This window comes from Vibrio sp. 1CM2L, from assembly GCF_023161695.1.
Lineage (GTDB): Bacteria > Pseudomonadota > Gammaproteobacteria > Enterobacterales > Vibrionaceae > Vibrio > Vibrio coralliirubri.
This window is the reverse complement of record NZ_JALNTT010000004.1, coordinates 123,730-181,400: the sequence shown is the minus strand read 5'-3', so window position 1 is coordinate 181,400 and position 57,671 is coordinate 123,730. Positions and strand designations below refer to the sequence as shown.

Sequence of the window (57,671 nt, the reverse complement as noted above, 5' to 3'; positions counted from 1 at the left end):
AACGAGCTCTTGTTCTGCATCATTCAGCGGAATGTGGTCGTTCATTAACGCACCATTTTCCAACCAACTCATTAAAGTCGCGTATTCAGTTTTGTCTAAGTTTGGCATCCCATAAGGCATTCCCCAAGTTGGGTAATCTCTCTCGTATTGAGCGTATTCTTCAATGGTTGGGCACTGTTGGTCGCGATCGATTGAAAAGTCGAAACCTTCAAGCTGGGTCTGATCGGGTAGAGGGTGATTCTCTTTCTGAATCAACATACGAGAAACAAGACCAGCATCGAGGTTAGCCGTTGAGTTCTGCATGCGCTCATTGAGGACAGGATGAAAATCCGCATCGCGCCACTCTTGCGTGGTTAACGCATCTTCAAACAAGCGAGTAGGGGCTGATGCGGTTAAGCGAGTGCCTTGATAAACGAGTGCCTTGCTCGCGCCTCGGTCTATACCTTCCACTGAAGACATTTTGAGTTGGCAAGGGGCGTCATAACAAGCGTGACAAACCACACATCGGTTATCAATGATGGGCTTTACTTCGTCAATGAAGTGCTGTGCTTGAGCCGAAAGAATAGGTGCTTGGCGATCGCGTACTTGTTGTTCACCAAACAGTTCGTCGAAGTTTAAACCCGCGTAGACGGCACAACCTGAGAAGACGCTAACAAAAGCTAAAATGAAGAGTTTTTTCAAATTCATACGTATTTAAATATTAGGCATTTTCTATAATTATATCGAAAATGATTGAAAATGCTCATGTTCTAACAATTTTGTAGACAAGATCTTGATGGGACGAGTAACTTGTCGATGCGCATCACTCGCTTGTGATCAGAAATTGGAGTTTCAAGATAGCTAGATTTAAGCCCTAAGAGTTAAGAGTTAAGAGTTAAGAGTTAAGAGTTAAGAGTTAAGAGTTAAGAGTTAAGAGTTAAAAGTTAAAAGCTAAAAGCCAACAGTTAAAGAGCTAAGAGCTAAGAACTAAGGCTCGCTGATTGACGTAACAAACAGAGAAAGGGACAGACAATCGCTCAAACTCTTTAATCCAGCGCCATTGGTTATCTTGCAGTTTATCGCCAGGGCCTTTGACTTCAATCCAATGAAACTCATCGCCCTTGAACGCAATCAAATCCGGCATCCCAGTTCTAAATAGCTTTAAGTCACTCAATATCACTTTGAAGAGATCGATAACTAAAGCATTTGGAATCGAAGCCAAGCTGTGTTCGATGAGTGCCTTAGTAAAATAATTCCAATGAACAAAGGGGTTCGCGATACCTTGCTTTTCATCGTAAGTATCAAGCAAATGGTTCAGCCCATGTTTGGATATCGTCTGAAACAAGGCTTCAATCTGTTCGGCTCGCTTGTCTGCGAAACCGGAATGGTACAGATCCAATGGTCGATGTTGGTATCGATTGATAAAGGCGCCTTCAACGTCTGCGAAAATGACATCCCAGAAAGCCAAACCAAACAAGCCACACAGAAAACTGTTTTCAGAAAAGTAGACGTCCCAACCTTGGTTCTCAAAATGCTGCTTTACCGCAAGCTCGACTCGCGTTTGGCTGAGGTCTAATTCCAGTTTTAACTCTTTGCAGCTCGGCTTTATGGTTCGTGAAACTTTGTGCCCCTGTTTCCGTAGCAGCCGGTCTTCAAGCTTAATAGCGACTTCCAACTCTGACACATCCGATGGAGTAGCCTTCATTTGCGTGACAATGTCACACATTAAGTCTAACTCACCTTGCTTGTCATAGATGCGCGCAAGTCGCTCTCTGCTAGGAGGAAGTTCCGATTGCCTGAACCAAAAGATAGCTTGGTCGTTTAGGTTAAGCCTTTCTATATCGCGAGCAATATCATTGATCAAACACGATCGTTTTCTGGCAATGCTTCTGTGTTCTGATTCTTCAGGAATCGAGTTTAAAAGCAGTTCCAGAAAGTCACCGTCTTTGCGGTTACCTTCTGAATACAAGCGTTGAATATCGCGCATCTGGAGTAATTGATTGAGTTGATCTTTAGAGGTGAAGAAGCGGCGTTGCTTGCTTAATGGGTAGTTCTCAAAGGTGTTGAGCCCAAGGTCACTTAACACGAACTGACTTAAGTCTTGATAGGTGTTGGCAAAGAACAGCAACAGTAATACATCGATAACTTGAGATTCGATGACGTAAATACAGTCGAAGGTTAGGCTTTGAAATTGATCAAAAGGTTGCTGATCAAGTCGTAACAACAGCTCGTTTTTCTTGGCAGTTCTATGGCTGTTAAGGGCAGGGAATACACTCAACAGCTCTGGTTTGGTGAGTAAGTGCAACCCGAGTTCGACCTCACTAATGGCGAGGTGATGCTGTTCTATAGGGTGACTCAATGCAATGAAGCCTGAGCTGCTTAGCTCTTGCAGTGCGGTCTTTAGATCTGGGATTTCAACATAGTTGAGTTTATCGCTGCGAAACCAACGGCCTTTACGAGAAAGCAAACGAACCATTAAGCATTGGCTTGAAACAGAAAGACGTTTGTATGCGGACAACCAACGACATTCATCATCACTCAGAAGATCGGGGTAGAGCGTTTGAGCGTGTTCAACCAGTCGATTGAAGTTGTCGAGATAATAAGTAGGGGAGAGCTGAACAGTAGTTTCGGTCGTCAATGGAGAAGTCGCTTGATACAAAAAGAGCCTAACCTTAAGGTTAAGCTCTTCAGTAACAAATTCAATCTTTTCTGTTGATTAAGCTTGTGATGCTTTTAGTTCAGCAACTTTAGCTTCAGAGATTGGCTTAGTGATGATTGCTAGAACAATACACACTGCCATCATAACTGCAGAGATTGTGTAAGCTAGGCCGTAACCTTCGCCGTTTGACATTGAGAAGCCAACAACTGCTGCACCGATAGCGCCGCCGATACCCCATGCCGTGTAAAGCACGCCGTAGTTAGTACCGTAGTTTTTCAGGCCGTAGAACTCAGCAGTCAGTGTTGGGAATACTGCTAGAAGTGTACCGTAACCAACAGCTGCGATAGCCGTACCAATGATTAGCGTGAATTCAGAGTTGAACGTAGCGAATAGAGCCATGTTCGCGCCTTGAAGGATGAACGCTAGAAGTAGAGTACGTACACCACCGATTTTATCTGCAAGCATACCCGCAGCAACACGGCCGCCTGAGTTGAATACTGCAAGGATAGACGCTAGGTAAACTGCGTTTGGCAGGTTAGCTTGAACGCTAGCAATTGTAGTGATGTTACCGATGATCATTAGACCAACAGATGCAGCGAATGCGTACATGATCCATAGAGAGTAGAACTGAGGAGTCTTCAGCATTACTTTCCAAGTTAGGTCTTCAGTCTTCTTAACCGCTTTAGGAGCTTGGCCTGCTTTTACTTTAGGCTCAGCTGGCGTGTAATCCGCTGGTGGGTTGTTGATTGTTGCTGCTAGAGGTACTGCGATTGCAAGTACACCAACACCAAGAATCATAAAGCTAGTTTGGATACCCATGCTGTCGATTAGCGCAGAAGTTACTGGTGCTAGGTAGATAGCTGCAAGACCGAAGCCTGCTGCGATAAGACCGTTAACCATACCTTTCTTAGAAGAGTGGAACCACTTCATTGCAGATGGAGAAAGACATGCGTAACCGAAGCCGATACCAGCACCTGTCATCACACCGAACGTGATGTTCAGCATCATAGGTGTTGTAGCGAAACCAGAAGCAATCATGCCTAGGCCTGTTAGAGCCGTACCTAGGATAAGGATCTTACGTGGACCCATACGGTCTTGTAGGATGCCCGCAACAAGAAGACAAACAGAGAATGTGATAGTTGCAATAGCGTAAGGTGAAGATGCTTCAGCAGCACTCCAACCAGCTTCAGTTACTAGCGCTTTGTTAAATACACTCCAAGCATACAGGATGCCAAGACAAAGGTTGATACAGAAGCCTGCTAGCAGGATACGTGTTGCTTTATCAATCTTGCTCATTTTTATTCTCAGTTTTGTCATCGGTTAGTGGAGAGCCACTTAACTAAAGACGGGTTATTGTGATTGTTTCTTCAAAATTAGTTTGCGTTTATCAACAGATAGCGCAAAAGAGCGCGGATTATAACCAATAAAAATGTGATTGGAATCTCTTTTTCCATTTTCGGTAAATTAAATTCATTTTGTTAATAAGTTGTTTTTTATTGGTTTTTAAAATGTATTCAACACCTTTCTGTTTTGTTCTTTTTCGCTCTGTTTTCTTATTATTTCAGGGATTTTGAGGTGATGGTTTTTGAATAGACACGTATTCCGTGCGGATATCACAGAGTTACAAATAATTTTAATTAATTTCCAAGGTTAAATTTGTGTAACAAAATAAATCGAAACAGCGCTTTGTTCATATGAGACAAGGAGTAACGGAGTTTTATTAAAAACAAAATGTTAAGCAATTGTTAAGGGTGCTTTTTGTTAGTACTTTTGCTTACATTTTGTTCGATTGGAGGGGTTGTGTTGTCCGTAAAAAGTGGGAAAATAGTACGCAAACTGAGATTCCAAATTTGAAAGGATGCGTTTCCAACTTATGGTGAGGCGAGTATTATGAAACTGTTTTTAATTTTATTGATGTCAATTTCTGGTGGTGTAGCGGCAGCTGACCATATTCACTCTTTCCTATTCGGCTTCTATGTTGCGGCTCTAGCAGTTGGTAGTTGCTACTGGCTTGCATTCCGCAGTACGCGTTTCCCACAGTTGGCATTAGTGCTATTGATGTGTGGCTTTTTTGCGAAAATTGCAGTGACTGTTATCGGTGTTTCTTGGGGTATCTCGAACGATATCATTCAATCGCCGTTCATTTTCTCATTGTCATACCTGTTCTTCTTAGTGGTTGTGTCTTACGTTTGGTTTGCATACCGCGATAAATTGACGCTAAAACAACGCGCTAAGAAGGTAGAAGAGTCTCGCAAACAAGCGGCAGCGTAATTCGATTTGATTCTTAAAAAGCCTTCTTCGGAAGGCTTTTTTGATCCTGCCTACCTGAACTCTATTCTTTGGTTGTGACGGCAGACAAAAGAAACCCCAGTATGGTGACATACTGGGGTTTCTTGTTATTTATCTATTATCTAGCAGTTACCATCTACCAAAGACTACTCTGAAGGCGTATTACTTCTTCATCATCTTAGCGAGATCGGCGAACGGGTTGTGTGTCGCTGACTGATGATCATCTAAACTCGCTTTTGCATCCACACCATAACGCTCATGGTCAGTGTATTTTGAATGCTCATGATCGTGACAGTACAGGCACAGTAGCTCCCAGTTGCTGCCATCTTCAGGGTTGTTTGTATGATCGTGATCCACGTGGTGAACGGTAAGCTCTCGGAGGTTTGAGTAAACAAATTCACGCGCACATTTACCACAAACCCAAGGGTACAGTTTTAGTGCTTTTTCGCGGTAGCCTTTCTCTTGGCGAGCATACGCTGCACTCGAACCTGTGAAATCAGAAGACATTGCCAAATCCTTATCAGTTGTAATATCCAGATTTTATCACAGCTTTCTTGAAGCTGTCGGTATGTCGTTCGTAAATCATTGTTAAATGATGCGGGGGATTTTCTGATATTAGACTGAAGTTTGAATACAGACTTATCTTTTACACACACCAACGCTTAAGCGGGTTATGTCTTTCTGGAATAAGCCATGCTTAACAGTTTGAAAATAAATCGTATTCAGGGGTTTTAACCGCAGGCATGTGACCTAATATCAGTTTGTGAGACCCTATATTAATAAGGAAATATCATGTCAGAACAATACACTCCGCCAAAAGTTTGGGTTAACGATACTGCTGGTGGTAACAAGTGGGCAAACATCAATAGTCCTGAATCTGGAGCTCGCTTTGATAAAGAGCTTCCTGTTGGTGACCATGCTTTTCAATTGTATTCTCTTGGCACACCTAACGGTCAAAAAGTCACTATCTTGTTGGAAGAGTTGTTAGCGGCGGGTGTCAAAGAAGCTGAATATGATGCGTACTTGATCAACATCGGTGAGGCTGAACAGTTCTCTTCTGGCTTTGTTGGCGTAAATCCAAATTCTAAAATACCAGCACTTGTCGACAAGTCTGGTGATGAAGACGTTAATGTTTTCGAATCGGCATCTATCTTGATGCATCTAGCAGAAAAGTTTGGTCACTTCTTACCAAAAGAAGGGGCAGCAAGAACACAAACCATTAACTGGTTGTTCTGGGCACAAGGTTCTGCGCCATTCCTAGGTGGTGGTTTTGGTCACTTCTATGCTTACGCGGATGAAAAGCAAGAGTACCCAATTAACCGCTTTGCGATGGAAGCTAAACGTCAGCTAGACGTGTTAGACAAACAGTTAGCAAATAACGAATTTGTGGCGGGTGACGAGCTAAGCATCGCTGATATCGCGATTTGGCCTTGGTATGGCAACCTTGTACTAGGCAAAATCTACGATGCAGCCGAATTTCTACAAGTTGAGTCTTACACCAACGTTGTGCGCTGGGCGAAGCAGCTAGAAGCGCGCGAAGGCTTCCAACGCGGCCGAGTGGTTAACCGTTCATTTGGCGAAGAGTGGGAGCAAGTACCAGAGCGCCATTCTGCAGAAGACATTGACCGAGTTTTAAAGCTTAAGCCTTAGTCGCTTCAAACTAACTCGTTGTACATAACTAGAGTTTGTTTTTGATTACTTCGAATCACAGACTCTAGTTTTTCTCTCTTATCGACCCTCACCAATCAAGTTCATCTATTAAGACTTAGCTATTAAAGGCGGTTTAGGTATAAAATCGCGACATCATAATTCTAAAGGATGGTGCCATGTACCACGGTCATATCTATTTCCCTCTGCGATTTGCAGAGCAAGCAGAAACACTGCGTCAGAAAATTTTATCGGAACGTAAAGATGTATTAGAGGTTTTTCCACTAATACAGCGTTTGGTTGGTCCGCATAAAATGCCGATGTTTGAGATTCACTTTGCAAACAAAGAGTCGGGTATTGTTGAATGGCTTGAGCAAGAGCGTGGCGATATGTCGGTGCTTATTCACCCGGTAACTGGCGGTGAAGAAACGCTAGATCACACAGTACGTGCGACATGGCTTGGTCGTGAACTGGGTGTCTTTGAAGAAACACTAAGTAGCTAATTTAATTCGCGCCCGACAGTACGTGCCTAATCAACGTACTTAGTTAATATCGCTGCTGTCGGGTGTGCCAATACTCACTAACGTTTTGAACTATGTTCTTCCTTAAATAATTAGCTTCTCCAGCTATTACCCAATAACAGTGATACTGCTACCGACACACCTAATGCGATTAAGATATTAGGTAAGTAAAGTCCCCAAATCGCGACACAAACCGCCACGGTTACCACTGCCCACAATAGTGTTTCTAAAATCCAAGTGCCCATAACATAACTCCTAACTAGATTGTGCGACTAGCATAACCAAGCCAAGGTAAACTTTTGGTCACCATCAATTAACCTTTCAGAAAATTGCTACAGCATGACTTTAACGATGAACTCATTGTTGTTGGTTTCATGAGTAAACTGCCAACCTTGGTTCTGACAAATGCGATCAATAAGCTCTAGGCCGATTCCAAATGAGGTTTGTTGATCAGAGTCGTTTGCCATGTGTTTATCTTCCAAACGATTACTCACCTCAAACTGGTTTGCTGCAAGCGTGATGCTGATATCTCCGCTACCGCCGTGTTGGAATGCATTTCGTACCAAGTTGGTGAGCACAACCTCGGTTAACTCGCGGGGAAGTGAGTATTCGCCTTGGTCGACCTTGGTGTGGATCTCTACCTCTTTGTTTTTTACAAGGTAACGTTGGCTTTCGATGATGTTATCGATCAAAGGTTCTAGTTTGATTTGCTCGTAGTTGGTTTCTATCTCGCTATTGCGGCTCATCCACAGCAAAGTCGTTACCAAGGCTTTCATGTTGGTGGCTGAACGTTGGATTCGTGCGACGGCTCGCTGACCACTGTTTGGAATGCTTTCAGACAACCGAACCAGCATATCGCCACTGGCTGAAATGGTGGCAATCGGTGTTCTTAGCTCGTGACTTGCGGCTCTTAAGAAAAAGCTCTCACGCTCATTAGCTTGGCGTTCACCTTGTACGCTTTTAACCAGTTGTGAAGCTAATTGGTCGATTTCTTTATAGCGAAATTGAGTCAGCCCTTCTGTGTTGTCCACATCCAGAGATTCAGACCATTTTGATAGGGTAATAATCGGTTTGGTGACTCGATGTATCAGAAGGCGAATGATCAAAAATACCAAGAGTAAAAGGGCACCGATAGCGATAAAGGCATTGTTAATTTGAGCGATAGAATCAGGTGGATTCAGCTCGAATAGATTCAAGTAGATGGCTTCATCGTATTCAGAAATGATGTATAGCGCCTCGTCGCTATCTGATATCGGATGCTTGGCTGCGTAGAGGTACTGACCTGATTCGCTGTTCGATGGAAGCTCGTAGTGTTCATAAATTGCATCGTTATCAAAAGCCTTCCAATCAAAAGCTTGTTGGAACTTAGCGGGCAGTTCCAAATAGCTTAAAAAGGCTTGGAATGTCGGGTTTTGATAGTCTGGAAGTTGCCCTGTTTCGATGTATTGTTGCTCTGCGACTTCCAATTCATACAAGAATCCATATTTTGCCGATTCATTAAGGCCAATGTGGTAACTCTGAGACACCATCAAGCTGTAGATGGCTGTGAGTAATACGACGATGCCAAATAAATAGAGGTAGATGTCACGCTTGATACTGACTCGATTCATGTTCGCGTGTTTCATGATGGCTCCTCATGCAAGACCACACCAATACCATGAACCGTGTGAATTAGCTTTGAGCCAAAGGGCGCATCAACCACTTGTCGAAGTTTAAACAAGTGCGCCTTCATACTATCCGAACTTGGCATTTCGTCTTCCCATGCTTCTTCAAGCTTGGCTTTGCTCACCACGTTAGGGCTGTTTCGAACTAACATCACGAGCATTCGCCAACATACCGGGGAGAGCTTCAATAGCTTGCCGTCTCTAATGGCTTGATGCTTATCCAAGTCCAGTTTGAGATCTGCCACAGACAACGAAGTTACAGAACCTTGAGCGCGACGTACCAGCGCCATCAACCGTACTTTTAGCTCTTCCATCGCAAAAGGCTTCACTAGATAGTCATCCGAACCTACCTCGAATCCGGCGATTTTGTCTTGTAGCGTGTCTCTTGCCGTTAACATAAGGATAGGTGTCGTGACACCTTGTTGACGAAGAGATTGGCAGACATCGAGCCCGTCCATCTTGGGCATGTTGATGTCCGTTAAGATGATGTCATAACGCCCCTCTAGCGCAAGATTGAGCCCAGCACTGCCATTGTAAGCAAAATCGAATTCGAAACCGTCGAGTTCCATATAGTCTGCAATGGCTTCTGCCAAGTCGCTGTCGTCTTCAATCAACAGGGCGTTAATGCTCATAAGTGTCCTTACTTTGTTTCTCGTTCTCTTTTCCAAGCCCAGATAGGCGGTTGGATAAGAAGTTGTAATCGGTAGTTCCAATTTGGCGCATGCCATAACTGTTGGCACAGTTTAACGTAGCCGTGGAAATATACCTTAAATGGGTTCACAGAGTTGATTCTAGGGAACACGCCGTATCTGACTTCTTCCTCTTCTTTCGCGAAGGTACCGAACATCTTGTCCCAAATGATGAAGATGCCTGCATAGTTCTTATCAAGATATTGCTTGTTGGTCGCATGATGCACTCGGTGGTGTGAAGGCGTGTTAAACACCGCTTCAACAGGGCGGGGCAGTCGTTTAACGGTTTCAGTGTGCAGCAGTGTCTGAAACAGTTGAACAAAAGTTTCACACATCAGAACCACAAAGGGATTGAAACCAAGCAGAATCAACGGCAAGTGGAAGAAGAATGGGAAGAACCAATCTAATGGCCCAAACCTGTAAGCAACCGAGATATTAAAGTAAGGCGAGCTATGGTGAACAGAGTGCGTTCCCCATGCTAAACCGTTGCTGTGCAAGAATCGGTGCTCCCAGTAATACGCAAGATCGGCCAAGATCAAGCAACCAAGAATTGTCCAGCCGGATATTGGCAGTTGAGTTAGGCTGAAATTCTCGTAGGCGTAAACAAAAGCACCAACATAAGCTAACCCGACAAAGAAGACAGTAACCAATAAGAAGAATAAGGTGACTAAATTGGTCGCGCTGTCACCCAACATATTCCAGCTGAGCTTTTTCTTAAAGGCATAGCGGATAAGCTCAAAGATAAACAGAGCCAAAGCAAGCAGTAGAAAATTATCATCTACCCAAGTCTCGGTAAGGATGATGCTTGTTTCTGTGAATGTTTTAGAGAGAAAATTCCCAATGCTATCCATAGTGAAATCCATAATTTAATCCTTTACTGACCATTCTTATAGTAGACGTATAACTCGCTAGAATCTGGCAACCCATGCTGATTCAGTTGGTGGTGTTCTATGACCATGTCCACTTCTTTTAAAATCGCGATATCTTCCCAAGCTTGCGCTAATTCTAGTTCTGTATGTTCACCTTTACTTAGAAGAAGCGTACCTCCGGCTTTGCTCGGAATATTAATTAAGGGTTTGTTTTTATTTGACGTTGATTGCTTGGTCGGGAAACCAATGGTGATCGTTGCTTCGCTGAAATCAGAGCTGATCTCTTGATAGACGACGATGACTTTCTGTTGCTGTGCGATCTTCTCGTCATTTGCTTCTAGGTTTTGATAGAAATCGACCCACAGTTCAGGCACGTCCTCTAAAGAGATAGTCTTACTCAAACCTTGCAGGTAAGTTGTATTTGCAGTCGCCTGTTGTTTTACCTCTACGGACTTATCTATGGATGGCGTACTTGTTGACGACTTGCTTACTGATGACTGAGCTATTGGTTGCTCGGTTGAGGCATCCGCAATCGCGGGTTGAATATGTAATAGCCCCCAAACCGCGCCAGTAATACCGACGGTCGTGAGTATTGAAGCGAATAGTTTCATGCTCTTTCCTTGTGTGTCATTTCTCTAGTTAGGAACAGTAAAGGAGGAGAGGTAAACAAAAGGTAACCGTGGGGGATTGTTTTAGTCAGAGGGTATTGGTGATTCATTAAAAAAGGCTCCTCAAATGAGGAGCCTTTGTTTTATTTGTTGCATTGAAATTATCAATGCATCAGGAGCGCTCTAAATTAAAGAGCTTGGGGGATTAAGCCTCTGCAGTTGCCTTAGAGTCGCTCATCTTTTTAAGAGCTGCGTAACCAAAGCCAGTTACCGCTGTACCCGCTGCAATTGCCACTAGGTACATCAGAACTGGAGAGATAGCACCAGGAATTAGTAGTACGAATAGACCGCCGTGTGGAGCCATTAGCTGAGCACCAAACATCATTGATAGAGCGCCAGTTAGTGCGCCACCTGCCATACAAGCTGGGATAACACGCATTGGATCTTTCGCTGCGAATGGGATTGCACCTTCAGAGATGAAACATAGGCCAAGAACGAATGATGCTTTACCTGCTTCACGCTCGCCTGCTTCAAACTTGTCTTTCACTAGGAAAGTCGCAAGGCCCATACCTAGAGCTGGAACCATACCTGCTGCCATGATTGCTGCCATTGGCGCGTAAGTTTGCGAAGCCAATAGACCAACACCAAACGTGTAAGCTGCTTTGTTTACTGGGCCACCAAGGTCGAAACACATCATTGCGCCTAGAATCACACCCAAAAGAATCGCGTTAGACGTTCCCATGTTGTTTAGGAAAGTTGTCATTGCGCTCATCACGCCAGAAACAGGGCCACCCACGATGTAAACCATCACAAGACCAGTGAACAAACTCGCGATAAACGGAATGATCAGGATTGGCTTGAGGGCTTCCATGGATTGTGGAAGTTGAACCTTGTCGGCAATGAATTTCGCTGCGTAACCTGCAATGAAACCCGCTGCGATACCACCTAGGAAACCTGCGCCTGTTGAGCTAGCCAGCATACCGCCGATTAGACCAGGAGCCAGACCCGGACGGTCAGCAATTGAGAATGCAATGAAACCAGCAAGAACAGGAATCATCAGTGCGAATGCAGAGCCACCACCGATAGTCATCAGTGCTGCTGCCAGCGTGCCTTCTTCTTTAAACGCTTCGATACCGAATACGAAAGAGAGTGCGATGATCAAACCTCCTGCAACAACCACAGGAAGCATGTGAGATACACCTGTCATTAGGTGCTTGTACACGCCTTTCTTCTCGTCAGCAGGCGCTGAATTTGCAGAAGCGGTGTGTTGGTATGGTTTAGCTTCTGCGAACGCTTTTTCCATCTCTTGCTTTGTTTTCTTCAAAGCAGGACTTGTCGTTGTTTTGTATAACGCTTTGCCGTTAAAACGATCCAGTGGAACGTCGATGTCGGCTGCGATGATAACTAGATCAGCGTCTGCGATTTCTTGGTCTGTCAGTTGGTTTTTCGCACCTACAGAGCCGCGAGTTTCCACTTTGATTTGGTGACCTAGGCGTTTGCCTTCTGCTTCAAGCGCTTCAGCGGCCATAAAGGTGTGTGCAACACCCGTTGGGCAAGCGGTAATCGCTACGATTTTTTTGCTACCTGTAGCAGGTGACGTACCGGTCACTTCAACAGTGCTTTCAGCTTGAGAAGCGTCTAATACCGTTGCTTCTGCTACCGCTTTCTCTAGAAACGCTTTTGCATCTGCAGTGCATTCAGAGATAGCCGCTTGGTACACTTTCTTGCCGACAAAGCGCGCTTTATCAACGTTGGTGTTGGCTGCGATAACCACAACATCGCTGCTGTCGATAGCGTCTTGCGATACGGTTGAGTCAGGTAACACGCTTGATTGACATTCAATAGCGGCGTTCCAACCCAGTGCTTTTGTCGCTTGCTCTAACAAGCCTGCTGCGATGATGCTGTTTGCTACGCCACTAGGGCAAGCTGTGATAATGGTAATATTCATAATAAACCTTTTGTCCTATTTGCTTGTGTCTAACTGGCTAGTTGGAGCACTAAGCGACTGTAATTGGATATTTTGTAGTACTGAATCCAGCTCTTGTTGGCTGGTGATGCCCACGCCTACCTGTGAAACTGCTAGAGCAGATAGGGCGGTTGCGAATTTAATAAGTTCTGGTTTTGGCATCTGTTGCATGTGACCCCAACATAGGCCAGCAACCAATGTGTCACCTGCACCTACCGTGCTGACTACTTGCATGCGCGGTGGTTGAGCATGTAACCATTCACCTTGGTTTAGCCACATCACGCCTTCTGCGCCAAGTGACACCACGATGTTTTCAATGCCTTTTTCACTTAGGGCTTGGCCCGCGTGTTGGCATTGGTCACGAGTTGTCAGCTCTGCATTGAACAGCTGAGACAGCTCTTCATCGTTTGGCTTAATCAACCAAGGTTGTGCATTGATACCGGCTTTAAGTGCGTCACGGCTGCTATCAAATAGCACCTTCTTACCTAAATCGTGTAAGCGTTGCACCCAAGAAGCGCAAAGCTCTGGCGATACGCCTTGTGGCAAGCTGCCTGCAATGACGAAGTAATCGTGTGTTTCAGCAAGTTCTAATAGGGTTTCTTCGAACGCTTTAATCGCGTCAGCATCAACAGGAACACCTGGGAAGTTGATGTCGCTTACTTGGCTTGAGTTCTCAACCAGTTTTACGTTGATACGAGTTGCGCCATCAACACGGATAAAGCGGTCAGTTGCGCCCATTTGTTCGAACAGTTGGCAGAACGCTTCTTCGTTATTGCGACCAAGGAAACCTGTTACGGTCACTTTCGCACCAAGCTCTGAAAGTACTTTTGCTACGTTTACGCCTTTGCCCGCTGCATGCAGAGAGCCTTTGTTTACTAGGCTCACTGAACCCACATTAAGTGCGTCGATAGCGCCTGTCAGGTCTAGAGCAGGGTTAAGCGTTACAGTAACGGCTTTGATTTGTTTATCAGACATATCGACTCCTTAACCTTCGCCAAGGCCTGAAGCGATAGCTTTGCCAATCGATTCAAGTGCTTGTGCTGCGTCATCACCTTCAGCAACAAACTGAAGCTGGTGGCCGTGTTTAACGCCAAGAGCGATCACTTTCATCAAGCTCTTCGCGTTCACTTCTTTTCCGTCGCCATCTAGGTTTGAAACGCGGATTGTTGATTCAAACTTCTTGGCTTCAGCGACTAGCATTGCACCCGGACGAGCGTGTAGGCCGTGTGCGTTTTTGATTTTGAATACTGCGCAGTTGTCATCGTCTTGAGAAGCTGTAGAAACCGCTTCACCTTTTAGAAGGCCAATTACTTGCGCTGCGTCAGCGGTTAACAGTTGTTGCTGTTTACCTTCGAAAACCATCTTGCTTAGGTTTGCCAGAATCGATTGGTGCGCGCTGTTACAAGCGGCGAATGCGACCAATGCTTTAACTGGTGTGCCTTCGTATTCACAATGGTTCGCTGTTGAAACGAAAGATACGCCAGTGCGTGTTACGCCTTTATCGCTGCCCAACAACCATAGGCCTTGGCCTAAGTGAGTCGGTGTTTTCGTTACTAGGTCAGCAACGAATGCGTTGTCTGTGCAACCTGTGTTTTTAAGTAGGCCGCCCGCAACTGCAGACATTTGAATCATGTCGCTTGCAGGGAACAGTAGCTGAACTAAAGAAGCGTCTAGGTCGGCTTCTAGCTGAACTTCGCCGTTAAGTAGGGCGATGATTTCGTCTTCTGATTTCGCTTGCTTTAATTTCTCTTCAACACCGTCAGCCGCCAGAACTTTGGTCAGCTGCTTAAGAATACCTAAGTGCTCGTCTGATTTAGCTGCAATACCAATTGCCACGTAAACACGGTTGCCGTCTGCCCAATCAATACCTTCAGGGAAGTGGTGTACCGCAACGCCTGTCTCTTTCACTAGGCCACGAGTATCCGTCGTTCCATGAGGAATCGCGATGCCGTTACCTAGGAACGTAGAGTTCTGGTTTTCACGGTTCAGCATTCCTTCAACGTAACCAGAGTCAACTAAACCTTTAGCTGTCAGGTCGCCAGCAATGTTTTGGATTGCTTTGAATTTGTCTTCGGCAGTTTGGCCTAGAGTGATGTCAGATTTTGATAATTTAAGCATGGTGCCTCTTTAGCGTATCGCTTGAGAATTTGTGTATCGCTACGATTCAGTCTAGAGCAAGGTTTATGGAGCTTAACTCGTTGCTTAACTCTTTGTTTTATATTGGCTGAATCGGTTCAGCATTCAGTGTAAAAAAATTCAGCAAAGCCGATTTTGGTTTTCAAAATAGTTTTGCTGCGTGTCGTATTTCCAGTTTCGTTAACAACAAGAAGCTGAATCACGACAAATGACGCTCAATCCATTCAAAAGGATGATTGAAGTCACTTTTCAGATTTTGCTGAATCCTTTCAGCTTTTATACTGAATCGATTCAGCATATAATTCAACTAATCCAAGGATCAGAAGATTGGTTATATGATCCTACGCACAAAATACAGGTCACCCATATGACACTAGATGAGATTGCCAAACTAGCCGGTGTGTCGAAAACGACAGCCAGTTATGTGATCAATGGCAAGGCGCAGAAATACAGAATCAGTGAAAAGACACAGCAGAAAGTGATGGCAGTCGTGGAAGAGTATAACTACCGACCAGACCATGCTGCTTCGTCGTTGCGCGCTGGTAATAGCCGTTCATTTGGTTTGATTATTCCTGATCTGGAAAACAGCAGTTACGCGCGTTTAGCAAAATTGATAGAGCAGAACTCACGTAAAGTGGGCTATCAAATCCTGATTGGTTGTTCTGATGATGACGCCGAAACTGAACGTAAAGTTGCGGAAGCGCTTGTTAGCCGTCGTATTGATGCTTTGCTGGTGGCGAGCTCTATGCCAGACGCTAACGAGTTTTACTTGAAGCTGCAAAACTCTGGCACACCCGTAATCGCGATTGACCGTCCTTTAGATGATGAGCACTTTGCCTGTGTGATCAGTGAAGATTTCGAAGCTGCATTTGAACTGACGCATTCGATTCTTGATGACAGTATTCATAGTGTTGGTTTGATTGGTGCACTGCCTGATCTGAACATTTCACGTGAACGTCAGCTCGGTTTTGAAGCGGCAAATAAAGCACATACTCAACAAACAGGGCTAACAGAAAACAAGCCGATGGTAGTGGGTTATGGCGAGCACTTTGACAGAGAATCAGGGCGTGAGATTTTTGAGGGCTGGATTGCCAAAGGCACAGTGCCCGATGCGATTGTCACTATGTCTTACACCTTATTAGAAGGTGTACTGGATGTGATGGTCGAAAAACCAGAACTGATCAGCCAAGTAAAGCTGGCAACCTTTGGTGATAACCGTTTATTGGATTTCTTACCTTTTAAAGTCCACTCACTGCCACAGCAATTCGAAGTGATTGCAGACAACGCCTTTGCACTTGCTTTGAACGCGTCTGCTAAACGTTACCAAGCGGGTATTGAGTTAGTACCAAGAAGCTTAGTAAAGCGTGGCTAGCTCGAATTTTACGCTTAGCTAGAAGTCTCGCGTTTAGCTCGAATTTGGAATTAACTCGAGCTTAGATTTATAACCCGCACTTGGTTTTAACTCGAACCTGTAATTAACTCGAACTCAGTAATAAGCCCATTTCTACAATGGCAACAATGCCGAGCAACAAGGCCAACACTTTCCAAAACTGGATCGGGTTTCGGTTTATCAAAGGTTGCTTGGCTTTGCTTTTCACCAAGCTTTGGTTTGGTGTGTAAAGGTCTGCCACAAAATCTCCCAACACTTGATGACGTTCGCTTGGCGACTCCGCGCAGGCTTTTTGTAACACCAAATCGACCCAACTGGGTAAGTCCGCTCGTTTCTGAGTGATGGGTAGGTAGTCCCATTGATGGTGGCGAGATTGTTTAAGCGATTGTGCGGTCATTTCAAAGTAGGGCAATTCACCGGTTAGCATCTCATAACCGATCACGGCGATAGAGAACAGATCCGAACTGGTGGTCGCGCTGTTGTGCTTGATGGTCTCGGGTGCAATGTAATTGACCGCGCCTAATGGAGTGTCGTCTTTGTCGGTGAGCTCTCCCTCTTCAAGGCCTCTCACCAATACCGCACCAAGGTCGATGATTTTTACCTCACCATCACGTTGAATCATGATGTTTTCCGGCTTTAAGTCTCGGTGCACCATGTCTGCACGTTGTAATACTCGAATGCCTTGTGTGACTTTTTCTAGTATGTCGCGCACTTCATTGAGTGACGGTTTTGGATTGTCGTACATCCATTGTCTTAGGGTGATGCCTTCTACCCATTCGCAGATTTGGTATAAGAATTGCGAGTTCTCTGGCGTAGGGTAAACCTTCATGACTCTCTTGTTTTTTAACAGGATCCCCGCCCATTGTTCATTAAAGAAAGCTCTGAGTTGCGAAGGGCTATCGTGATATTGAACGGAAGGGACTTTCAACACGAACTCGGTTTGTGTCTCTTTCTGCATCACACGATACACATGGCTTCTAGAGCCTGCATACAACACCTCAATCACCATGAAGTTGTCGATACTTTGCCCGAGTTTTAAAGCGGGTGGGATGGCACGTTTAGCCAGCTTCTCATGGAATTCAATCAGCGAAGGTTTAGGCAGGTGGCTGACTTGCACAATCAAGCAGCTCACGTTGTCTGAGCTATTGTGGCTCAAAGCGGTGTTACAGATGCTTTGCGCTGCGTATTCGAAATCCGCTCCGGGTTTGTCGATGTGTTCCTTGAAGGTGTTGGGAGAGACAAACTCGTGCACTCCATCAGATGTCAGGATAAAGCAGTCGTTTTTCTTGATAGGTAGGGTTTGATAGTCAACGTTGAGTTGGTTATCCATGCCTAAGGCGCGTGTTAGATAATGCTTCTGCCCCATATTTTTACGGGTGTGGTCGCGGGTCAGTTGGCGTAATTCTCCATCTCTGAGTAAGTAAATGCGACTGTCGCCCACGTGGAATATATGTGCGGTGTTCGATTTTAATATCACGCTGCTGAACGTCGAAACGAGGGCATTGTGGTTCACTTGTTGTGCGGGATGAATATTAGAAACAGACGTGTTGAAGAGCCAAGAATTGAGGGACGTTAAGACCTTTTGCGCCGAACGTTGGATGCTCCAGCTTTGGGGAGTTGCGTAATAGTCGTCGATAAACTGCATCACGCTGGTGTGACTGGCTTTCTGGCCGTGTTCACTGCAACTCGCGCCGTCTGCTACGCAGGCAACACTGCCTTTCAACTCTTGCTCTGCGCGAGTTTTAGGGTGTTTTACAATGATGGCATCTTGGTTTTCGTCACGTACGCCTTGATTCGAATAACCACCAAACTTAAGCGTTAACTGGTTGTTGGATTCTGGTGTGATGACTTGCCCTTGGCTGAATGAAATTGTCATAACTGGTCTTCTTCTTAACTGCTCTTCTTCCCGCTTCCTTGACAGAACATCCTAGGAAGAACAAAAGCCCTAGTGAACTTAGAGCCTTTGAACGAAGCACCTAGCATTGATGTATCCGCTAAGGTGCTTCTCCCGATTAAATAATATCAATGCTTCATAGTACTGATACTAATTTGAAACATTAATCAGCGTGACACTGCCATCGTCGTTTACTTCGGCGATTTGACCGTTAGGCTCTTCCATGAACAGTAGAGTCACAAAGCCAAGTACCGCTGTTGCAGCAATCACTAAGAAGAAGGTTTGGTAGCTCACGAATGACAACACAGTTAGGTAAACTACCGCACCCACGTTACCGTAAGCGCCCGTCATACCTGCAATTTGACCTGTCATACGACGCTTGATTAGAGGAACCGTTGCGAATACCGCACCTTCACCCGCTTGCACGAAGAAAGAACACGCCATCGCCGCGACAACCGCTAGCCATACAGGCCATGTGCTGTCGACTTGACCCATTGCGAAGTAACCCACAGCAAGACCAATCGTTAGAATAAGCAGTGTTGGTTTACGACCGAATTTATCTGAAATCCAACCACCACCTGGACGAGACATTAGGTTCATAAAGGCATAAGCCGATGCAACCATACCTGCAAGAACCGGTGTTAATTCAAAGGTTTCAGAGAAGAACAGTGGCAACATAGAAACCACAGCCAGTTCAGAACCAAATGTCGCGAAGTACAATACGTTAAGTACCGCAACTTGCTTGAATTTGTACTGGTGAATCTCTGGTACTTCTTCTTTAAATACGTTCTTGTTTACTTTCCAAACTTGCGACACTTCGTACACGTAAAGTGCTGCTAAACCTGCATACACAGAGTAAACCGCCATGTCAGACAACATGTTGATGTTGCTTGGTGATAGCTTCCAAGTCAGTAGCGCTAAAGCGGCATACATAGGGATCTTCATAATAAGTAGGAAGAAAAAGTCACCCTTTGATGTCACTTCCATTGCTGTTACTTGAGCAGGCTTGAAGTAAGTTGAACCTTTTGGTGTATCTGACACGTTTTTGTAGAAGATAAACGAGAACGCTAAGCTCATTACGCCAGTAATACCGACCGCATAACGCCAGCCGTCTTCCCCACCAAACGCTAGAGCGAGAGTTGGAAGTGTGAACGCTGCTGCTGCTGAACCGAAGTTACCCCAACCGCCGTAAATACCTTCAGCCGTACCCAGTTCGTTGTGTGGGAACCATTCAGACACAAGACGAATACCGACAACGAAACCTGCACCAATGAAGCCCAGTAGGAAACGAGCGATTGCCGCTTGAATGAAAGAGTCTGCCATAGCAAACATGAAACAAGGGATCGAACAGACCGCGAGTAGCGAAGAGTAGACCAACCTTGGGCCGTATCTATCGGTTAGCATGCCTATTGCGACACGTGCTGGAATGGTCAATGCAACGTTGAGGATCAGGAGAGTTTTGATTTCTTCAGTAGAAAGACCAAGCGTGGTTTTTACCATTTGCAGTAGTGGGGCAAAGTTGAACCACACAACAAAGGTAATGAAAAAGGCCATCCAACTTAGGTGTAAGACCTTCATCTTACCCGTAAATGAAAGCAGCGAAAATTTAGTGTTATCCATGGTTTAAATCCTTTAAATCTGGAAAATTACCCGGTTTGTGCATCTGCGTTACTTCCGAACTTCGAACGCTTTTAATGTGCATAAACCCTGTGCCGAAATTGCGCACGCCAATAAGCGTTTGCATGATGGTGTCGGCGTTTTAGTTAACTGGCGATAGCAAGCGGTGCGAGAACTTGAACTTGTTCTCCTTGCTTTCGAACTTCAAATTTCACGAGCTTGAGCTCAGGCTGTTCAAGACATTCGCCAGTTTCTAAGTGGTAATGCTGCTTGTATAAGGGTGAGGCCACGTAAGGTTCTCCGCTTAATGAACCAATTATACCACGTGACATCACATTCGCCTTGCCGATAGGGTCGTAATTAGAGAGCCCATAAAGCGTGTCGCTGCGCTTGCAGTAAAAAATAGCCACTTGGTTATCGTCTACTTTGGCGCAAATTCCCCCGTTTGGGGTTAGGTCGCGGGTGCTGCATACGGTTGTCCAATTTTCCATGACTTTCTCCTAGTCAAAACATAAAACTAATAATCAATTTAATTAGGGTGATAGCCGACAGCAGTTTTCTTGGGCTGCGCCACTGTCGGCTATCGATATTGGGTTTAGTTGTTACTGATTCACAGACCGTCAATTCGTCTTACGAAACTTCCGTGACTTCGATTTGGTCAGCCTTGGTTAGCATTTCATCGCGTTGTGAATCTGAAGAAGAGCTCAAGCTCGGCTTAGGAAAACGCTGCTCTCGCTCTTTGATGAAAGAGAGGCTAGTGTCCATTTCTTCACTGTTGATGTAGTGCTGGAAGCGCTTCATCTTCTCAGGATTTTCAATGGTGGTTTTCCATTCACACTGGTACTTCTCGATGTTGAGTGCGATGTCCGCTTCGAGTTCTTCAGCAACGTTGAGCTTGTCTTCAATCACGACTTGCTTGAGGTATTCAATGCCGCCTTCGAGGTTCTCCATCCATACCGATGTACGCTGTAGGCGGTCTGCGGTACGTGTGTAGAACATCAAAACGCGGTCGATGTATTTAAGGAGTGTGGTTTCGTCTAAATCAGTGGCGAATAGGTCGGCATGGCGAGGGCGCATACCGCCGTTACCACAGATGTATAAGTTCCAACCTTTGTCGGTGGCGATAACACCAATGTCTTTCGATTGCGCTTCGGCACATTCACGAGTACAGCCTGAAACCGCAAATTTGATCTTGTGTGGTGAACGCAGGCCTTTGTAGCGGTTCTCAAGACGAATCGCTAAGCCAACACTGTCATCGACACCGTATCGACACCAAGTGCTACCGACACACGATTTCACGGTACGAACCGATTTACCGTAGGCGTGGCCCGTTTCAAAACCTGCATCAATCAGCTTTTTCCAGATGATTGGCAGTTCGTTAAGCTGTGCGCCAAACAAGTCGACACGCTGACCGCCCGTGATTTTGGTGTAGAGGTCGAACTCTTTAGCAACTTCGCCAAGCACGATTAATTTATCTGGAGTGATTTCACCGCCAGCAATACGCGGAACCACCGAGTAAGTGCCGTCTTTTTGCATGTTGCCAAGGTAGATGTCGTTGGTGTCTTGCAGCTCGATATGTTGATCTTCAAGGATGTAATCGTTCCAGTACGAAGCCAGAATCGAACCGACTGCCGGTTTACACACGGTACAACCCAATCCGTTGCCGTGAGAATCTAACAGCTCGTCGAAGGTCTTGATTTTGTTGACGCGAATGATGTCGGTAAGCTCTTGACGAGAATAAGAAAAGTGCTCACAGATATCGTTAGAGACTTCCACACCCAAGTTACTCAGCTCACTATCCAGAACCTGTTTCGCAAGAGCAGAACAACCGCCACAACCTGTTGAAGCGTTGGTGGTTTCTTTCAAAGCCGCCATCGTGGTGCAGCCAGCTGAAACGGCCTCTTTAATATCGCCTTTGGTCACATCAAAACATGAACAGATCACAGCGCTATCAGGTAGAGCTTCAACACCCATTGCCGAACCTGAATCATCTGCGACATTAGGTAGAATCAGTACTGATGGATTTTCAGGAAGGGGCATATCATTTTGCTTGATTTGCAGTAGCGAACCGTAGGCTTCTGCATCCCCGACCAATACGGCACCGACAATCTTTGTGCCGTCAGCCGAGATGATCAAGCGTTTATAAACTTGTTCAATTTCATCGTTATAAGTATACGATTGAGCACCTTCCGTCTTGCCGTGTACTTCGCCAATACTGGCCACATCGACGCCAAGCAGTTTGAGCTTGGTGCTCATGTCTGCGCCAGTGAATGCAGCGTCGTCAGTACCATTAGAGACAATATGCGAAGCCGCAATCTTTGCCATCGAATAACCCGGCGCGACTAAGCCGAAGATCTTGTTGTCCCAAAGCGCGCATTCACCAATCGCATAGACGTTGTCGATATTAGTTTGGCAGTGATTGTTGATCACAATACCGCCACGCTCGCCAATCTCGACATCAGAGCTTCTTGCCAGCTCATCTTGAGGGCGAATACCGGCAGAGAATACGATCATATCGGTTTCTAAATGGGTGCCATCGGCGAAGTTCATGCGGTAGCGAGCGTTTTCACCGTCGACTATTTCAGAGGTCGCTTTCTCGGTATGAACCTGCACACCAAGGTCTTCAATCTTTCTGCGCAGTAGGGCACCGCCGCCGTCATCTAACTGAACGGCCATCAGGCGTGGAGCAAATTCAACCACATGGGTTTCCAAACCAAGGTTTTTGACTGCGTTTGCGGCTTCTAAGCCAAGCAGACCACCACCAATCACCACGCCAGATTTGCTGCCTTTGCTTGAAAGCTCGATGGCGTCTAAGTCTTCGATGGTGCGATAAACGTGACAGTGTTCTTGGTCGTTACCGGGAATAGGGGGGACAAAAGGGAAAGAGCCCGTCGCCAAGATTAGCTTGTCGTAACTTTCAACATGACCACTTTCTGTGATGACTTGTTGATTGGCGGTGTCTAGCTTGGCAACCTTCTGGTTCAACAAGTAGTTCACGCCGTTGCTTTGGTAATACTCTTCACTGGTCAATGACAGGTCATCAGCGCTTTTACCATTAAAGTAAGCCGTTAGCTGAACACGGTCGTATGCTAGCCTTGGCTCTTCACTGAAAGTAATCACATCAAATTCATCACTGTCTGATTGCAGGATGTTGTCGATAAATTTGTGTCCAACCATGCCGTTACCAACAACGACGATTTTCTTCTTGCTCATAATCCATTCCTTATTCTCGGCGTCACCATTACTAGCATCTAATTTCTAGTCGTTAGCAGATGAATACCGGGTTGAGATTCCACTCAATTCATAATCATCAAGAAAAACAAAAATGTTTTTTCTAAGTCTTGGTTTTTAGTGGAGCAAGGAGGATGCCAGATTACGGTTCGTTCTTTTAAATAAAAATTAACTTATAATTTTCAGTAGTTTAAAAAATGGGAGTAGCTCGCAATTACCCCTAAAGTGGTATCTAAAATTTTTGTTAGATTTATATAAATGAGCGTTTGTGGTGCAACTTTCTGCAAGATGGTGCAAAAATTAAGTTTCTATCTTAGTTAAGTTCTAATTAGTTCGTTGTTGATATTTGTGTTTTTATTAAGTTATTGTTTTTAATTAAAATTATTTGATATTCATCAGCTACTATTAAGTGGCGTGTTATTTGCTTGGTTTCAGTTATTACAATTATGGATAATTGAGCGAGAAACGGATGACCGATTCAAACAGCGGCTGGATAAAATCGACCTGTGCTTATTGTGGTGTAGGGTGTGGAATAGAAGCGAGACCGACATCGCTAGGAAAACTAGAAGTGCGTGGTGATAAAGATCATCCATCAAACTATGGAAAGCTTTGTACTAAAGGGATTGCGCTCGGCGACACCGTTACGCCTTTAGGTCGTCTTACACAGCCTGCTTATATTCAGAATGAGCAAAAACAAGAGCTGGATTGGAACAGTGCCACTCAGTTGGTCGCAGACAAATTCAATCAAACCATCGAAGAATTTGGGGCCGATTCGGTTGCGTTCTATGTGTCTGGTCAGCTGCTTACCGAAGACTATTACGTTGCCAATAAACTGATGAAAGGCTTCATCGGCAGTGGCAACATCGACAGTAATTCTAGGCTGTGTATGGCTTCAACCGTGGTCGGGCATAAGCGTGCATTTGGTGCAGACACAGTACCGGTGTGCTATGAAGATCTCGAGCAAGCTGATCTAGTCGTGATTACAGGCTCCAACCTAGCATGGTGTCACCCGGTACTTTTCCAAAGATTAAGAGCCGCGAAACAAGCCAACCCTGCATTGAAAGTGATCGTGATAGATCCGCGTTATACCGACACCTGTGAAATCGCAGACATTCACTTGGCATTGGAATCTGGCTCAGACGTCGCGTTGTTCAATGGTTTATTGGGCTATCTCGACGATAACGACAAGCTAGATGCAGACTACATAGAAAACCACACCCAAGGCTTTACTGAATCGATTCGATCTGCGACTCAATATCGTTATACCGAATCGGGCTGGGGCGACAAAAGCGTTCCTGAGCTGACAGGGTTAACAGAGCAGCAGCTAAAACAGTTCTACAGTTTGTTTGCATCGAACGAGAAGGTGCTGACCATTTACTCTCAAGGCGTGAACCAATCGACACAAGGGTGCGACAAGGTAAACGCCATTATTAACTGCCATTTAGCCACCGGGAAAATCGGTAAACCGGGTATGGGGCCATTCTCTGTAACGGGTCAGCCGAACGCGATGGGTGGGCGAGAAGTGGGCGGTTTAGCCAATACCTTAGCGGCGCACTTTGAATTTGGTGACCCGCAATCACACCAAACGGTGAGCGAGTTCTGGCAAACCGACAGCTTAGCCACACATGCGGGTTTAAAAGCGATTGACCTGTTTGATGCCATGAATGAAGGCAAAATCAAAGCCGTGTGGATCATGGCGACCAACCCAGTCGTGAGTTTGCCTGACAGTGAAAAGATCAAAGCGGCATTAGAGAAGTGCCCATTTGTGGTGGTGTCTGACTGTATTGCCGATACTGAAACCACTCGCTTGGCCGATGTGGTGCTACCCGCGCAAGGGTGGAGCGAGAAGTCGGGGACTGTGACTAACTCTGAACGCCGAATCTCACGCCAACGCCGTGTATTACCAAGCCCAGGGGAAGCCAAACCCGATTGGTGGATATTAAAAGAAGTCGCACAAAAAATGGGATTCAAAGAGCAGTTTGAGTTCCGCCACGAAGGTGAGATCTTCAAAGAGTATTGCGAGATGACAGCGCTCGGCAATGAAACAGGTAAAGCGCGTGACTTATGCTTAATTGGACTCACGCAACTGGATGAGAAAGGCTATGGCGAACTCACTCCACAGCAATGGCCAGTATTAGAGTATCAACCAGAGATCATTGAGCAGCGCATGTTCACCAATGGCGAGTTCTTTACTGAATCAGGCAAAGCGCAGTTTATTGCAGTTGAGCACGACAAACCGATTGCCGATACCAGCCTTGAATTCCCACTTATCATGAACACAGGGCGAATCCGAGACCAATGGCACACAATGAGCCGCACTGGCTTGGCGGCAGGCTTAGGTGAACACACCCCAGAGCCTTTTGTTGCGATGCATCCAGATACCGTTGCAGAGCTTGGCTTAGACGAGTTTGGGTTAGATGCCTTCAACCATGTCACTATTAATCCGGTGGTGAAAGTGCGCAGTGCACAAGGGGAGTGCCAAGCCCGCTTAGTAGTGACCAAAGAGATGCGCCGTGAACAAGTCTTCATGCCGATTCATTGGAACGCACCGACCGCCAAAGACAGCAAGCCGTGTGACTTGATCCTGCCGCATACCGATGCTGCATCAGGCCAACCAGAATTCAAACACACCCCAGTGGTGGTTGAACCGTGTGGCTATCGCAGCGAAGCCGCACTGGTCAGCGACAAAGTGATGGATTGCAGCGGATTTGATTACTGGGTGCGCCAAAGAGTGGAGGGCGGTTTTCTGTATCGCATCTCATCATCCAAGAACCCAATGGAGCTGGTGATTCAACTGGCCAACACACTCGATGCCTTACCAGAGCCGAACGCAGAGGCGATCAAATCACTCCATTACCACGGCAACAAATCATTCAAGAACTACGGCTCTGCCAAGCTGGGTCAGTCTGGCGTAAAGCAAGCTTTCGTGGTGAACAGTAAGCTCGACCATCAAAGCATCGACTGGCTGGTGGAATGCCTAACCCGAGAAGCCGATGAAGAGTTCGAAGCCGAGTTTTTGAGTACCATGGCGAAGTAGTTACTACCTCTCACTTATCCATACCTAAAGCAAAAATGCCGACAATCATGTTGGCGCTTTTGTTTGAGAACACGATTCCCAAGATAACACCTTCATTGCCTGAACTGCGGTTTACTCACACATTAGGGAGTTTTCTGCATTTTGCCGAAACTATATGGAAAATTTCTGCTTTTTGTCATGTTTGATACGAAGAAAAGTAGGTAAGATGATGTTATTAAATGAGTTATTAGACTTGGCCTGAACGGTTTAGATTACTAGACAGAATTGTTTCAGAGACAAAATGCAGAATTATTCTGTCTAATATAGCTGTTATACGCAATCGGAGAATTAAGCATTGTATTTTAGAGATTTACGAACTTTAGCTACTGGGCAACTAAGCTTAGAACAATTGTGCGAATTGCTTCCGAATACTCCTGAAGATGTAGTGGAGCAGTTTTATTTTGATCATGGCACTAACTCAGATTTTTACGAAAGTTACGATAGGTTGGAGATCTCTAATTTGGTTTGGTCTCTTGAGTCGTTATCATTTAGATCTTTAGCTAGTTGTGGTTTCAATCCTGACTTTGAACATTGGGTTTCTACTTGTAGTGGAAGAACCATGCGAGTTGCTAAAGATCTTGATTGGAATAAAATTGGGCAATATTCGCCATCAGTAATTAACCACTGGAAAGAACAAAATACATGGCTTCGTCCACCTCTGTTTCTTAAAAGCAAACATGGCTACAGACTAGTGGAGGGGCATTCACGATACGGTTGTCTCAAAGGGTTAGTTGAAAGCGGCTTAGTAGATCAAAACTCTGAGCACTTAGCTTGGGTAGCTTGCGTATAACAAACTGTTTAAGAGTGATTCGCAACGCGTGGCATTTTTACTATGCGTTGGTTTAGGTGATTAAGGTGGTATGCGGCGGCTTTGGTATTGCGTTGCTCACACCTTAACAGGGCGTTATGTTTATTAGTTAATAGGAACAATGAGATAGGGTATGAATCCAATTGCTACAGGTCTTCTCGGTGTATTAGTGGGTGCGATAATCGGACACTGGCTTGCTTTAGGGCGAGACAAACGTAAAGAGTATAATGACAGGGCTGAAAAGATCAGACGGAGCCTGATGATCGAAAAAAGCGCTCTTGAAGGTGAAGGAATTGGCAGTAGTAAGGTTTCTGACGCTGACATGCTCGACCTTAAAGTTATTCTCGGTTCCTCAAAAGCTGTTCGTCTAGACAAGGTCCATTCAGAATATAAACTAGCGTGGGAAAATGCTGGAGATTACAACGATGACGGATATTATGAATTCGAGATAGAAGCGAAGAATCATCTAGTGAAACAGATCATTCATTACCTTAACCTTGTCCGCCTAAAATAAACATAACAAAGCATTTAAGAGTGATTCGCAACGCTTGGCGTTTTCGCTTCGCTCAAGTATAGCCAAGCGTCGCTCACACCTTAATGCGGCGTTATGTTTATAGGGAAAAACGTGGAAATTATCGAACTATTTGTAAATATATCCAGTGACTACTTTAGACCGATATTAGTACTAATTACATCCATATTCGCAATTTACTTCGCGTGGAAAAAAATTGGTCACAATATCACTGTTCAATACTCAGTAGCACATGAGGGGTTTAGTGCTCCACGGATAAATGAAATAATCTTGAGCAACAATAAAGATAAACCAGTAAGCGTATATTCAATTTATGCGACGTTCGATAACGACCTGTTATTGGAACTCAAGAAGTTCTCGCCACCAGAAGTCTTAAAGCCGTATGAAACTATTGGTATTTTCACAGATCAATATAGTGCACTTAGAGTGAACAATGATGACTTCTCCCCCAATTTTCTTGACGCAGAAATTTGGGTTGAGTCAGCTGAGAAAACTATAAGGTGCAAGGCTCGCAAACGCCAAAATCTTCTAGCTAACTACAGAAAAATAAGTAAGAACTGCCATAAATACAATGGCTTCGTATTCGATGAAACAGTTGCATATATTTTGAGTTATGTTGTTGATAAGAGGCTTAAAACAGCTTTTATTCATTACTCGGGCTACATTGGTAACGAGTGGGGCTTTAGCCCTAATCACTTAGGCGATGAATCAAAAGTAAATGTAGCAACCATCATGCTAATGCTTACTGAAACGGGGTTGGGAGAACTTTTCTCTGACTACCAAGTAATTGAGGTGGTAGCAAAAGGGTGGGGAACGGCTGTTGTGGCAGATAAACATAACAAAGCGTTTAAGACAGATTCGCAACACTCGGCGACGTTGGTTTAAGTTGAGTTTTGTGTTTATGGTGCAATGGTTTAGGTTTGGTGGTTAGCGTTGCTCACTACTTAACGCGGCGTTAGCCATCAAGTTCAAATACAGAGGAAATTATGGAAAACATAGTATTGCACGTCGGTGCAGCTAGAGGTGACAATTGGGAAATTATTATTGGCGCTGGTCCGAATAGATTTAGTGAGCTTTCAGTTTTGCACGCCCAAATTGCAAATCATAAAGGTTGGTCTGTCAGAGTTGATTCAAGGCACGGTGACAAAGACTACCATCGTAAACATGTGCATATATCAAAAAAAGGAATCAAGGGGGAGTACTCTTGGAACGATGACGGCACAAGACATGACAAGCATAACTTCCCTAATAATGAGAAGAGTATTGTAAAAGCGAAAAAGTTAGCTGCGGACGCGTTATCTGTTCCAGTTTCATCTTTAGAGTTTATCACAGCCATTAGCGGTGGGATCTGGTACAAGTTCCACAGTGATCATGACAGATTTTCAACGTATGTCCATAAACATAGAATTATTGTCGTGCTCCAATCGGAAAGTAATATATTAACGGTCATTATTGATGGCTAACAAACTGTTTAAGAGTGATTCGCAACGCGTGGCATTTTTACTATGCGTTGCGTTTAGTGTTTAAGGTGGTATGCGGGAGCTTCGGTATTGCGTTGCTCACACCTTAACAGGGCGTTAGTTGCTTCGAGGAAATAGGTTAATCATGATTCTTTATAAATATATGTCATTTCAGTCTGCTTCGAAGGTAATGAAGAATAGCTCAATAGGCTTTTCTTGTTTAGAAGACCTTAATGATCCATTTGAAGGAACAGCTATCTGTTTTGAAGAATCAGATACATTGAGTCGTAAGCCACAGAAAAATCCACACCGCGAGCGCCTAAGTCGTAATTATGGGGTGTTGTCTCTTACGCGCAACCCGCTAAATCCTCTGATGTGGTCACATTATGGTGATGACCATAGAGGTGTCGTTATTGGCATTGATATGAGTAAGGCCAATTTGCTAGATGAATGCTCATGTGTAATTCCTGCCCAATATGGTGAGATAGTTTACACATCAACCATGCCACAAAATATGCTCCCGACCTCAAGTGCTGAATCACTAATGTCTGTAGGTACAGAATATAAGTGTTTCAGACATCATAATTACGATCTGTTTAAGAACGCATTTCTCATGAAAGATCTAACATGGGGGTACGAAGAGGAGGTGAGAGTTGTAAAAAGTATTAATGGCTCTCAGAAATCTCGTTACTCAGCATGTGAGTTTGTGAATGAAGCAGGAAAATGGAGTCAAGTAACAATTATGGGGCGTCCACTGTATTGCTTATCAATTCCCAAAGAATCAATAGTTGAGGCATATTTAGGTTGCTCTACCTACAGCAATGTTACCCGTTTGGGTATGAGTGAAGATGATTACTTTAATACCCGCAAAGCTTGGCAATCAAGTGGTGTAAATGTTCAATTAGTACGTCGCAAGGAAGGGACTTGGAACTTAGAAGTTTCTGACCACAAAATTTAGAACGCAACTAACAAAGCGTTTAAGACTGATTCCCAACGCTTGGCATTTTCGGTTTGATTCAACTTTAGTGGTTACGGCACAATGGTTTAGGTTTGGTGGTCGCGTTGCTCACCACTTAACGCGGCGTTAGAATTTTAATATACTTAGGTGATCAAATGGCATTAGATAGTTGGAATAATATTGATAAGTTTACTCTAGAATGCGAAGAATATTATTGTGCATTCTTGGATATACTTGGTTATAAGAACAAATCAGATGAGTTTTTTAACGAGTCATTTAATTTACATGGTCGGTTCGAGAGAGCTCTTTCTGTATCAATGGAAATGCTGGAAATGGTCTCTCGAATGGGGTTCGTCAACACAAGTGAATTGGGAGTGAAATTTTTCTCGGATAGCATCGTGGTAACACATCCTAAAAAAATAAATGAAGTTGATGCTTTATATAATGTCCTGTTTTTCTGTAGAGTGCTAGCTGCCCAACTTAGTTTTGAAGGTTTATTTGTGCGAGGTGGAATATCTCAGGGTGAGCACGTAGAAAAAAATAACTCAAATCATAAGTTTTCGTTTCTATCATCTAAAGCCTTGGAGAGGGCGTATAAACTTGAGTCTGAAAAAGCTGTTACTCCACGAATCCTAATTGACGAAAATGTCGTTCAAGATGCAAAAGGTCTTACTTTAAACTTGATTGTAAAGGATGGATGTGAGTATATGCTTCACTTCGCACCTCAACTGATAAATGATCAGGGAAATAACCAGCGCGAAGTAAAACTTGAAATGAAGGATATATATAAAACCTATAAGTATGAGTCCAACCAAAGAGTAAAAGAAAAATATCAGTGGTTACTTTGTTACTATTATTGGACTCTAACTACGACACCTAATGTCAATATTCGTGATTTTGAAAAATTCAAAGTAGGTGATATAGATTCTTTCGAGAGAGTAGTAAAATTCTAACAAACTGTTTAAGAGTGATTCGCAACGCGTGGCATTTTTGCTATGCGTTGTGTTTAGTGATTAAGGTGGTATGCAGCAACATCGGTATTGCGTTGCTCACACCTTAACAGGGCGTTAGACCAACGAAATATTTCGAGGATATTGTGAATCTTAAAATAATAGTTACAGGTACAATGGAGTTCTTACTTTCTCCTACATATTTTTTCGCAGACTACAAAAAATCTAAGTACGGAAGTGAAAATAAAAACATAAGTCCGTTGATCAAAAAATTTAACTCAATTTACTTACTCATCGCCTCTTTAATTGCTTTGGGTCTGTATTTTTATCCTCCGACAGATGTTTATAAGTCTGAACTAGGTGACACCTTCTTTTGGCTTGCTATGTTTATTGTGTGGGTCTATCCACTATCTCGCGCGAATGAAATTATTTATGCTTTTTACCGCGATGCTATAGAAAAACTCAACGGTGAACCTAGCAGAAGTGATTTGAAATATGGAGAACGTATTCAATTGGCGGTTAAAAGCTACATTGAGCTGATAATTAATTTTTCTAGTATCTATATGCTTTTACCACCATGCTATTTTGACGATAAAATAAACTCCTATATAGATGCCCTGTACTTTAGTGGCGTTACAATTACTACTTTAGGCTATGGTGATATATCTCCTAGTCATGCTTTCCCTCAATTTTTATCAGTTTATGAAGTTTTGTGCGGGTTTACACTGATAGTTGTTAGTTTTGCTGTTTATACTGGTCGTGGAATTGAAGCAAGTGGTAGTGCATAGTTGGTCTAACAAACTGTTTAAGAGTGATTCGCAACGCGTGGCATTTTCACTATGCGTTGGTTTAAGTGATTAAGGTGGTATGCGGCGGCTTAGGTATTGCATTGCTCACACCTTAACAGGGCGTTATATGCTTGGAAGAATCTGTAAGGAAGCAGGTGTTCAATGGTGGATAAAATTACATTTTTCACAAGGCTAGAGCGCCAGATTCTTTCTGGTAAAAAGACTGCAACGATTAGGGATAAACCTGAAAGCCATTATTACCCAGGGCAGGTTGTTGAAGCACTTACTCACGAAGATGGGCGAACAATCTGTAGACTAGAAATTGTCGGTGTTGAACATGTAAACTTTGATGAGCTCAATAGAAAGCATGCAAAAGCAGAAAACCTTCCATTTGTGTTCATGCTCAAGTGGATTTTGCGAAAGATATACCCAACAGAAAAGAGCTTGTGTTTTATTAGCTTCAAAGTCGTTGATTAACAAGTCTGCAAGTTATGAAATCCCTTGAACCACGCATATAACAAACTGTTCAAGATGGATTCGCAACGCGTGGCATTTTTACTATGCGTTGGTTTTAGTGTGTAAGGTGGTATGCGGCGGCATCGGTATTGCGTTGCTCACACCTTAACAGGGCGTTATGTGAATAGAGGAATTACTTAGTAGTGAAGTATCGGTTTAGTTTTACGATGATAGGCTCAATAGCTGCAGCTCTGTGCTTAGTCGCTTTTGGTTGGTTATTAGGTAAATACTCAGCTTCAACTGAATTTATAGCACACGCATTCGGCTGGCTAGTTGATATCGGAACAATATTGGCAGGGCTAGGTACTGTATGTGCTGCGTATGTCGGTTATCTTGCGTTAAGTGCTTGGAAAGAACAATCTAAGGGGCAGTCCAGCATATCTAGATTGATCGAGAGCCAAGAAGTCTTAGCTGTATTATGCGTTGAGCTTTTACCTGTGACCTCGTCTTTACCTACCGAAAAACGAAAAGAACTGTACAAGTCATTTGAAAGGCTTTTAGTTAACTTGGCAGTGGTATCAAGGTCGTCAATCTATCGAAACGAACTTCTTAGTATTCGGCAGAGTTTATTGATACCTAGTTATAAGTTTCGTGATAATGGTGTGGTTTGGCCTGACGATAAAGCGAAGCTTGAAGCAGCAGAAGAACAATTAATCAGAATCATCGAACGTTGGTAGATTTCACATAACAAAGCATTTAAGGGTGATTCGCTACGCTTAGCATTTTCAGTTTTAATCGTTGGGCTTTGTGTTTATGGTGGTAATGCTTAGTTTGGTGGTAGAGTTGCTCACTACTTAACGTGGCGTTATACCGCAAGGAGAAAAATTAACATGGAGTTAGTTTCACCGTCACTAGAACTAGAATCAGCTTTTCTGGCTATGTATAGAGATTTTGCTGACAAAGACGTTGATAATTCAGAGTATTACAGTGAATGCGAAACTAGTTTTTCATCTTATGTTCAACGTCTGAGTGATGAATCAAAGGGTATTAATCTCAGAGAGGGCTATGTTCCATGTAGTCATTTCTGGCTAGTAGATTCTCACGGCAATATTATCGGTGCTATAAGAGTTCGTCATAACATCGAGAATGAGTTTTTGTCGTTGGAAGCAGGTCATATTGGCTATGATATTGCGCCTTCATTTCGCGGTCGAGGCTATGGAAAGCAAATACTTAAACTTGCGCTGATCGAAGCGAAAGCGCTTGGAATAAATCGGGCTTTGGTTACCGTCGATGAAGATAATTATGCCTCACGTAAAGTTATCGAAGCCAATGGGGGAGAGCTTGAAAATATAGTAATGGGCAAGGTCTTTCCTAACCTGTTGGCAAGGTATTGGATTCGCTGCGAGTAGCGGTATAACAAACGTTTAAGAATCAACCCAACCAAACAGGGCGCCATTTACAGGCGCCCTTTGTGTTAGTTGGAAACGCTATAAGTGTCGTAGTCGCGAAGTAAGAAGATTGCGACACACGCTGCGAGCATTGGCCAAGAGGCGAAAAATAGAAGGTTGTTGAACGGGTCCATGTATTTTCCAAAAGAGGAAAAGGTTGAGCCTGCATGAAGGACTAAAATGGCTCCGTAGGTGTACTTCTTCCACATGCCGACGACGAATGCCCCCAAAAATCCGAGCTGCGCGACACCTAGAGCCATCATCGCATTGTTCGAGATGTCGATGCCGTAAAAGCCGGACAGTACTTTTGTCGCGTGCTCAGGGACAAGGATCTTATCCAAGCCCCAGAACAAGAAGACGATAAAAATGCCGATTCTCAGCAGTAGTAGGCTAGTCGCCAGTTTGGTTTGCAGTGTCTTTTCCATGATATCCCTTGTTATGCATTCAATGATGCGATGATTTAAATGTTCATCAAAGGAGACCCATAGCCTTCGCGTTTTCTTTCGCAGTTTTTCAGTGGCTTATGTAACAGGAAATGTCTGGTTGGTTTGTTCCTCAACGTTGTCGGACTCAAAATGCTGCTGCTTGAGTAAGCTGATAGTCAGGTTTATCGGCATCGGCTTATAAAAATAGAAGCCTTGGATATAGTCGACACCTAGCTTAGATAAGATTTTCACCTGTGACTCATACTCGACACCTTCGACGATGACTTGCATGCCTAAGGTACGTGATAGTTGAAGCATGGATTCTAGCAAAGGGAGACCAAAGCTGGATTCGTCGGATATGTTTTTCACGAACACGCGATCAATCTTGAGAATGCTAAACGGGAACTGCCTTACGAAATCTAACCCTGCGTAGCCTGTACCAAAATCATCAATCGCAACTCTTACGCCCATGTTTGATAGCTTGGTTAGGTTGTCTCTAATTTTGACCATGTCGGCATCAGAACATTCACCATCTTCGGTTACTTCAAACACCACCTGCTTGAGGATCTCAGGGTGTCTTTTAAAGATGCTGATCACCTTGTTAGAGAAGTTACTGTTGGACACAACGTTGCGGCTGATGTTGACGCTGATGTACTTCGATTCGAACACGTCTTGATTGCTTTTCAACGTCATTAACACTTTGCGCAGCACGAAGTAGGTGAGCTCCTCAATCAAGCCTAAGCTTTCAGCAAGCGGAATGAAAATAGCAGGGGAGACGTTACCTTCAATTGGGTCGTTCCATCGTAATAGTGACTCACAGCCGACGATCTCGTTGGTGTTTTGGTTAACGATAGGCTGCATGTGAACATGAAGGTGCTGGTTTTTTAGCGCACTTGAAAGCGAATATTCTAAGCTGCGTTGGCTCTGCTTTTTATGTTTGATGGAAAGGAGAATAATGGTGGTGATTCCGGCCATCAAAAAGCCAAACCATAAATAGCTCAACATGAAGTGAAGATAAAACTGATACCCAATGTATGAGGTGATGGTCAATGGGTAGGTGTTTGATTGTATCCGCACCTTGGCGATTGATGAGTCAATATCGGTAGGGTGGATATCTCTTTTGATCACTTCAACTTTGGCCTGTATTCCATGGCTGCTCAGGCTTGTTTCAACAAGGTCATAGATGAAGTGTGGCGGAATCATCAGGCTCACTCCGGCATCTTCTTTGTTCGAGAAAATGAGCATGATGGACTGAACTTGCGTGATGGCCGAGTTGGAATACGACAGGGTCGTTAAATTCGGGTCGTCATTGAGTCGCTGCCTAATGGTGCTGTATAGGCGAAATGAAACGTCACCATCGGTGGTTGAACAGTAAAATCGGTTCTGTTTATTGAATACCGCTGCTTCTTTTACCCAATCGGCTTCAAAAACGTTTTGTCGAAGCTGTCTAACGATCGCGTCGCAAGACTGTTCAGGTCTAACTTCAGATAAAAAACGGTCGAACCTTGATTGGATCCCTTCTAACCTGGTTTCGACTAACCTTGATGTGTCTTCGGTTAATGTTTGGTAGTGATGCGGTGTAAAAGGAATGAGCATTGCCATGGAAAAAAAGAAAGAGATGGCAAAGTAAAATGAAGTCTTGGCAATGTTTTGGTACTTGATATCCATAGTTGGAGAAGCGTTACCGATTTATGTGAGCATTCGATTTAATTTATAAAGTTAGCGTTTAGGTAGCAATATAAATAATTAATAGTGTGAATGCAGGCACGAATTATTGATATAAATAATATGTTTTCTAGTTTTACCAGCAAAATCTGAGCGTTATCTCGTTTATTTGAGTTGGCGAGGCGTCATTTTTGATGATTCATGCGGATAACAAATGCTTATATCCTGATAAATTTTATTGTTATTTGGTCTGGCTGAATGAGTTGAATGAGCTAAATATTGAGCCACGTTTAAATAAAGTCACGACACGATTCGTTTTGGTGGTGGCAGCATAAAGGATGATTATGAAAAAACTGATATCAGCACTTATAGCGGTGTGCTTCTCATTCTCTGCGCTGGCCGATGAAGGTGTTGTTGATTGCGAGAATGCGATGAATACCATCGAGATCAATCACTGTGCGGCAATTGAGTTGGAATCTGCACAAGTGGAACTGGATAAATACCTTGCAGCCAGCTTTGAGCACAATGATTACGATGCTGAGCTGGTGGCGTCAATTAAGAAGGCTCAGCAGAGCTGGCAGGCGTACATGACAGCACATTGCGACTCGGTGTACACCCAATGGCGTGATGGTTCCATTCGAGGGGTTATGGCGCTTTCCTGCAAGACAACGTTAACCAAGCAGCGCACGCATGAAGTGTGGGCAAATTTCTTAACTTATATGGACAGCACGCCTCCGATTTTACCAGAGCCCAAGTTAACGCCGTAGGCAGGTTTGAAATGCGTACAGGACTGTGCACCTGCTTCAACCTTTGGCGGGCGAATAAGAAAGCGATAGGGGATTGCCTTACTCTTTAGTTCTTAGTCTCCAGCTTGAAGTATTACCTAGCAAGGAATCGATTGTGAATAATGTCAGTATCACGCTTATTCAGCTTGAAGTTGAATACAAGAACAAACAAAAGAATATTGATTCGGTCTCTGATCTTTTGCAAGCGGAGCCGTCAGTCGGGGATATTACATTACTGCCTGAACTGTTCACGACTGGGTATATTTTTAATGAGGCTGAAGAAATTCACGAATTGGCGGAAGACTTCGCCGACAGCATTACGATTGATTCATTAACGCAGCTTGCAGCGAAGCATGACACCTTGATTGTTGCAGGCATCGCCGAGAAAGATAGCGGCCAATATTACAACAGTGTGGTGGTTGTGGATGCTTCCGGTTTACGACACAAATACAGAAAAATCAGTCAAACCAAATTCGATAAGCAGTATTTCTCGAGAGGGGAGGAACGCCTCACGTTTGAGCACAAAGGCTTAAAGTTTGGTGTCGCGATTTGCTTTGATATTTGGTTCCCGGAGATCATTAGAGCGTATCAGTCGGTCGACGTTATTCTTCACCCTGCCAATTTCGGCGGGCAGCACAGCTTTGCTATTGCTCAAACAAGGGCTTTAGAAGAGGGGTGTCATGTCGTGACGTGTAATCGGGTTGGGCAGGATGTAGTTGATGCGTTTACCGCGACGTATTGTGGTAACAGCCGAGTCTACTCAGCAAAGGGAGACTTAATGCTTCAGCTCAACGACAAGCAATCGGTAGAAACCGTAAGTATTCAAGATCTCTCGATTGCGCCGCAATACAATGGCGTTGATGTTGAAGATGAGATGCAGCAAATCGCTGCTCTCTTAAACCGTTAAATCGCTAGAACAGAGACTAGCGCGGTATAAGATCGAAAAACGCAAGGTGATTAAGCCTTGCGTTTTAGCTTGGGAACGAAGCGTTCTTAAGCTTGATCGTTCATTTGATTCAGATGCTCGACTGAATGAGCGTTTTTCATCCGCTGCGCTTGATGGATATTGACCATAAGGCGATTGAGCAGCTTTTGCAGTCGTTCAATATCCGGCAATTGTTGATTTTTGGCTTCGACTTCTAGCTCCAATGCCTGCTTAGAAAGCATGTTAAGACCTAAGTTCAGTGACATGCCTTTAATGGAGTGCAGGGTGCGACAAAGTGGCTCTAATTCTTTCGCTAAATAGTATTCGATGACGCGATCAACTGACTGTTCGAACTCAATAATGGTTGAGTCGATGAGTAAGCTGAACCCTTCCTTGTCATCTTTCAGTATTTGTATCACTTCTGAATGGCTGATCTCTTCTTCCGTTAACCTTAACGTTTCAATAGGCTTACGATGAAGCTCAACAATGTTTTCATTCTCACTCGAACCTTTGACTGCTGTTTGTTTCGGTAATCGACTTGAGAACTGTTGTAGGGCGTCGAAGAAACTCTCTTGCTGCAGAGGCTTGGTCAGAATGTGGTCGACACCTGCATGAATAAAGTTGTCATGCGCTTCACGGAATACATCGGCCGTGTAAGCGAATATCAAGGTATCGAGTTTCAGTTTTTCGCGGATGTAATTTGTTGTCTCGACCCCGTTCATTTCAGGCATATGATTGTCCATCAAGATAAGGTCATATTGAGTGGTTTTGAGGCGTTCAATCGCCAATTTACCGTTCTCCGCATGCTCAACATGATGGCCGAGTTTTTCACAGAAGCCTTGTGCAACAATGGCATTAATACGGTTATCTTCCACCAACAGGATACTTAACGAGTCATAACTGAGAGTTTCTGCATCGACTGTATGGGTAGCGATCTCTTTCGCTTTGCTTTCTTGCCATGTGATAGGCAGAGAGACTTGGAATTTTGTGCCAAGCCCAACAGCACTGGTTAATGTGATTTCTCCATTCATGAGGTTGACTAGGTTCTTGACGATTGCGAGGCCAAGCCCTGTTCCGCCAAACTTCCTTGTTGTGGAAGTGTCTGCTTGTTCGAACGAATTGAATACCTGATCGTGCTTATCTTTCGGGATACCAACCCCGGTGTCTGTCACGGTCAGAATCAACTGGTTGTTGGGGCGATTGAGGTCAGCTTGAATGGACACATGACCTTCTTTGGTGAATTTGGTCGCATTGCCGCCCAAGTTGAACATGATTTGACGTAGCCTTGCACAGTCTCCGACGAGTTGGATGTTTTTCGGTATGTTATTTTCGATCAACAGGCGAATGCCTTTTTCATCGGCTAAGGGTTTTAGGGCGCTGCATACAGGCTGCATGACTTGAACAAAGTTAAAGGGAGCCACGTCTAGCTCAAGCTTGTTTTCTTCGACTTTTGAGAAGTCCAGAATGTCGTTGAGTATCGTCATCAAGTGGTGACCAGAATCGAGAATGATGTTGATGTTCTCTTTTGTTTCGGGTTCTTGGGTCTGGCTTGCAATGATTTGAGATATTCCAAGAACGCCGTTCATTGGCGTTCTGATCTCGTGGCTCATAGTAGACAGAAAATCGCCCTTAGCTTTTACTGCGGCTTCAGCTTTGGTTCGTTCAGCGATTAGCTCCTGAGTTTTAGCTCTCATTTCACTGTCATTACTGATCAAATTGGCTGTCATTTTTTGAAAGCTTTGTTTGAGATGAGCGATTTCGTCTTGGGTGTTTATATTCGAACTCAATTCCAGAGTTGCAGCACCTTGATCCAAATGGCCAGCGGCAACTTGGTTAGTGGCCTCAAGTAGGGTGTGTAATCTTCGATTAATACGTTTTGACGCCCACGCAGCAACAAGGAGTGATATGAACACGGAAAACAGTGTTCCGAGGATTAATATGTAGCTGGTTTGATTGGCTGAGCTCTCCGATTTTTCGACCCTGAGAATAATAAGTTGTTGTTCAATTTCAATGAATTGAGCAATCTCTTGGCGGATCTCATCAATCAATTTTTTTCCGGTTTGCTGCTGAGTGAGGTCGATGACACTTTGTATTTCAGCTTCGCCTTTATTGACAAGGCTGCGTTGATGGATCTCTTTCTCTCCAGACTGTTTCAGCCATGTTTTATGAATATCATCGATTCTATATAGGCGTTCTACTTGAGGTGGGTTATCACTTACTTGATTCGCAAGGGTTTGGAGTTTTTGAGGCCATACATCAAGAGCTAAATGGTAGGGTTCTAAAAAAACAGGATCACCCGTGATCAAGTAACCACGTTCAGCCGTTTCTATGTCGACTGTTAAGCTGAGAAGTTCTTGAGCCCGAGCGATGGCTTTATGTGTGTGTACAACCCAACTATTGTCTTTTACAACCGTTCGGGTGTTTTCATGGACAGAAAAAGCCACGATAAGCATCAAAGCGATAGGAATCAAAAAGCTGACTAATAGCTTTTTCTGTAGGGATATATTGTCAAACCAACCCGCGATCATAAAACAGCGCTCTCCATGTCGTTGTTATTCACTGTTAGTGTAGATGATAATCAGTCGTTAAGTGCGCAAATAGTTGCTGAGTGCGTAAATACATACTTTAGCGTGTAAGTTTCGCATATTAACGGCATTTTAGGGGCGATTAAGCGGCGTTATTATGTTTCAAAGACAAAAAAGCTAGCTCAATAAGCTAGCTTTCAACGGTGTGATGAGTATTAAAGCGCTTTTACGCTGCTTCGTTCAACAAGAGTAGGTTCAAGTTCAACGACTTGCGGATAAGCATCTGGAGTTTGTAATCTGCTCAAAAGCGTATCCACTGCGGCTTTACCTAAACGATGTTTTGGCTGGTGGACAGTGCTTAACGCGGGTGTCATGTACTTCGACAGGTGGATGTCATCGTAGCCAATGATAGACAGATCATTCGGAATCGATGTGCCATCTTGCGCCGCAGCGTGAATCACGCCCATCGCCATCATATCGTTACTGACGAACAAGGCAGACGGCATTTCGCCACGAGTTTTCAATGTCTGATAAGAGTCAAAACCACCGTCACATTCAAAGTTGGATTCAACAATCCACTTAGGGTTGATCTCTAAATTGGCTTCTTCCATTGCTTGCTTGAAGCCTTGATAACGAGACGAAGCTTGATTGCGGTGCAGTGGCCCTGTGATACAACCAATTTGAGAATGGCCGTTATCAATCAGGTGCTTAGTTGCCATGTAGCCACCTTGGTGCGAGTTGTCTTGAATCTTATCGCTCGCAAACAACATTGGGCCCCAATCCATTACTACAACAGGCAGTTCTGGGTAGCGCTCGAATACATCGATATGTTCGCCTTCAAGGGTAGAACACATCAGCATCAAGCCATCGACACGCTTTTGCAGCAAGGTATCGATAGAGGATTTCATGCGTTCGCTGTCGCCTTCGGTGTTACACAAGATAAGGTTGTAGCCTTTTTCGTAGCAACGACGTTCCACACCCTTTACCACTTCGCCAAAGAATGGGTTAGTGGATGTAGTCACTAGCATTCCCAAGGTTTTGGTTTGCTTCATTTTCAAGCTGCGAGCCAATGCAGAAGGCGCATAGTTGAGTTCTTTAGCCGCACTGTTAACACGCTCAGCAATCTCTTCACTGACAAAGCGTGATTTGTTGATCACGTGGCTCACGGTAGAAGTCGAAACCTTTGCGAGCCGTGCGATGTCTTTCATTGTTGCCATAAAAAATCCTTGTGGGAATAACCTTCCACGTTGGGCGATATTCTGCCTGAAAACAGGGGCTTATGCTTGCTATTTGTTGTTACCGAATTTGAAGGCTAACATCCGTTAACCACGGTTTAGCTCAGGAGTTAAGCCTTCAAATAGGTATCAAACTAAGCAGACAGTCGCTCTGCCAAGAACGCATCAGTTTCAGCACGGCTTGGAATCGATGTTTGAGCACCAAAGCGAGTCACGGAGATAGCAGCAGCAGCGTGGGCAAATTTAATCGCACGCTCTAGCGGCATATCTTCAAGCAAGCCTGTCACCAACGCGCCGTTAAAGGTGTCGCCTGCGGCAGTTGTATCTGTAGCTTCAACACGGAAACCTGCGATTAATTCACCTTCACCGTTTTTACTTACCCATACACCCTTTGCACCAAGTGTGATCATTACGGTCTCGATGCCTTTCGCATGCAGAGCCAACGCAGCCTGATGAGCTGATTCGTTGTCCGTCACGGTAATGCCTGTCAGCACTTCTGCTTCAGTTTCGTTGGGTGTAATCACGTCAACACAAGCAAGCAGCAAATCTGATAATGGGCGAGCAGGAGCTGGGTTTAGAATCACTTGCGTGCCACTCTCTTTTGCTACTTTCGCAGCGTATTCAATGCCTTCAATCGGTGTTTCAAGTTGAGTCAGCAGGTATTTAGCGCAGCGAATCTTCTCTAGGTGCGGTTCGATTTGATCGCAAGTCAGCTTGTTGTTGGCTTCTGCTGAAAGGCAAATGCTGTTTTCGCCCGTAGCAGATACCTGGATCATCGCGATGCCTGTCGGCGTGTTGTCTGCAACGATCACGCCGTCGATGTTGATACCATCTTTAGCAAAATCTTGACGAATGTTGATGCCAAATGGGTCGTCACCAACACAGGCGATGAAGCCAATGTCTGCGTTTAATCTTGCTGCTGCTACGGCTTGGTTTGCGCCTTTGCCGCCAGGAATGACCTGATAGTTACCGCCAATCAAGGTTTCACCCGGACGAGGGAACGAAGGAACTTGTAGTACGTGGTCAGCGTTAACGCTACCTAAAACAATCAGTTGAGTCATGATACGAGCCTTATGATATATCGTATTTGAAAATGCATGGGTCTTTCTCATTACGTTAATTCACATTACGTTGATTGCTAGCCTTGTTAGCGGCTTATGAGAAACAGCGATGCACTGTCGGGTTTTGTTTTTTGTTTTGAGTCAGTGAGCTAATGAGCTAAGCAAAGCAGGGGATAGGGGACCCCTGCTTTATATCGCGTTATCTAGTAACGATTACTTAGCGATGATTTTTAGAGGTACTGGTACGTACTCGTCTACTGTTTCGCCTTTCAGTACTTTGTCTGCCATTTCGATACCTAGAGAACCGATTAGGTCAGGCTGTTGTGCAACCGTTGCGCCAAGTAGGCCACGGTTAACAGCAGCGATGCCGTCGTCTGTGCCATCAAAGCCAACAATCATTACTTCTTTACCTGAAGCTTGAACTGCGCGAAGTGCACCTAGTGCCATTTCATCGTTTTGAGCGAATACTGCTTGTACGTCTGGGTTAGCCGCAAGCAAGTTTTCCATTACGTTCAGACCTTTAGTACGGTCGAAATCAGCAGGTTGGCTTGCAAGAAGCTCAAGGTCGCTGCCGTTTACTGCGTTCATGAAGCCTTCACCACGTTCACGAGCAGCAGAAGTACCAGCGATACCTTCAAGTTGGATTACTTTCGCTTTTTCGCCCACTTTTTCCATGATGAAGTGACCTGCCATTTCACCACCGATTACGTTATCAGAAGCGATGTGGCTTACTACGTCACCACGGCTTGCACCACGGTCTAGTGTTAGTACTGGGATGTTTGAACGGTTAGCCATGCGAATCGCGTTAGACACGGCGTCTGAATCGGTTGGGTTGATCAGGATTGCCTTAACACCACGAATGGTTAGATCTTCAATGTTCGACAGCTCTTTACTTGGGTCGTTTTGAGAATCAAGAACGATAAGCTTGTAGCCTAGCTCTTCCGCTTTCGCTTCTGCGCCATCTTTCATGGTTACGAAGAATGGGTTGTTCAATGTAGACAGAACGATTGCCATTGTATCTTGCGCCTGTGCAGACACAGATACCGTTGTAGAAAGAAGAGCAGCAGAAATAAGAGTCGCTAATTTTTTCATGGTGTAAGTCCTTTGTGTAGGGTGAGCTAGGAGGTGAGTCCTAGCTCGTAGTTACATTATTTATAGATTCTAATATTTTAAGGTAAAACAGGGTGTTACTTGTATTAACCTAGAGTGTGAATAGGTTTTATTTGTTTTTGTTGTCGACCAATACCGCCAGAAGAATAACCACTGCTTTTGCAATCATCTGGTAGTAAGAAGATACGTCTAATAGGTTTAGGGCGTTGTTTAGGAAACCGATAATCAGAGCACCAATCAATGTGCCCATGATGCGACCACGACCGCCGGCTAAGCTTGTGCCACCCAGTACTACGGCTGCAATGGCGTCTAATTCATAACCCATACCTGCGGTAGGTTGAGCTGAGGACAAACGAGATGCCACGATGATGCCTGCCACTGCTGCTAGCAGACCACAGATTGCGTAAACGCCGATTTTTACTTTGTCTACGTCGATGCCAGATAGGCGAGTTGCAGATTCGTTGCCACCTAATGCGTAAACGTAGCGACCAAAGCGGGTGTGGTTAAGTAGGTACCATACCGCTGCGAATACCACGACCATAATCCATACAGGAACTGGGATGCCCATTGCGTAGCCCGTACCGAACCAAGCGAATGCGTCTGCTGTGTCAGTGAAGCCTGTTGAGATAGGACGACCGTCGGTGTAAACCATGGTCACGCCGCGCAATAGAGTCATAGTCACAAGCGTTGCGATGAAGGCTTGAACCTTACCCTTGGCGATAATCACACCACTGATAGCACCCAATGCTGCACCTGCTACAAGAGCGGTTGGCACTGCGATCATCACTGGGATTTCCATGCCAATCATGCTGGCTGCGAATGCACCACAAAGAGCCAGTACCGAACCAACACTTAAGTCGATACCCGCGGTTAAGATAACCAGCGTCATACCTACAGCGATAATTGCGTTAACCGAGGTTTGGCGCAGAATGTTTAGGATGTTGTCGACAGTAAAGAAGTTCGGGTTTAAGAAAGAAACGACAACAATCAGGAAGATCAAAGCAATCAATGACTTTTGATCAATCAGCCACTCTTTGCTGATTAACGGTTTTTTCTTTGGAGCTTCAGTTGTTTTGCTCATGGTTTTAGTACTCATGCTGCGTCCTCGTTGATCTTTTTACCGACCGCACACGCCAGTAATAATTCTTGGTTTGCTTCTTTAGCATCAAATTCACCGCTTACACGGCCTTCATGCATCACCATGATGCGGTCACTCATTCCTAATACTTCTGGCATTTCAGATGAGACTAAGATGATACTCATGCCGTCGGCTTTAAATTTATTAATGAGTTGGTAAATCTCTTTCTTAGCACCCACATCGACACCACGCGTTGGTTCGTCGAGAATCAGTACTTTTGGTTTGGTCATCAAGCCCTTAGCGATAGCCACTTTCTGTTGGTTACCGCCAGAAAGGTTGCCAATAATCTGTTCGCGCGTCGGGGTTTTGATATTGAATAGCTTGATGAAGTCATCAACCGCAATCACTTCGTCTTTATGTTGGATTTGACCACTCTTTGTTAGTAGGTCAAGTGAACATAACGACATGTTTTCTTTAACAGAAAGCCCTAGAACTAAGCCATCGCCTTTACGGTCTTCAGAGATGTAAGCAATGCCATTGGCCAAGCCGTCTTTCGGGCTTACAGGGTTGATGGTTTTGTTTTCTAGGTTGATGACGCCGCGTTCACTTGGAAGGGCACCGTAAATCACTTTCATCAGCTCGGTACGACCTGCGCCCATTAGGCCAGATACACCCAGGATTTCACCGCGTTTTAGCGTAAAGCTCACGTCGTGAACACCAGAACCCGTCAGGCCAATCACTTCAAGACAAGTTTCACCGTGGCTTTGGCCGATACGTGGATATTGCTCGTCTAGCTTACGGCCAACCATCATTTCGATTAGGCCATCTTCGTCGGTGTCTTTTACTTCACACTGACCAATGAACTTACCGTCACGCAGCACAGTGATATCATCACAAATCTCGAAGATCTCTTTCAAACGGTGAGAGATGTAAACAATGCCACAGCCTTCATCGCGCAGTTCGTTAATCACCTTAAACAGAGATTCTGTCTCGGTATCGGTTAGCGCATCGGTTGGTTCATCCATGATGATGACCTTAGATTCAAACGATAGGGCTTTCGCAATCTCTACCATTTGCTGCTCACCAAGGCTCAACTGGCCTAAAGGTGTTTTCGAGCTGTGTTTCACGTTAAGGCGTTTAAGTAGCTTGTCTGCTTCTTGGTACATCTCGTTCCACAAGATGCGACCCATGGTGCCCGTGATTTCACGACCTAAGAAGATGTTCTCGGCAATGGTCAATTCAGGGATTAGATTCAGTTCTTGGTGAATGATGCTAATGCCTGCTTGTTGAGAATCACGTGGCCCTTTAAATGCGGCAGGCTTTCCTTGGTAGGCGATAGTGCCGCCGTCCAAGTGATAGATACCCGTCAGCACTTTCATAAGCGTTGATTTACCCGCACCGTTTTCACCCATTAACGCCATTACGCGTCCTGGATAAACGTTGAGGCTTGCCTTATCCAGTGCTTTAACACCAGGGAAGGCTTTCTCAATTGAGCTAAGTTCTAAAATGGCTTGAGTCATGTCGGTTCCTTTACTCGGGGCCAGTTGTATTTGATTGTTCTGTCTATGTATTGTTTTTGGTTCAGTGATGACACTGAGCTGTCGTTGCGTTTTGCTTGAGCTAAAAGGTTACGCCAGCTTGGAAAATAACATTTGCGTATGGTGTGCATTCACCGGTGCGAATCACTGCACGGCTTTCATGCGTACGCTGTTTGAATTCTTCATGAGTGATGTAAGTAATCGAAAGCGATTTGCCACAACGTGCTTCTTCTGTCTTGATTAAATCAATCAGCGCAGCGTGGTGTTCTGGGCTTACTTTCGCAAACTCTTCTGCAATCACAACGCCTTCGATTTGAGATTCATCCAGCATGGTTTTTACCGTTTGCTGAAAGCTTGGGACACCGTGAGTCAAAGCAAGATCAATACGAGTTACGTGGTCTGGAATCGGCAGGCCCGCGTCACAAATCGTGATTTCATCTGTGTGGCCAAGAGTCGCCACTAGGTAAGAGAGTTCAGAGTTTATTAGAGTACTTTTTTTCATATCACGACCTATCGAAAAATAACGCTTGATGGGTTGAGAACAACTCAAGAAAAGCCATCGAAACGTTTCGATAGTGATAATAGTGTCTGATTTATCATTTGCACGTTTGATTGTTTTAGAGTGTGATAATGATCATCGAAACGTTTCGATGGGGCGTTTTTTGGTGATCTCAGTCACCGCCATTGATTGCATAAATCCTTTTACGTGTGTTCAATCGATAGCGCATATCCGAACTTACTGATGGTAATGATCTGGACGTTGGATGCTCTTAATCGCGCGAACACATTGCGTAGGTTATAGACGACGTTAGCAAGAACATGCGGTGACGAGAGTTGCCCGTCCCAACACACATCAACAATATGCTCTCTTGAAATCGGTCTTCCCACATTTTCCAATAACAAGCAGAGCACTGCTAATAGGTGAGGGCGCAAAGTGATTTTGTTTCCTTGCTGGTTGGTAATCGTTCGAGCGTCGATATCAATGATTAAGCCGTTGAAGTCTATTGTGTGGTTCATCGTGTTTTCTGTTCGTCTTATTTTGAATTGTGGAGATTGAGCAAACCGGCCTGCTGTTGGAGCGGATAATTATTTACGTGTACTAATGGTCAAGCGCGCGGATTATGCAAAATCACATCACGCTTGAAAGTAAGCTTGCGTAAGCCCATGAAAATAAAATCTAAAAATGGGATGGTTTGAAAAATAGAGGGAAGGTTATTCTGAATAAATGACAGGGTTTTATTTCTAGCCTATTCAGTGAGTTATTTGGTTTTTACTGGTTATGTTGGCTGAAGTTACAAACTGATTATATTTTTATTTATTTTTTTGTTTTCTGTGAGATTAACCTGCTTGCCAATTCGACGGGGTGTCGGATAACTCTAACAAGATTGTACAGCACAGGAAGGCGGAACAATCTTGATTTGCATTAAGTAAGGTTAAGCAGTAATGAACAACAAATTTATTCTAAGCATCGCGATGATGTCAGCATTTGCAGCAAACAATGTAATGGCTGCAGACAGTGGTTTCTATCTAGGTGGTGCAATCGGTACAACTGGTATTGATGATGGTGGCCTTTATAAGGACTCTTTCATTCCAATTACTGTTGATGCAGAAGACGAGACATATAAGATAATTGCTGGATACCAATTTAATCGCATCGTCGCGCTAGAGGCACAATATACGAATTATGGCGACGTTGTTGCGAAAAATGCATTAAACCAATCTACTTACACTTGGTCTCCGACTGCATTTTCGATCAGTGCTAATCTAGGTTACACGTTTGACAATGGAATTCGCCCTTTTGGCATCATCGGTTTGTCGACGATTGATTTAGACCAGTCGCTGCCGGTGCTTGATGACGATAGTGGTGAGGGTATTCGCTATGGTTTCGGAGTGGAGTACACACCTAAACAGGCTAAAAACGTCAGCTTTAGGTTAGGCTATGAAGCGGATGCATTTGTGATTGAGAGCGATTCAGCTTTTGAAAATGATAAAGATCTCGTGATCGATTCATTCTACTTAGGCGCAATGTACACATTCTAAGTTTCACACTTTGTTGAACGGTAAATCGGTTTCTAAATGGGGCGTCGGTTGGCTCAACCCGTTTAACTAAAGTGGAAGGCCGCAGTTTTTGACTGCGGCTTTTTTATGTTTAACTCTAGGCTTCACGAATATGAGCGGTGACAGACACGATGGCATGGTCGGTACTGAATTGGTCGTGTTCAAAGCTTGGATTGATGAGGTGATGGTCTAACACTGTGTAGCTAGAGATCTCCATCAAACTTGAAGAGTTCTGACAATCAAACTCATTCGACATCAAAATGTAGTCCAGGATAGACCCAGAAGCCCCGTAGTAGTGGGTTGGCTTACGCTGTTCAAGCAAGTCTTCTTCATGTAGTTGATGATAAAGATCCCAGCTGTCTTTCAATCGAAAGTGGGATAGCCAATGCTTGCTGTTTTCGTCTCGGTTGATTGAGAAACTCAACAGCCCTTTAAACTCATCATTAAACAGTGGCTTATTAAAGTCACCCATTAATACGACAGGTTGATCGGTCTGGTAGCGTTGATGGGTGATGTATTGGTGCAGCATCTGAGCTTCTAGACCGCGTTGGACACTCGATAGCCAAGAACCAAGCTGTTCTTGATGGAAGCGGGTGAGTGTGTCGCTTTGTGGTTTTTCGCTTTGCAGAGCGTTGTTCGCATCACCAGACTCTACCTTTGGTTCTGTCGGACGTTGTGATTTGAAGTGCACCACATAACAGTCGGTTGAACCTAAATGGGGTAATGTAATCGTCGCGTGAACAGGTGTTCTGTTGAATGAGAATTTGTCGCCAAGGTTGAACGCTGTCAGTAACGTCGAATCTGGCGTAACAGGCTGTACGTTTTCAATCGGGTAACGGGAAGCAATACCAACGACAGGTGAGGTGTATAGGTAATCATCTTCAACGTGTGCGCTATCGACCACTGCAAAGTATGGATAACCTAGCTCGTTCATCAATAGCTCTAAAGATTGCGGGCTAAATATCTCTTGGAAGCCAATCACATCGCAATCTAACGAACGAATCGCTTCAGCCATCCAATGTTGCTTCTTCTGCCATTCTTCGAAGCTGTAGATGTTCTCAAAATCATAATAAGCATTCGGTGGCTCGAGATAGTTCAGAAGGTTGAACGTTGCGAATGTTATTTGGTTTGGTTTGTTCAAAGTGTCATTCCATTTAGACCTAGGCTGCAAGGATACTCCACTAAAAGTATAGTTTGTTGATTATTTAGAGCCTAAATTTCACTTTAGAAGCCAATCAAAGGAAATCTAAGCCGTGGAGGCTTGTGTCATTCAGGCTAGCGCAACCTTGGTGCTTCTGCTGTAACCCTTGCTTTCCAACGCCACCAAGCTAATTAACTTATTCAAAGGAATCAAAGGAACCAAAGGAATCAAAGCTAACTGCATCCAATAACTTCGAGTGGTGACGAGTAATTTGTAAATAAACCGTCAGAGATAGAGTGCTGATGGTTTTATTAGTTATTACATGATGTTAGATTTGAACCTATACTTGATTTAACGGCATGCATTCAAAGCCGATTAATTAACTTGAATATCGAATTCATGACATTTGAAGGGAGAGTCAAATGGGAACAGTTTTTCGACGCAAAGCCTCGCAGCGCACTCAGTTTTTCAGGTCTAATTTAAAGTCCTGTGCAGTTATGCTGCCGCTTATTGCTTTACACCCCTCCGTTACTTACGCTTCTGATACCCAATCCACTCCTGCTGTCACCGTTATTGAAACCACACAATTGGTTGGTTTTGGTGAAGCAAAATATCCAGCCGACTTCACTCACTTCGATTACGTTAATCCTGATGCGCCAAAGCAGGGCAAAGTGACCTATGGCAGTATAGGTACGTACGATAGCTTTAATCGATTCGGTTCCCGCGGCGTTGCTGCAAGTTATACCGGAGAGATTTACGATACCTTGATGTTTTCTCCGAGCGACGAGATTGATGCGTACTATCCATTGATTGCTTCAAAGGTTCGCTACGCCAGTGATTTCACTTGGATGGAAATCGACATCAACCCAAATGCTAAATTCCAAGATGGCGAGCCTATCACTGCGCATGATGTTGCCTTCACCTTTGACAAGTTCTCAACCGAGGGCGTGCCTCAGTATCGTGTGTATTACAAAGAGATTAAGTCAGTAAAAGCGGTCTCTGATTTGGTTGTTCGTATTGAAATGAACAGTCCAAACCGCGAAAAACTGTTCAGCTTTGCGCAAAGCACTCGTGTATTGCCGAAACATTTTTGGAAAGACAGAAAGCTGTCTGAGCCTCTAAGTGAGCCACCAGTCGGTAGTGGCCCTTATAAGATCATCAGCTACAAATCAGGCCAAAGTGTTACCTATGGTCTAGATGAAAACTACTGGGCAGCAGACCTACCAGTTAACGTTGGCCGAAATAACTTCAAGCAAGTGCAATACGATTACTACCGTGACGACACGGTAATGTTGGAAGCCTTCAAAGCAGGGGAGTTCGATCTTCGAACCGAGAACTCGGCTAAGTTCTGGGCCAACTCTTATACGGGCGCGAACTTCGATAAAGGCTACATCATTAAAGAAGAGATTAACCACGAGAAGCCTGAAACGACTCAAGGTTTCGTCTTTAATATCCAATCTCCTGTGTTCTCTGATCCTAAAGTGCGTGAAGCGTTAACCTACGCGATGGACTTTGAGTGGATGAACAAGAACATGTTCTATGGTCAGTACAAGCGTACTCGTAGCTACTTCCAAAATACTGACTATGAAGCGAAAGGTTTACCAAGCGAAGCTGAAGTCGAGTTGTTGTCTCAATACAAAGATCAAATCCCACCGCGAGTTTTCACCGAAGAATTCCAACCACCCGTTACCGATGGTAGCGGTCGTATTCGTAGCCAGATGCGCACGGCTTTCAAACTATTGAAAGAGGCGGGTTGGGTGCTGAAAGACAAAGTAATGACCAACGAAAAGACCGGCAAACCGATGTCATTTGAGTTGCTGATTTACAGCCCAACTACGGAACGTATTGCAACGCCGGTTCAAAAGAACCTTAAGCGTATGGGTATCGAGATGAAGATCCGTACCATCGATACGACTCAGTACATCAAGCGCTTACGTGATCGTGATTTCGACATGGTTTCGTCGTCATTTTCCGCAAACCCTTATCCTAGCCCGAACTTAATGATCGTTTGGAACTCTAACTACATTGATTCTACTTACAATACTGCAGGTGTTATCGATCCAGTGGTTGACGCGTTAACAGAAGAAATTGCGCGTAACCAACAGAACCCTGAAAAGCTTCTTACTCTAGGTCGTTCACTAGACCGTGTATTGCAGTGGAATTTTTACAACATCCCGCAATGGCACGTTGGTGAATATCGCGTAGCAATGTGGGACAAGTTTGAGCGTCCAGATGTATTGCCTAAATACGATTTAGGTATCGATACATGGTGGATTTCAGAAGAGAAGGCGGCTTTGCTTCCTGAAAAACGTCGCTAGGAGTTAGTTAGCATGGCCGCGTATATATTTCGACGTTTATTGTTGGTGATCCCCACGCTGTGGGCGATCATCACCATCAACTTTTTCATCATCCAGATTGCCCCTGGAGGTCCGGTAGAACAAGCCGTTGCTCAATTAGAAGGGCATAACTCTGGCATCATGGAGCGCTTTTCTGGTGGTGGACAAGAAGTTGATTTAAGCGAAAGTGACCAAGCGTCTGCGAGTGGCTATAAAGGCTCACGCGGGCTTGATCCTGAGGTGGTTGAAGAGATCAAAAAGCAGTTTGGTTTTGATAAGCCGATCCATGTTCGCTACTTCGACATGTTGAAAAACTACGCGACCTTTAACTTCGGTGAAAGCCTGTTTAAAGGCGGCAACGTGATTGATTTAATCATCGAGCGTTTACCTGTCTCCATCTCCTTAGGGTTATGGAGTACCTTAATTATCTACGTGATCTCGATACCTCTAGGCATCATGAAGGCGATACATCACGGCTCTCGCTTTGATATTTGGTCGAGTGCGGTGGTGATTGTCGGCTATGCCGTTCCGGGCTTCTTGTTTGCGATCATTTTGATTATTTTATTCGCGAGTGGTAACTACTTCAGTTGGTTCCCATTGCGTGGGCTTGTGTCGAGTAACTTCGACCAGCTCAACTGGTATCAGCAAATTGGTGACTACTTCTGGCACTTGGCTTTGCCTATTTTTGCGATGGTTATCGGTGGCTTTGCAACACTCAGCATGCTGACCAAAAACTCCTTCCTTGATGAAATCAATAAGCAATATGTGGTGACAGCACGAGCGAAAGGTTTGGATGAGAGCAGCATTCTCTACAAGCACGTTTTCCGTAACGCGATGTTGATCATTATTGCCGGTTTCCCGAGTGCATTTATTAGTATTTTCTTCACGGGTTCTATGTTGATTGAAGTGATGTTTTCACTCGAAGGCATCGGTCTGCTTGGCTTTGAGTCGACCATTCAGCGAGATTATCCAGTGGTGTTCAGCTCTCTCTATATCATGACCTTACTTGGCTTGGTGCTGAGCATTATCTCCGACCTGACGTATACCTGGGTTGATCCTCGAATTGATTTTGAAGCGCGTTAATGGCGAATGAATAAAAAGGTATTGATAATAAATGTTTAACAACCCTTTAGCTGAAGCTCGTTGGTTACGTTTTAAAGCAAATAAGCGTGGTTTTATCTCCCTTTGGATATTTACCATTCTGTTTGGACTGAGCCTGTTCGCTGAGATCATCGCCAACGATAAACCACTTTTAGTTTCTTATGATAATCAGTGGTTTGTACCTGTCATTAATGAGTATGCCGAGACTGAATTTGGCGGCGAGTTTGAAACCGAAGCGGATTACAAAGACCCTTATGTTATCGAACTTATTGAAGACAGCGGTTACATCGTGTGGCCAATCATTCCGTTTAGCTACGACACCATCAACTTCGATATTTCGGGCGCAGTGCCTTCTGAACCTGACTCAGTGAACTGGCTAGGAACCGATGATAAAGGGCGAGATGTATTAGCTCGCATCATTTATGGGTTCCGTATCTCTGTGCTCTTTGGCTTTATTCTGACGATTGTATCGAGCGTGATTGGTGTGGTTGTTGGGGCGACCCAAGGTTACTACGGTGGTTGGGTGGATCTGTTTGGTCAGCGCTTCATTGAAGTCTGGTCAGGGATGCCGACTCTGTTCTTGCTGATTATTCTATCGAGTTTTATCGAGCCTAACTTCTGGTGGCTGCTCGGAATAATGGTGCTCTTCAGTTGGATGAGCTTGGTGGGGATTGTTCGAGCTGAATTCTTACGCTGCCGAAACTTTGATTATGTGCGTGCCGCGCAAGCCATGGGCGTTGATGACAAACGGATTATGCTTCGTCACATGCTTCCCAACGCGATGGTGGCTTCGTTAACCATGATGCCGTTCATCCTTTCAGGCTCGGTCACTACGTTAACCTCATTGGATTTCTTAGGCTTTGGTCTTCCTGCGGGGTCGCCTTCGTTAGGCGAGTTGTTGGCGCAAGGTAAAGCTAACTTACAAGCGCCTTGGCTTGGCATTTCTGCCTTCGTCGTGCTTTCACTGATGCTTACGTTACTGGTCTTCGTTGGTGAAGCGGTGCGTGATGCTTTCGACCCGCATCAACAGAAGTAAGGATAGGTTATGACTTCAAATACAACGCCTGCTTCTCCAGTTTTGACCATCGACAAATTGTCGGTCGGTTTCGGGCGAAAAGATTCGATAGAACAAGTGACTCATGATGTCTCGTTGGAGATATACAAAGGTGAGACACTTGCTCTGGTAGGAGAGAGTGGTTCAGGCAAATCGGTTACCGCTAATTCAGTATTGAAACTGCTGCCTAAAGGCTCGTCACATTACTTAAACGGTAAGATTAACTTCTCTGGTACCGATATTCTGAGTTGTTCTGAAAGACAACTGCGCGGGATTCGTGGTGGTCGCATCGGCATGATCTTTCAAGAGCCCATGGTATCGTTGAACCCGCTTCATCGCGTAGGTAAACAGCTTGTTGAAACCCTCGCGATTCACCGAGGTATGCGAACCAACAAAGCGCAAGCCTTGGCGATAGAGTGGCTATCCAAAGTGGGCATTCGTTATCCAGAACAAAAGATTTCAGCCTATCCGCATGAGTTGTCTGGTGGAGAGCGCCAGCGCGTGATGATCGCGATGGCACTGATCAATGAACCAGAGCTGCTTATTGCTGATGAGCCGACAACCGCATTGGATGTATCGGTACAAGCGCAAATCCTTGACCTGCTAAAAGATTTGCAGCAAGAGTTGGGTATGGCAATGCTTTTCATTACTCACGATTTAAGTATCGTTCGTAAGATTGCCGACAGAGTAGCGGTAATGAAAGATGGTCGCTTAGTCGAAAGCAACGACTGTCATACCCTGTTTAATGCGCCAGCTCACCCTTATACGCAAAAACTTATCAACTCTGATCCGAAAGGTTTGCCTGTCCCTGTATCACCCGACAGCAAACCGCTACTCGATGTAAATCAACTTCGTGTTTGGTTCCCGATCACGGGCGGTTTATTCAAGCGAACCATTTCTCATGTTAAAGCTGTGACCGACATGGAGTTCACTTTGAAGAAAGGGCACTCAATCGGTTTGGTTGGCGAAAGTGGTTCTGGTAAATCGACGACCGGTATGGCGATACTTAAGCTGGTGGATAGTGAAGGGTCAATTACCTACTCGAGTGAACAGCTTCAAGGTTTAGACCGAAAACAAATGCTTCCGTTTAGAAGCCGCATGCAAGTGGTCTTCCAAGACCCGTTTTCTGCGTTGAACCCAAGAATGTCGGTTGCACAAGTGATTGGCGAAGGCTTGTTAGTACATCAACAATTGGATGAGCACGAGCTCGACCAACGCATCTGTGACGTAATGAGAGAGGTTGACCTCGATCCTGACACTCGTCACCGTTACCCTAATGAGTTTTCTGGCGGCCAAAGGCAGCGTATTGCGATTGCTCGTGCTTTGATTTTAAAGCCAGAGTTTATCTTGCTTGATGAGCCAACATCTTCACTCGACAGAACGGTTCAAGCGCAGGTGCTGGATCTGTTGAAATCGCTTCAAGAAAAGTATGGCCTGACCTATTTGTTTATCAGCCATGATTTGAATGTCGTGAAATCCCTATGTCATTACACCATCGTCATGAAAGCTGGCGAGGTAATAGAGAAGGGTGACACTGAGACTTTGTTTGGTAATCCGCAGCATGAATATACTAAACAATTGGTGTCTTTATCTGAGGTTGGAACGCCTTAATCGATGAATTTCGCTTCAATGTGACAATCCAAAAAAGAGCCTGATCACTGATGATCAGGCTCTTTTTATTTAGAGCGTATTAGTATTTGCGTGGTACTAGAAAACGATATTCGTTCTTAGGCCAAACAACGCGACTTTGCTTTGAGTGCTGACTGCAGGTGTGACGTATTGCGCATCCGCGGTAAAGGTTAACCATGGCGTCGCTTGGAACGCGTAGTAGATCTCAAAACCTTGCTCGTCTTTTAATTCAGCTCCTAGTGGCAAATCGCTAATGCTGTTTTGTAACGCATTAGACAAGTTGTAGTAATAGTAGCCCGCGCCCCATTGATCTTGAGGTCTGTCGAAGAAGAAAGCGTTGCCTCCAAGGCCGCCAACAAACGTTCCATCTATGATATTTGGATTACCGTCTGCCGCTGCTGCTCTTAGATAGACTGCGATGGTATCGTCATTGTTCTCGTAGATATTGTGTGTCGCTTGAGCACGAATGTTGTACTTATATTTAGCGGTTTCACCCAAAGACGAGTAATCGACTCCTTCTTCAGTGCTGTATGTACCAGACATACCAAACGTAGAACTTCTATCGAACAGTTTGAATGAGTGAGTCGCACCTAATGAAAAGTTCACGCCATCATCAAACCAATCATTGAACCCTAAATTGTCATCGTATCGATCTCTTGGATCATAAATCATTGCTGTGATTCGAGTATCGCCGATGGTGTGGTTCAGGATGCCACCAATAAATGATGGGGGAGTCACGCCACTTGGAGGAGCAGAAAAGGCAATGTTCATGAATCCATGACGAGTTGCACCACCGTAAAATGGTGCATTTCGTAGTAGCTCAAACGCGTCGATCTTGCCAACAAGGAGGTTGGTGTTGTCATCAAACTTGTGTGTGTAATACAAGGATGAAAAGAAAGGGCTGCTGCTGTCTGAGTAATGGGCTGAATTAGGTACTGACAAACTGGAGAAGCCAAAGTCGTTGGCATCACCGTTTAGATAGATCAACTGGGTGCGAAAGGTGCCGTTTTTCCAAAGGCCAGCATTTTCAGTATCAAGCCCAGCCAATAAATCAAAACGGTGCGTGAATTCATTTGAATTTGATGGTGAGCCAGAAACTGCCGATTGGTAAACGTTGGTGTATTCAGCATCGAGCGAGAGTCCGCTGTCTTTAATGCGACTGCGTTCACCTCCCCAATCACCGGTTAATGTATCTGAGTATGGCTGGCTTGCATTAGCTAAAGACGATAGAAAGAGTGGAGCTAAACAAAAGGGTAATGATAAATATTTCATAATTAAATCTTATTGTTAGAACGTAAGCTGGCTAGGCGCATTGAGATAGATAAGCAGGACTGTTCAGCATGTTGGCCGCTCGTGAATGGCGTTGATGTTTAAACAGTGCACTCAAAGCATCAAACGCTTCTGAAATGGACAGATAACCTTGCTGGTAAGCGAAAGACACCGAACTTGCTTTACCGTCGTTGAGGTCGTGTCTTGAGATCGCAATGCCATGGTTTTGTGCGAGTAAGAACAATGCATCAGCGTTAAGAGGCTGAGAGTCCGCGTTCTGCTGGTGACGCAACTTGTTGACGAGTGAGTGAATACGCTCGATACATTGGCTAAGTCGGTAATAGCGAGAGGTGTTGACCGTTGTCGCAATATGCTGGCAAACCTTTACCAATGCCTCCATTTGATCTGTTTTCGCTGAAGACGAAACCATCTTTTCAATAACTGCATTTAGCTCGGCAAGATATTGCGTTCTAAGCTGGGGTAATACCGTCACTTCATCATCCTTAATGTATCCGCGTAGCTCCTTGCCAAGTGACTCTAGATAACCCATATCTAATTCCCAAATGGTAGACATAGTATTGACCTGAGTTGTAATTGACCGGGTCATGTTATCGATTTTGGTGATGATAAAACTAATTTTGAAGTTTTTATGTTTTAATTAAGTTGTTGTATTTAATGGTTTTTCATTGTATTTCATCTGCTTGAAAGACGTTTCAATACCGGTGTCATTAAAGGAGAACAAAAGAGAATATTGGTGGATGGAGAATGGTGCAGTTACGGTGGAAAACAGCGTAATTAAATCAGATTTTTGTGGCTCTCGTGAGGCGAGATGGGGTGACACGAAAAGAGGTTAGCCAGTTAAAATGAGGAGGTGTGTACTCGACCGGACATAGAGGGAAGGTGACTAATGATCTACGTATTTTGACGAGTTATCTGTGATGCAAAAGTCTTTGGTTCTGCGAGGATTTAATAAGGTGTCACTGTTGACGAGGAGTTGCGGGGCGCTTTATCTTTCCCTGCCAAGTGCCAAGTGCCAAGTGCCAAGTGCCAAGTGCCAAGTGCCAAGTGCCAAGTGCCAAGTGCCAAGTGCCAAGTGCCAAG

Annotated in this window: 51 protein-coding genes (1 of these 51 running past the window's edge); 22 read left to right on the top strand and 29 right to left on the bottom strand. The window is 44.5% G+C overall.

What is annotated here, in order from left to right:
- From MSG34_RS15660 to MSG34_RS15650, 3 genes are all read right to left on the bottom strand, one after another.
- Nucleotides 1-687, bottom strand: partial view of a fatty acid cis/trans isomerase gene (locus MSG34_RS15660; RefSeq protein WP_248338393.1) — the start only. The gene continues 1,668 nt to the left of window position 1, outside the view; only the first 687 of its 2,355 coding nucleotides appear in the window; the start codon lies at nt 685-687; its stop codon lies beyond the left edge, outside the window.
- A 265-nt stretch (nt 688-952) separates the two neighbouring features.
- A complete protein-coding gene (locus MSG34_RS15655) occupies nt 953-2,638 on the bottom strand; it encodes a VRR-NUC domain-containing protein (protein WP_248338391.1) in 1,686 nt (561 codons plus the stop codon).
- 57 nt (nt 2,639-2,695) lie between these two features.
- Entirely contained in the window at nt 2,696-3,934 is a 1,239-nt protein-coding gene (locus tag MSG34_RS15650; protein WP_048608721.1) for an OFA family MFS transporter, read from the bottom strand.
- A gap of 594 nt (nt 3,935-4,528) precedes the next feature.
- Here MSG34_RS15650 and MSG34_RS15645 point away from each other — a divergent pair.
- Nucleotides 4,529-4,909: a hypothetical protein gene (locus MSG34_RS15645; protein WP_017064770.1), complete on the top strand. Its 381-nt coding sequence runs from the start codon at nt 4,529-4,531 to the stop codon at nt 4,907-4,909.
- 180 nt (nt 4,910-5,089) lie between these two features.
- On the opposite strand, the gene MSG34_RS15640 is transcribed toward MSG34_RS15645, so the two are convergent.
- Entirely contained in the window at nt 5,090-5,434 is a 345-nt protein-coding gene (locus MSG34_RS15640) for a YajD family HNH nuclease (protein ID WP_017060876.1), read from the bottom strand.
- A gap of 285 nt (nt 5,435-5,719) precedes the next feature.
- On the opposite strand from MSG34_RS15640, the gene yghU reads away from it, so the two are divergent.
- Both yghU and MSG34_RS15630 read left to right on the top strand, forming a co-directional pair.
- Nucleotides 5,720-6,577, top strand: coding sequence for a glutathione-dependent disulfide-bond oxidoreductase (gene yghU, locus MSG34_RS15635; RefSeq protein ID WP_248338389.1), 858 nt, complete (start codon nt 5,720-5,722; stop codon nt 6,575-6,577).
- A 176-nt stretch (nt 6,578-6,753) separates the two neighbouring features.
- Nucleotides 6,754-7,077 carry a DOPA 4,5-dioxygenase family protein gene (locus MSG34_RS15630; RefSeq protein ID WP_017082518.1) on the top strand — a complete coding sequence of 108 codons (324 nt, stop codon included), beginning with the start codon at nt 6,754-6,756 and terminating at the stop codon, nt 7,075-7,077.
- Between the two features lie 110 nt (nt 7,078-7,187).
- Here the strand turns inward: MSG34_RS15630 and MSG34_RS15625 are convergent, their stop codons facing one another.
- From MSG34_RS15625 to fruB, 8 genes are all read right to left on the bottom strand, one after another.
- Nucleotides 7,188-7,340: a hypothetical protein gene (locus tag MSG34_RS15625; protein ID WP_009844874.1), complete on the bottom strand. Its 153-nt coding sequence runs from the start codon at nt 7,338-7,340 to the stop codon at nt 7,188-7,190.
- An 87-nt stretch (nt 7,341-7,427) separates the two neighbouring features.
- Nucleotides 7,428-8,720: a HAMP domain-containing sensor histidine kinase gene (locus MSG34_RS15620; RefSeq protein ID WP_248338387.1), complete on the bottom strand. Its 1,293-nt coding sequence runs from the start codon at nt 8,718-8,720 to the stop codon at nt 7,428-7,430.
- Nucleotides 8,717-9,391 (bottom strand): response regulator transcription factor, encoded by a 675-nt coding sequence (locus tag MSG34_RS15615; protein ID WP_248338385.1) that lies wholly within the window; start codon nt 9,389-9,391, stop codon nt 8,717-8,719. The genes MSG34_RS15620 and MSG34_RS15615 overlap by 4 nt, the downstream gene beginning before the upstream one ends.
- Before the next feature lie 8 nt (nt 9,392-9,399).
- Nucleotides 9,400-10,311 (bottom strand): sterol desaturase family protein, encoded by a 912-nt coding sequence (locus MSG34_RS15610; protein ID WP_248338383.1) that lies wholly within the window; start codon nt 10,309-10,311, stop codon nt 9,400-9,402.
- A gap of 11 nt (nt 10,312-10,322) precedes the next feature.
- Nucleotides 10,323-10,928, bottom strand: coding sequence for a hypothetical protein (locus tag MSG34_RS15605; RefSeq protein ID WP_248338381.1), 606 nt, complete (start codon nt 10,926-10,928; stop codon nt 10,323-10,325).
- 202 nt (nt 10,929-11,130) lie between these two features.
- Nucleotides 11,131-12,873, bottom strand: coding sequence for a PTS fructose transporter subunit IIBC (gene fruA / locus MSG34_RS15600; protein ID WP_248338379.1), 1,743 nt, complete (start codon nt 12,871-12,873; stop codon nt 11,131-11,133).
- A gap of 15 nt (nt 12,874-12,888) precedes the next feature.
- A complete protein-coding gene (pfkB, locus tag MSG34_RS15595; RefSeq protein WP_050654006.1) occupies nt 12,889-13,866 on the bottom strand; it encodes a 1-phosphofructokinase in 978 nt (325 codons plus the stop codon).
- Between the two features lie 9 nt (nt 13,867-13,875).
- The gene (gene fruB / locus MSG34_RS15590; RefSeq protein ID WP_050646611.1) at nt 13,876-15,009 is read right to left on the bottom strand and encodes a fused PTS fructose transporter subunit IIA/HPr protein; all 1,134 of its coding nucleotides are present in this window, start codon (nt 15,007-15,009) and stop codon (nt 13,876-13,878) included.
- 385 nt (nt 15,010-15,394) lie between these two features.
- Between fruB and cra the strand changes: the two genes are divergently transcribed.
- Nucleotides 15,395-16,399 (top strand): catabolite repressor/activator, encoded by a 1,005-nt coding sequence (gene cra, locus MSG34_RS15585; protein WP_248338377.1) that lies wholly within the window; start codon nt 15,395-15,397, stop codon nt 16,397-16,399.
- Nucleotides 16,400-16,502: 103 nt separating this feature from the next.
- Here cra and MSG34_RS15580 read toward each other — a convergent pair whose 3' ends face one another.
- From MSG34_RS15580 to nirB, 4 genes are all read right to left on the bottom strand, one after another.
- Nucleotides 16,503-18,293 (bottom strand): bifunctional protein-serine/threonine kinase/phosphatase, encoded by a 1,791-nt coding sequence (locus tag MSG34_RS15580; RefSeq protein ID WP_248338375.1) that lies wholly within the window; start codon nt 18,291-18,293, stop codon nt 16,503-16,505.
- Between the two features lie 168 nt (nt 18,294-18,461).
- Nucleotides 18,462-19,931 carry a NarK family nitrate/nitrite MFS transporter gene (locus MSG34_RS15575; RefSeq protein WP_048660355.1) on the bottom strand — a complete coding sequence of 490 codons (1,470 nt, stop codon included), beginning with the start codon at nt 19,929-19,931 and terminating at the stop codon, nt 18,462-18,464.
- Between the two features lie 143 nt (nt 19,932-20,074).
- Nucleotides 20,075-20,419, bottom strand: a complete 345-nt coding sequence (gene nirD / locus MSG34_RS15570) for a nitrite reductase small subunit NirD (RefSeq protein ID WP_055319440.1) — start codon at nt 20,417-20,419, stop codon at nt 20,075-20,077.
- Nucleotides 20,420-20,558: 139 nt separating this feature from the next.
- Nucleotides 20,559-23,141 (bottom strand): nitrite reductase large subunit NirB, encoded by a 2,583-nt coding sequence (gene nirB, locus MSG34_RS15565; RefSeq protein WP_248338373.1) that lies wholly within the window; start codon nt 23,139-23,141, stop codon nt 20,559-20,561.
- A gap of 472 nt (nt 23,142-23,613) precedes the next feature.
- On the opposite strand from nirB, the gene MSG34_RS15560 reads away from it, so the two are divergent.
- From MSG34_RS15560 to MSG34_RS15485, 11 genes are all read left to right on the top strand, one after another.
- A complete protein-coding gene (locus tag MSG34_RS15560; RefSeq protein ID WP_248338371.1) occupies nt 23,614-26,196 on the top strand; it encodes a nitrate reductase in 2,583 nt (860 codons plus the stop codon).
- 334 nt (nt 26,197-26,530) lie between these two features.
- Nucleotides 26,531-27,025, top strand: coding sequence for a hypothetical protein (locus tag MSG34_RS15555; protein WP_248338369.1), 495 nt, complete (start codon nt 26,531-26,533; stop codon nt 27,023-27,025).
- A 151-nt stretch (nt 27,026-27,176) separates the two neighbouring features.
- Nucleotides 27,177-27,557: a hypothetical protein gene (locus MSG34_RS15545; RefSeq protein ID WP_248338368.1), complete on the top strand. Its 381-nt coding sequence runs from the start codon at nt 27,177-27,179 to the stop codon at nt 27,555-27,557.
- A 111-nt stretch (nt 27,558-27,668) separates the two neighbouring features.
- Nucleotides 27,669-28,460, top strand: coding sequence for a hypothetical protein (locus MSG34_RS15540; protein WP_248338367.1), 792 nt, complete (start codon nt 27,669-27,671; stop codon nt 28,458-28,460).
- Nucleotides 28,461-28,561: 101 nt separating this feature from the next.
- Nucleotides 28,562-29,038, top strand: coding sequence for a DUF6367 family protein (locus MSG34_RS15535; RefSeq protein ID WP_248338366.1), 477 nt, complete (start codon nt 28,562-28,564; stop codon nt 29,036-29,038).
- Between the two features lie 142 nt (nt 29,039-29,180).
- Nucleotides 29,181-29,993 carry a DUF2971 domain-containing protein gene (locus tag MSG34_RS15525; RefSeq protein WP_248338364.1) on the top strand — a complete coding sequence of 271 codons (813 nt, stop codon included), beginning with the start codon at nt 29,181-29,183 and terminating at the stop codon, nt 29,991-29,993.
- A 155-nt stretch (nt 29,994-30,148) separates the two neighbouring features.
- Nucleotides 30,149-30,946 (top strand): hypothetical protein, encoded by a 798-nt coding sequence (locus MSG34_RS15520; protein ID WP_248338362.1) that lies wholly within the window; start codon nt 30,149-30,151, stop codon nt 30,944-30,946.
- A 143-nt stretch (nt 30,947-31,089) separates the two neighbouring features.
- Complete coding sequence (locus MSG34_RS24260; protein WP_248338357.1) at nt 31,090-31,731, top strand: potassium channel family protein; 642 nt, start codon at nt 31,090-31,092, stop codon at nt 31,729-31,731.
- A gap of 162 nt (nt 31,732-31,893) precedes the next feature.
- Entirely contained in the window at nt 31,894-32,208 is a 315-nt protein-coding gene (yqfB, locus tag MSG34_RS15500) for a N(4)-acetylcytidine aminohydrolase (RefSeq protein ID WP_248338355.1), read from the top strand.
- Nucleotides 32,209-32,390: 182 nt separating this feature from the next.
- On the top strand, nt 32,391-32,924 hold the full coding sequence (locus MSG34_RS15490) for a hypothetical protein (protein ID WP_248338353.1): 534 nt from the start codon (nt 32,391-32,393) through the stop codon (nt 32,922-32,924).
- 153 nt (nt 32,925-33,077) lie between these two features.
- Nucleotides 33,078-33,596 (top strand): GNAT family N-acetyltransferase, encoded by a 519-nt coding sequence (locus tag MSG34_RS15485; protein WP_248338351.1) that lies wholly within the window; start codon nt 33,078-33,080, stop codon nt 33,594-33,596.
- A gap of 65 nt (nt 33,597-33,661) precedes the next feature.
- Here the strand turns inward: MSG34_RS15485 and MSG34_RS15480 are convergent, their stop codons facing one another.
- Both MSG34_RS15480 and MSG34_RS15475 read right to left on the bottom strand, forming a co-directional pair.
- Nucleotides 33,662-34,060 carry a hypothetical protein gene (locus tag MSG34_RS15480; protein ID WP_048613463.1) on the bottom strand — a complete coding sequence of 133 codons (399 nt, stop codon included), beginning with the start codon at nt 34,058-34,060 and terminating at the stop codon, nt 33,662-33,664.
- 96 nt (nt 34,061-34,156) lie between these two features.
- Complete coding sequence (locus MSG34_RS15475; protein WP_248338349.1) at nt 34,157-35,728, bottom strand: EAL domain-containing protein; 1,572 nt, start codon at nt 35,726-35,728, stop codon at nt 34,157-34,159.
- Nucleotides 35,729-36,069: 341 nt separating this feature from the next.
- On the opposite strand from MSG34_RS15475, the gene MSG34_RS15470 reads away from it, so the two are divergent.
- On the top strand, nt 36,070-36,492 hold the full coding sequence (locus MSG34_RS15470) for a lysozyme inhibitor LprI family protein (RefSeq protein ID WP_248338347.1): 423 nt from the start codon (nt 36,070-36,072) through the stop codon (nt 36,490-36,492).
- Between the two features lie 133 nt (nt 36,493-36,625).
- On the top strand, nt 36,626-37,417 hold the full coding sequence (locus tag MSG34_RS15465; RefSeq protein WP_248338345.1) for a carbon-nitrogen hydrolase family protein: 792 nt from the start codon (nt 36,626-36,628) through the stop codon (nt 37,415-37,417).
- 86 nt (nt 37,418-37,503) lie between these two features.
- Here MSG34_RS15465 and MSG34_RS15460 read toward each other — a convergent pair whose 3' ends face one another.
- From MSG34_RS15460 to MSG34_RS15425, 8 genes are all read right to left on the bottom strand, one after another.
- Nucleotides 37,504-39,963, bottom strand: coding sequence for a CHASE3 domain-containing protein (locus tag MSG34_RS15460; protein WP_248338343.1), 2,460 nt, complete (start codon nt 39,961-39,963; stop codon nt 37,504-37,506).
- A gap of 212 nt (nt 39,964-40,175) precedes the next feature.
- Complete coding sequence (locus MSG34_RS15455; protein ID WP_048613455.1) at nt 40,176-41,177, bottom strand: substrate-binding domain-containing protein; 1,002 nt, start codon at nt 41,175-41,177, stop codon at nt 40,176-40,178.
- A 152-nt stretch (nt 41,178-41,329) separates the two neighbouring features.
- Nucleotides 41,330-42,256, bottom strand: a complete 927-nt coding sequence (rbsK, locus tag MSG34_RS15450) for a ribokinase (RefSeq protein ID WP_248338341.1) — start codon at nt 42,254-42,256, stop codon at nt 41,330-41,332.
- A 213-nt stretch (nt 42,257-42,469) separates the two neighbouring features.
- On the bottom strand, nt 42,470-43,348 hold the full coding sequence (gene rbsB, locus MSG34_RS15445) for a ribose ABC transporter substrate-binding protein RbsB (protein WP_017060856.1): 879 nt from the start codon (nt 43,346-43,348) through the stop codon (nt 42,470-42,472).
- 127 nt (nt 43,349-43,475) lie between these two features.
- Nucleotides 43,476-44,462, bottom strand: coding sequence for a ribose ABC transporter permease (rbsC, locus tag MSG34_RS15440; RefSeq protein WP_017082395.1), 987 nt, complete (start codon nt 44,460-44,462; stop codon nt 43,476-43,478).
- The gene (gene rbsA, locus MSG34_RS15435; protein WP_009844906.1) at nt 44,459-45,964 is read right to left on the bottom strand and encodes a ribose ABC transporter ATP-binding protein RbsA; all 1,506 of its coding nucleotides are present in this window, start codon (nt 45,962-45,964) and stop codon (nt 44,459-44,461) included. The genes rbsC and rbsA overlap by 4 nt, the downstream gene beginning before the upstream one ends.
- A gap of 100 nt (nt 45,965-46,064) precedes the next feature.
- On the bottom strand, nt 46,065-46,484 hold the full coding sequence (gene rbsD / locus MSG34_RS15430; protein WP_017060853.1) for a D-ribose pyranase: 420 nt from the start codon (nt 46,482-46,484) through the stop codon (nt 46,065-46,067).
- A 200-nt stretch (nt 46,485-46,684) separates the two neighbouring features.
- Nucleotides 46,685-46,999, bottom strand: a complete 315-nt coding sequence (locus tag MSG34_RS15425; protein WP_248338339.1) for a winged helix-turn-helix domain-containing protein — start codon at nt 46,997-46,999, stop codon at nt 46,685-46,687.
- 426 nt (nt 47,000-47,425) lie between these two features.
- Between MSG34_RS15425 and MSG34_RS15420 the strand changes: the two genes are divergently transcribed.
- Complete coding sequence (locus MSG34_RS15420) at nt 47,426-48,022, top strand: porin family protein (RefSeq protein WP_248338338.1); 597 nt, start codon at nt 47,426-47,428, stop codon at nt 48,020-48,022.
- Between the two features lie 115 nt (nt 48,023-48,137).
- Here the strand turns inward: MSG34_RS15420 and MSG34_RS15415 are convergent, their stop codons facing one another.
- A complete protein-coding gene (locus tag MSG34_RS15415; RefSeq protein ID WP_248338336.1) occupies nt 48,138-49,181 on the bottom strand; it encodes an endonuclease/exonuclease/phosphatase family protein in 1,044 nt (347 codons plus the stop codon).
- A gap of 422 nt (nt 49,182-49,603) precedes the next feature.
- On the opposite strand from MSG34_RS15415, the gene MSG34_RS15410 reads away from it, so the two are divergent.
- The 4 genes from MSG34_RS15410 to yejF are packed head-to-tail and all read left to right on the top strand — an operon-like array spanning nt 49,604 to nt 55,283.
- Nucleotides 49,604-51,499, top strand: coding sequence for an extracellular solute-binding protein (locus MSG34_RS15410; protein WP_248338334.1), 1,896 nt, complete (start codon nt 49,604-49,606; stop codon nt 51,497-51,499).
- A gap of 12 nt (nt 51,500-51,511) precedes the next feature.
- Nucleotides 51,512-52,600, top strand: a complete 1,089-nt coding sequence (locus MSG34_RS15405) for a microcin C ABC transporter permease YejB (RefSeq protein WP_004730359.1) — start codon at nt 51,512-51,514, stop codon at nt 52,598-52,600.
- Nucleotides 52,601-52,631: 31 nt separating this feature from the next.
- Nucleotides 52,632-53,654, top strand: a complete 1,023-nt coding sequence (locus MSG34_RS15400; protein WP_048608646.1) for an ABC transporter permease — start codon at nt 52,632-52,634, stop codon at nt 53,652-53,654.
- Nucleotides 53,655-53,663: 9 nt separating this feature from the next.
- Nucleotides 53,664-55,283, top strand: coding sequence for a microcin C ABC transporter ATP-binding protein YejF (yejF, locus tag MSG34_RS15395; protein WP_248338332.1), 1,620 nt, complete (start codon nt 53,664-53,666; stop codon nt 55,281-55,283).
- A gap of 96 nt (nt 55,284-55,379) precedes the next feature.
- Here the strand turns inward: yejF and MSG34_RS15390 are convergent, their stop codons facing one another.
- Nucleotides 55,380-56,573, bottom strand: a complete 1,194-nt coding sequence (locus tag MSG34_RS15390) for a carbohydrate porin (RefSeq protein ID WP_048608642.1) — start codon at nt 56,571-56,573, stop codon at nt 55,380-55,382.
- A gap of 31 nt (nt 56,574-56,604) precedes the next feature.
- Complete coding sequence (locus MSG34_RS15385; RefSeq protein WP_248338331.1) at nt 56,605-57,144, bottom strand: hypothetical protein; 540 nt, start codon at nt 57,142-57,144, stop codon at nt 56,605-56,607.
- Between the last annotated feature and the right edge of the window lie 527 nt (nt 57,145-57,671).

What these genes read in the sequence shown, in the direction of transcription:
- MSG34_RS15420 (WP_248338338.1), top strand. Translation starts at nt 47,426, where the DNA reads ATGAACAACAAATTTATTCTAAGCATCGCGATGATGTCAGCATTTGCA.
- MSG34_RS15390 (WP_048608642.1), bottom strand. Translation starts at nt 56,573, where the DNA reads ATGAAATATTTATCATTACCCTTTTGTTTAGCTCCACTCTTTCTATCG.
- yqfB (WP_248338355.1), top strand. Translation starts at nt 31,894, where the DNA reads ATGGTGGATAAAATTACATTTTTCACAAGGCTAGAGCGCCAGATTCTT.
- MSG34_RS15400 (WP_048608646.1), top strand. Translation starts at nt 52,632, where the DNA reads ATGTTTAACAACCCTTTAGCTGAAGCTCGTTGGTTACGTTTTAAAGCA.
- MSG34_RS15615 (WP_248338385.1), bottom strand. Translation starts at nt 9,391, where the DNA reads ATGAGCATTAACGCCCTGTTGATTGAAGACGACAGCGACTTGGCAGAA.
- MSG34_RS15455 (WP_048613455.1), bottom strand. Translation starts at nt 41,177, where the DNA reads ATGGCAACAATGAAAGACATCGCACGGCTCGCAAAGGTTTCGACTTCT.
- rbsK (WP_248338341.1), bottom strand. Translation starts at nt 42,256, where the DNA reads ATGACTCAACTGATTGTTTTAGGTAGCGTTAACGCTGACCACGTACTA.
- MSG34_RS15405 (WP_004730359.1), top strand. Translation starts at nt 51,512, where the DNA reads ATGGCCGCGTATATATTTCGACGTTTATTGTTGGTGATCCCCACGCTG.
- MSG34_RS15460 (WP_248338343.1), bottom strand. Translation starts at nt 39,963, where the DNA reads ATGATCGCGGGTTGGTTTGACAATATATCCCTACAGAAAAAGCTATTA.
- fruA (WP_248338379.1), bottom strand. Translation starts at nt 12,873, where the DNA reads ATGAATATTACCATTATCACAGCTTGCCCTAGTGGCGTAGCAAACAGC.
- MSG34_RS15475 (WP_248338349.1), bottom strand. Translation starts at nt 35,728, where the DNA reads ATGGATATCAAGTACCAAAACATTGCCAAGACTTCATTTTACTTTGCC.
- nirB (WP_248338373.1), bottom strand. Translation starts at nt 23,141, where the DNA reads ATGAGCAAGAAGAAAATCGTCGTTGTTGGTAACGGCATGGTTGGACAC.
- MSG34_RS15645 (WP_017064770.1), top strand. Translation starts at nt 4,529, where the DNA reads ATGAAACTGTTTTTAATTTTATTGATGTCAATTTCTGGTGGTGTAGCG.
- yejF (WP_248338332.1), top strand. Translation starts at nt 53,664, where the DNA reads ATGACTTCAAATACAACGCCTGCTTCTCCAGTTTTGACCATCGACAAA.
- pfkB (WP_050654006.1), bottom strand. Translation starts at nt 13,866, where the DNA reads ATGTCTGATAAACAAATCAAAGCCGTTACTGTAACGCTTAACCCTGCT.
- rbsC (WP_017082395.1), bottom strand. Translation starts at nt 44,462, where the DNA reads ATGAGTACTAAAACCATGAGCAAAACAACTGAAGCTCCAAAGAAAAAA.
- MSG34_RS15485 (WP_248338351.1), top strand. Translation starts at nt 33,078, where the DNA reads ATGGAGTTAGTTTCACCGTCACTAGAACTAGAATCAGCTTTTCTGGCT.
- yghU (WP_248338389.1), top strand. Translation starts at nt 5,720, where the DNA reads ATGTCAGAACAATACACTCCGCCAAAAGTTTGGGTTAACGATACTGCT.
- rbsB (WP_017060856.1), bottom strand. Translation starts at nt 43,348, where the DNA reads ATGAAAAAATTAGCGACTCTTATTTCTGCTGCTCTTCTTTCTACAACG.
- MSG34_RS15470 (WP_248338347.1), top strand. Translation starts at nt 36,070, where the DNA reads ATGAAAAAACTGATATCAGCACTTATAGCGGTGTGCTTCTCATTCTCT.
- MSG34_RS15650 (WP_048608721.1), bottom strand. Translation starts at nt 3,934, where the DNA reads ATGAGCAAGATTGATAAAGCAACACGTATCCTGCTAGCAGGCTTCTGT.
- rbsA (WP_009844906.1), bottom strand. Translation starts at nt 45,964, where the DNA reads ATGACTCAAGCCATTTTAGAACTTAGCTCAATTGAGAAAGCCTTCCCT.
- MSG34_RS15575 (WP_048660355.1), bottom strand. Translation starts at nt 19,931, where the DNA reads ATGGATAACACTAAATTTTCGCTGCTTTCATTTACGGGTAAGATGAAG.
- MSG34_RS15535 (WP_248338366.1), top strand. Translation starts at nt 28,562, where the DNA reads ATGGAAAACATAGTATTGCACGTCGGTGCAGCTAGAGGTGACAATTGG.
- MSG34_RS15520 (WP_248338362.1), top strand. Translation starts at nt 30,149, where the DNA reads ATGGCATTAGATAGTTGGAATAATATTGATAAGTTTACTCTAGAATGC.
- MSG34_RS15610 (WP_248338383.1), bottom strand. Translation starts at nt 10,311, where the DNA reads ATGGATTTCACTATGGATAGCATTGGGAATTTTCTCTCTAAAACATTC.
- nirD (WP_055319440.1), bottom strand. Translation starts at nt 20,419, where the DNA reads ATGGAAAATTGGACAACCGTATGCAGCACCCGCGACCTAACCCCAAAC.
- MSG34_RS15425 (WP_248338339.1), bottom strand. Translation starts at nt 46,999, where the DNA reads ATGAACCACACAATAGACTTCAACGGCTTAATCATTGATATCGACGCT.
- fruB (WP_050646611.1), bottom strand. Translation starts at nt 15,009, where the DNA reads ATGCTTAAATTATCAAAATCTGACATCACTCTAGGCCAAACTGCCGAA.
- MSG34_RS15630 (WP_017082518.1), top strand. Translation starts at nt 6,754, where the DNA reads ATGTACCACGGTCATATCTATTTCCCTCTGCGATTTGCAGAGCAAGCA.
- cra (WP_248338377.1), top strand. Translation starts at nt 15,395, where the DNA reads ATGACACTAGATGAGATTGCCAAACTAGCCGGTGTGTCGAAAACGACA.
- MSG34_RS15580 (WP_248338375.1), bottom strand. Translation starts at nt 18,293, where the DNA reads ATGACAATTTCATTCAGCCAAGGGCAAGTCATCACACCAGAATCCAAC.
- MSG34_RS15625 (WP_009844874.1), bottom strand. Translation starts at nt 7,340, where the DNA reads ATGGGCACTTGGATTTTAGAAACACTATTGTGGGCAGTGGTAACCGTG.
- MSG34_RS15545 (WP_248338368.1), top strand. Translation starts at nt 27,177, where the DNA reads ATGAATCCAATTGCTACAGGTCTTCTCGGTGTATTAGTGGGTGCGATA.
- MSG34_RS15480 (WP_048613463.1), bottom strand. Translation starts at nt 34,060, where the DNA reads ATGGAAAAGACACTGCAAACCAAACTGGCGACTAGCCTACTACTGCTG.
- rbsD (WP_017060853.1), bottom strand. Translation starts at nt 46,484, where the DNA reads ATGAAAAAAAGTACTCTAATAAACTCTGAACTCTCTTACCTAGTGGCG.
- MSG34_RS15410 (WP_248338334.1), top strand. Translation starts at nt 49,604, where the DNA reads ATGGGAACAGTTTTTCGACGCAAAGCCTCGCAGCGCACTCAGTTTTTC.
- MSG34_RS15525 (WP_248338364.1), top strand. Translation starts at nt 29,181, where the DNA reads ATGATTCTTTATAAATATATGTCATTTCAGTCTGCTTCGAAGGTAATG.
- MSG34_RS15605 (WP_248338381.1), bottom strand. Translation starts at nt 10,928, where the DNA reads ATGAAACTATTCGCTTCAATACTCACGACCGTCGGTATTACTGGCGCG.
- MSG34_RS15640 (WP_017060876.1), bottom strand. Translation starts at nt 5,434, where the DNA reads ATGTCTTCTGATTTCACAGGTTCGAGTGCAGCGTATGCTCGCCAAGAG.
- MSG34_RS15385 (WP_248338331.1), bottom strand. Translation starts at nt 57,144, where the DNA reads ATGTCTACCATTTGGGAATTAGATATGGGTTATCTAGAGTCACTTGGC.
- MSG34_RS15620 (WP_248338387.1), bottom strand. Translation starts at nt 8,720, where the DNA reads ATGAAACACGCGAACATGAATCGAGTCAGTATCAAGCGTGACATCTAC.